This is a genomic window from Enterococcus sp. AZ015 (genome assembly GCF_050499225.1).
Taxonomy (GTDB): domain Bacteria; phylum Bacillota; class Bacilli; order Lactobacillales; family Enterococcaceae; genus Enterococcus_D; species Enterococcus_D entomosocium.
Genome location: NZ_JBMHEX010000001.1, coordinates 3405515 through 3463185 on the forward strand (window position 1 = coordinate 3405515; position 57671 = coordinate 3463185).

The following is a 57671-nucleotide window of genomic DNA, read 5'->3' on the forward strand; positions in this document are numbered from 1 at the left end:
GATACGGATCAATTTTTCTTTCCAGATTCCGCCAGTCATGCTCATCTGGGACAGCTTTCAATAACAAGTAATCTGTTTCAATAATATAGTCTAAGAGGTACCGATTATAGTTTGTGACAATCAAATCAATATGATCGGCATTTAATATTTCTTGTGTCAGATGTTGCAATGGCAAAAAGGTCAACGTGTGCTTTGTACCAAACTGTTGCATTGCACGAGTTCGAATCTGTTGGCAGATGAAGTGATCACCTTCTAGAAGAAAATAAATTCTTTTTGTCGGTGAATAAAAATCAAAAATCAAATCACTGTAGATCGTTAAACTCACACAAATATCTTCAAGATATGGCGCAGCCAAAAAGTCTTTTCTTTGATGCTTCTTTAAAAATCGTAAATTCCGTTGATAGTTTTCATTGTCAGAACGCATGAGAGATTCTTTGATGTCCTGTGCCTCTTTGTTCAATGCAGGAGCTAACGCATAGTTCACTTTTCTAGACAAAAAGAAGGATTGCAAGAAAATTTTTATCTTGGCATAGCTCTCATTTGTGAGCTCAAACTCTTGTAAGTAAGCCTCCGTAAGTTTGGCAATTTCTGATCCTTGATGAAACTGCTGGTAGAACTTTTCCTCCGATGCTTCTCGATCTAAGGTACGTTTACAAATAGTAACTAAATAAATCCATGCAAATTCTTCCTTCGCTAGTTCTACGCCGTAAAGCTTGTTGATTCCGTCTTTTAAAGAATACAGGAGGGAGAAGCTATTTCCTTTGTAGGCTAATTCAATCAAGTATTTCGGGACTGTTATCGGAAAACCAAGGCTCGCCCGTTTGATTGCAATAAAAAAAGTATAGTAAAAAGCAGCTGGTGTTGTTCCAGAGCCAATATCATATTGTCCTAGTTTGTTGTTTAACTGGGTTAAGACCAACTCATGCAATGCGGGGTCGGGAACAAGGGTATGGGCAGTATCAATCCCTTCGTAATAAAAGTCTTTGAAGAATTTCCGTAAATCCGCTTCGCTCCCTTCAATTGTCAATGGATTCGACACCCATTTTAACCGATAACTGCTCAATATTTTGTTCGATTGACCCAACAACCGTCGAAACGTGCTCTCAGAAAAATGATAATGATGGGCCAACTCGTCAATATCCATCAATTCCCCTTGAAAAATATGACCGATGATTTCAAATAAGCACTCATTTTCTAGCAAATCTTGTTTCTTTTCTTGGTACACGGAAGGTTTTTTCTCTTCAAAAAGAAAGCCACTATTCCCCGAAATTAGGGTGATACAATCACCAAAATAGTCTTTCACATACTTGAGATCATTTGCAATTGTGCGTTGTGTGACTTGCATCTTTTCTGCCATTTCACCAATTGTAAATAAACGATCTCGTTCCATCACACTCAAAACTCGAAATAAGCGCTTAGTTGTGCGATTACTGATAAATGCTAACTGTAAGTCTCTCATATTCTCCGCCTCATATCTCACTACGTCTTTTGTCTAGATGTTACATACATAACACAACAACAAAAAATGAGCAACACACGGCTCTTAATCACTTCATAAAAAAATAAGCTGCTTCTAAACACAAAAAAGGATCAAATGCTCTTATGCTTTTCCATTATTATCTATTTGCTTACAGAACATTCTAATCTCCTTGGCGATGGTGGAGAAAAGGAATGTTCTCGAGCTTCTTTCATTGCAAAAATCTCCTTTAAATGGTTTAATGGTTTAAACTTTTAAACGATAATGGAGAGACAATTATGATAGATTATGCCAATCTGCAACAAGATTTTTCTGAATTAAGTGATTTTTTAATCGCGCTAGGTGACAAAAAAAGACAAGCTATCATCATTCGGTTGCTAGAAGTGGAAAATTGTGCTGGCTTACAGGTCACTTCCTTATTAGAGGCCACCAATTTATCTAGACCCGCCATTTCACATCATTTGAAAATCTTGAAAGAAGCCAAAATCGTGAATTTCAGGCAAGAAGGAACAAAAAATTATTACTATCTCGATCATGAGCAAACAGAAATAAAAAAACTCCAATCCTTTTTAACGAAAGTCCTTCACATTATGAACGAGAGGGACCATTTATGAAGAAAGTATTAGTTGTTGAAACAAACATTCAAAAATATGCTGGCACGAACGAGGCTACCGGACTTTGGTTAGGAGAAAGTGCCGAGTTTCTAGATGAGGTCTATCAACAAGGGGTTGACGTTGATTTCGTAAGTCCATTAGGAGGCTTTGTTCCTCTAGATCCAAGAAGCATGAAATATATAGATCAAGCCATTATGAACATTTATCTGGAAGAAAATTTCATTCAAAACGGCTTGATTCAAACGAAAAAACCCGCAGAAGTAAATCCAAATGACTACCATGCGATTTATTTTACCGGAGGGCATGGTGTCATGTGGGATTTTCCTGATAATAAAGAGCTGCAAGAACTCGCTTTAGCCATTTATGAAAACAATGGGTATATTTTATCTGTTTGCCACGGAATCGCTGGTTTACTAAATATAAAAGATAGAGAAGGAAGCTTTTTGATTTCTGGAAAAAAAATCACAGGATTTACGAAAACCGAAGAATTTCTCGCCGGGAAAATGAACAAAGTTCCTTTCTTTAATCAAACCGCCGCAGAAGAAAGAAACGCTCAATTCAAAAAAAGACGCTTTTATAAAGCATTTGCCCTAAAAGATGGGCGGATCATCACTGGCCAAAATCCTTTTTCTGTACGTGCTGTAGCAAAACTATATCTTGAGGAGGTACAGTCATGCAAACAATTTTAGGAAGCAATGGACAAATCGGCTATGAACTAGCAAAAGAACTATACAAAAATTACACAAATGAGCTTCGACTAGTTAGCCGGAAGCCTCAAAAAATCAATCCTACAGATCAGATCGTTTCCGCAGATTTGATGGACTTTTCGCAAACGAAAAAAGCGATTGAACATAGTGAGATTGTTTACTTCACTGTTGGGTTACCGATGGATGCTGAGCTGTGGGAAACCAATTTTATGAAAATCACAGAAAATGTCATCCGCGCTTGCCAAGAAGCACAGAGCAAACTGGTTTTTTTTGATAATACTTATATGTATCCAAAGGATCGTACACCCCAAAAGGAAGACACGCCATTTTCTCCAGCAGGCAGGAAGTCCCTCGTACGCTCTAAAATGGCTCAATTGGTTTTATCCGAGATGGAAAGTGGCCGTTTAGATGCGGTGATTTGTCGAGCCCCAGAATTTTACGGCCCAGGCAAGACCCAGAGCATTACTAATACACTCGTCTTAAACAATATAGTCCACAATGCTCCCGTCAAAATACCTGTCAATAAGGACACTTTACGCACACTTATATGGACACCTGATGCTAGCCGATCCATGGCCCTTATCGGAAATACACCTAGTGCCTATGGCCAGACTTGGCATTTGCCCTGTGATACACCTCATAGTTTCCAAGACATGATCGATCTCGCCGAAAAAATTGAAGGCAAACCATTGAAATACCGCGTCATTCCTTTGTGGCAATTTAAACTTGCTAAGCTATTCAGTAAAAACGCGCGCGAACTAAGTGAGTTATTACCTAGATACACGATGGATAATCTTTTTGTCTCTGATAAATTCAAAAAGGCATTCCCTCATTTTAAGATCACAACGTTTGAAGAAGGCATTAGGCAGGTACTTGTTGAGAATAGGGCAGGATGACTGACAACACTTTATTAACCCCTATGAAGAGAATGACTGATGAGAAGCTACCCAGCTTTTAGTAAATCAAATTCAAAGGATGTTCGCGTTAGTAGAAAGTTGAATTAGATATACTTATTTTACCGTTAGCAAAACCGTTCATTACACCGTCACTATTATTAATAAAAAGGATATTCATCCCACCCAAACACAATTAGAACAGGAATATAGAAAGCCAATTAGGCGTAGGCCTAATTGGCTTTAATAAGACATTCTGTTTCCTTTTTCTTTGCTCGGGCTAATAGAAAAAAAACAAGCACTAAGAAGTAATTTTGAGGCAGCTAGACAACAATATAACTGAAGACGAGAACGAAAGAAAAAATTCTTATTTGCGACATTCGATTACGCAAAAAATATATATGAACATCTATTATTAGCCATCCTTTTTTCTAGCTCTCATTTTAGTTAACCTTTTTATCTATCCTAACTACTATAAAAACTCTCTCACACGTTCTTTAACATGCTGCTATTGTTCCAACTTCTTTATTGCTAAAGCTAAGCAGCCGATCAAACCTGCATCGTCAGCAAGCATTGGAGTTAGTAGGTATTCTTCGAGAGTGGGCGTATCCACGTAGGAACCCATTTTTTCTTTAAACGCTTGGCGAATCAACTCGAGTAGTTGCGGCTGTTTCATTACACCCCCGCCTAAAATTATTACTTCCGGTGCATATAGTAACGTTGTGTTATACACACACTGAGCAAGATAATCTGCCTCAATCGCCCAATAAGGATGATCAAATGAAATGGTCTGGGCTTTTCTTCCAAAGCGTCTTTCAATCGCGGGGCCTGAGGCTAACCCTTCCAAACAATCATGATGAAAAGGACAGATTCCTTCAAATTGATCTTCATTATGACGTTGTAAGAGCATATGTCCCATTTCAGGATGACTGAAACCTGTGACTATTTTTCCATCGACTACAGCACCACCACCAACACCAGTACCAACGGTGTAATAAAGAACACTATTTTTACCTTTTCCATACCCTGCCATATATTCTCCATAACAAGCAGCATTTACATCGGTAGTCCAATAGATGGGAACCGACAAGGCGTTTTCCAAAGCTCCTACAAAATGATAATTTTGCCAAGCTAACTTCGGGGTGTTGGTGATATATCCGTAAGTTCTTGATTCGATTTGAATATCAATAGGCCCAAATGCTCCTACACCAATTGATGCGATATTTCCTTTGTACCTATCAAAGAAATCAAACACTTGCTTCATCGTTTCTTCTGGTGTTGTGGTAGGAAAACTTTTCCGTTCTATCACTTGTAATTGTTCATTACCAATCCCACAGACAAACTTTGTTCCACCAGCTTCTATCCCGCCATATAACATTTTATCTACACCTTTCATTCACTCATTTTCAAAAAAAGAAACGTATTTGCACTAAGCAAAATCGTTTCTCACTAAAGATTTCGTTGTTCCACCTTCACCAAATTCAATCGGCAATACGGTACGTTTTTCTACTGTCTCTCCATTAATGACAGCAATTAATTTTGCCACTGCCACTTCCGCCATTTGCTTTGTAGGTTGGGCAATTGTTGAGACGAGATAAGGGTCTCCTTCTGTCATCTTTTGACCATCAAATCCGATAACTTGGACATCCTCTGGTACGTTTTTCCCTATTTTTTCAAGCATACCAATGACAGCTAATGCCATCGGATCGTTGATCGTAAAAATCCCATCGATATCGGGATTCTCTAACAAAAAATTTGTTACACGTTCTGAGAGATGGTCTAAAGGTTCTAACATATCTAACGCTTTATAGGAAATCCCCAATTGACGGCACTCAATCTCAAAATATTTTCGACGACTCTTCGTTTCATTCGGTGTTTCTTGGTACCCACCGATATATGCTACATTCTGACATCCTCGGCGATAAAGTTCATTTGCAGCCAAACGTCCACCGGCCGCATTGTCAGCGGTCACATAAATCACCTCTTCAGTGAAATAACGGTCAATACTAACAAAAGGCAGATTACTCGAAATGTATTCATCGATATCTGAATAAGTAATTCCAATGATGCCGTCTACTTTATTTTGGCTGACCATCTGGATATATTCTTGTTCTTTTTCACTATTACCACTGGAGTTACACAAATAAAGCTTGTAGTTTTGTCTTTCTAATGCTGTTTCTACATGGTAGGCAAATTCGCCAAAAAATGGATGCCATACAGTGGGTAGAATCAAAGCAACCGTATTCGTATGCTTCATCTTTAACCCCCGGGCATAAAAATCTGGTTGATAGTTTAACTCTGTCATTGCTGCTTCAACTTTTTCTCTAGTAGAAGCTTTAACAGAGCCGTTATTCAATACCCGGGAAACAGTTCCTACTCCGACACCTGCTAATTTTGCGACATCTTTCATTGTTGCTTTCATAGTTGATCCCTCACATTTCTGCACAAGTTTAGTATAATGAATTTTGTCATAAATTACTAATTTTTTCAAAATACTAATAGCAAAGCCATGGGAAATCTAGCTATCTGTTCTTTTCTAAAAAATTATCCTTCAAAACCTATTAAATAATTGATTCATCGCCTAAGCAATCAAACATTTATTTCACACTCGCTGTTTCAAAAGCTTGAATACGACTTTCTCCGATCGAATGAAATAAGATATCTCGAGCTTTTTCCAGCTCATAGAAAGTAGCCGTCATAACTTCTAAACCATTAATAAAGACTTCAACTGATGAGGTATCTCTAAAAATCTCAAGAACGAGCTGATTATCAATCAAAGGTATTTCAACTTTTCGGACATTCAGAGGGTCTTCTTCCGCCCCTGTAAGCTCTCTTCCTAGTTTCTGACGATCCAATTCAAAAACCTGTTTAGCAGTGTCATAAGTTAGTTTGAGACAATCCGTCTTAGACCGCAGTAATTCAATTGTAAAAACTTCTGCTTTCTCCAAATCTGCGACTAGATGTAAATATGAAGAATCAGACAGCGCGTTTCGAAATACGACTGATGTGTCAGTCACTGCAATATTTTCACTGCCTTGTTGATAAACTAAATGACTATATACAGTTGAGATGGGTTTTTGTACCAATCGATTTTTTTTCACTCTTAACTCTCGGGGCAAACTCATAGAGCCTGCCCAAAGATGGCCTAACTCATGTGTAGGCAATGTACGATCCCACATCTGCATCCAAGCAATCATCACCCGTCCACCATTAGGATCTGTTGTTGTTTGTGGTGCATAAAAATCCATTCCAAAATCCATTTCATGGAAATTATCAACTATCATCTGACCTGTTTCCCAGTCTACCTCACCAATACAAGCCATGGTAGAACTGATATTATGATATTCCAGTCCGTTCTTCTTGATTTGTATCGGTGACATGATTAACACATCTCGTCCGTCTAAATGGAATAAGTCAGGACATTCCCACATTATTCCTTGCTCTGAAGTCCCTTCTAGCAACACAGAGTAAAAGTGCCAAGTATACAAATCTGACGATTGAAACATCACTATTCTACCAGTAGACTGTGTAGATTTAGTAGCTACTACCATATAGTAAGCATCGTTGTGAACAATTACTTTAGGATCACGAAATTCTTGTATCAGCCCATTTTCACCTAGCTGTTTTTCTGCTACCACAGGATTACCACTGTATTTGCTAAAATGAATACCATCTTCAGAGACCGCCAAACATTGATGCTGATGGCTAATACCATCAATTTCTTGACAGCCTGTATAAAATAAATATAGTTTTCCGTCTCTTTCAATTGCACTTCCTGAGAAACACCCGCCGCTGTCATAAGGTTGATCTGGGGCTAACGCTACTGGTAGATCTTCCCAATGGACCAAATCACTACTGCGCGCATGCCCCCAATGCATGGGCCCCCATCGACTATCGTAAGGATAGTATTGATAGAAGAGATGGTAATGCCCTTTGTAATATATAAACCCATTGGGGTCATTTATCCACCCGATGGGTGCGGAAAAATGATAGTTTTGTCGATACTGAGGGTTAACTTTTCCTCGCATCATTTCAATAAATCGATTTGCTTTATCCAAAATCGCCGTTTCTTCTACTAACACTTATTGTGCTCCCTTCAAAAAATTATCATAGCCAGTTTGTTTTAATTGAATCCATTCTTCCAAACCTACACGTTCCAATTCAGCAAGGTATTCTTCCCATTCTTCATCGATTTTACCGCCGGTGATCCACTCTGCTCTTTTGCGATAGATGTAATCCCACATATCTGTTTCAATTTTTGCTAATCGATCTGTTTCTTCTTTTTCTAAAAAGACACGTGGATAGATATTGTCTTCTGTAATATATGGCAAATACGTGTCATGCATCAAATCTAAACGCCACTTCGCATCATCTGGCATAGTAGTGACTGTGCCGTAATAAGAATCAAGAACTGCTAATGGTCCTCCAGCTTCGGTTTTTTGTCTTAGTTCCCCCGGTGCTGTCCCCTCTAAAGGCAAATGTTTTAACATACCATCCTTTAATTCAAAAATATTCGCCTGTGCTTCATCACCGTAGGTTCCCCAGTTATTTTGGACAGACTGTAACGGTTCATACATTTTATCTATCCACCTAGCTGTAAGTTCCAAGTTTTTATTCGCACTAGTAATTACGAAACGATCTCTTGAGAAACCCATGCCATTCGTACGAGTAACGTGTTTCGTTCCATCTGGTCCCGCTAAGACTGGCAAGACGTCATAACTATCATCTGCACCCGTGATATTTGCTTTATCCCAAGTAAAGTACACGCCATACTTATGTTCTTTCCCTTTGGCAACATACGTATTCCAATCTTGTTCGAAAGCCTCTTTATCAATAAGACCTTTATTATTCATTTCGTTGAAATATTTGATGGCTTCTTTATACCCTTCTTTGTTAGCAGTAAATTGTACTTGGCCATCGTTATCAACGACTAAGTGGTCATCATTATCACCTAGACCGAATGCCCCCATTAAAAATTTTAAGTCTTCGTTTCCTCCATTGTTAATAAAGCTAAAAGGAATTTCATCTGCTTCACCATTACCATTTGGATCTTGCGTCTTGAAAGCCTCCAACACAGTCATCAACTGATCAGTGGTTTGCGGCATTTCAAGACCCAAATTATCCAACCACTCCTTGTTGATCCAAGCCATCCCATTTACTGTATGAATCGACTCTTTTCCTTCGCCTAATTCTTCAATCCAAGGCATAGAGTAAATGTGACCATCAGGTGCAGTAGACATTTGTCGGTATTCGGGGTTTTCATCAAAAATTTTCTTCAGATTTGGCATATAATCTTCGATCAAATCTTCAATCGGTACAATAACACCACTTTCCGCCCAGTTTAATAAATCATAGTCACCTGCAGCGGCGTTGAAGATGGCATCTGGTAAATCACCACTAGCGATATCCAAATTTCTTTTTTCGGCAAAATCACTACTGTAGTTTGTCCAATCAATATGGAGATTGGTCTCTTCTTCTAATCGCTGGAAAATCAATTTGTCATTAGGATCATTGGGAGCCAAAGGGGCACTTTGAGACATCATTTTTAAAGATACTTTTTCTTTCAATGGAAAAGAGACATTTTCTAGTTCATAATCAGGGCTTGATGTACTCTTTTCTTTTGAGCCTCCACAAGCCCCCAAAATTAGTACGGAAGTAAAAACGATTGGCAGCATCCATTTTGCTTTCATCTTAAAATCTCCTTTATAATTTTTATTCATACAAATAGTGAACAATACTTATCCTTTAACAGAACCAACTAAAACACCTTTATCAAAATATTTTTGGAAGAAAGGATACATTATGATTAATGGCAGACTAGAAATGACGATCGTTGCGTATTTAATCAACTCAGCAATTTGTTTCATCTCTGCCATGGCTGTATTGGCTCCCACCATGTCTTGTGAGGGTTGGTTTTGGATCAAAATATTTCTTAATACAAGTTGCAACGGCTGTAAGTCGGGATCTTTGATATAGATCATGGCGTCAAAGTATGAATTCCATTGTCCAACAAAGGCATATAGAAACAACACGAACATAATTGGTTTAGCTAATGGAAGCATGACTTTGAACAGTATTTGCAAGTCATTGGCCCCATCGATAGTAGCAGCTTCAGAAAGTTCTTTTGGCAAAGCACTAAAATAGGTACGCGCTAAGATAATATTCCACACATTTATAGCACCTGGTACGATAATCGCCCATACACTATCTAACATGCCCAAGTTCTTTACCAATAAATAGGTAGGTATCAAGCCGCCACCAACGAACATTGTAATGACAAAAAAAGTCATAATAATCTTTTTCCCAGCCAAGTTAGGTCGAGACAAAGGATACGCAGTGATCATCGTAATAAATACAGTCAATAAGCTGAAGCTAAAAGAGTAAAACAACGAATTTATAAAACCGCGTAAAATGGAGTCATCTGCAAGTACCCGCTGATATCCTTGTATTGTCCAATCTTTCGGATTGAAGCTTATACCTTTATTGATCAAAGTAGCTGGGTCCATAAAAGAAGCTACCAGTACATAAATCAGCGGAACAATGGTGATGACGACTAAAAAAGTTACAATCACTCGATTCAGCCATAAGATTTGACGGTCGATTTTTGATAAAGCACTATTCATAATTTTCTCCTTTCGTTACAAGCCTTGACCATCGTTTAGCCGCTTGGTTATATTGTTGACAATCAGTAATAAAACGACATTAATAATCATATTGAACAGACCAACAGCAGCAGAGTAGGCATAATCACCTGATTGCAAGCCGACTTTGTATACATAAGTGGAAATGATTTCTGAGGCAGGGATGTTCATTGAAGTTTGCATCAAGTAGGCTTTTTCATATCCTACATTCATAATACCGCCGGCGGCCAAGATGAAGCTGATCACCATCACAGGCCTCAATGCAGGCAAATCGATATGCCAAATCTTTTGTAAAATATTAGCCCCATCGATATTTGCTGCCTCATATAAATCGGTACTGACTCCCGCCAGTGTCGCGGTGTAAAGAATGGATGACCAGCCGATTCCTTGCCAAATTCCCGATAAAATATAAATCGTTCTGAAATAAGCTGGATTAGACATGAACATAATTGGTTGCCCCGTAACCTTTTCTACTAACCCATTAATAGGTCCATTTGCGGATAGGAACAAAAACAGCATCCCCACGATAATAACTACTGAGATAAAATTCGGCGCATATAGAATCAACTGGATTTTCTGTTTTATTTTTTTATTGATAATTTGATTCAAGCTCAGTGCTAAAATAATTGGTGGAAAAAAACCTAACAATAAACCATAAATGCTAATTTTTAATGTGTTGCTCAGCAAAAGCGTAAAATTTGGTGAACTGATAAATTCCCTAAAGTGATCTAGTCCTACCCAAGGACTTTCCAAAATTCCTAGCATAGGATTATAGTCTTTAAATGCAATCACAGCACCGTACATTGGCACATACTTAAAGATAAACGTCATGATGATACCTGGTAAGAGCAACAAGTACATCCACTTATCACGCCGCAATTGTTTCTTTAATTTTTCCCACTTCGAGATATTTTTGTTATCCCGTTGTACCGCCCTTATCTCACCACCTGGTCCCAATGTCTTTTCCAATTCAATCTCCTCCCAATACATTTTAGAAACGTTTCCATTTTTGTTTAAAAAAATTTAAATTTAACGAAGATGCTTTTTTGGAAACGTTCCCACTATTTTCGTTTATAGATTACCATAGCCATTTTTTTAAGTCAATATTTTTTTGTAATTATTCTTTCACCCACACTAAGCTTCCTTCAATTCATTTATGGTTTACGAAAATTGTTAAAAATTAAGGATCTCGATTATTTCATTAATCCTATTTTTCTCTACTTTTCTTGCATTCTTCTTTTATGAGTTTACTTATCACAACTTGCATTCCCTAATCTCTTTTCTACCGATCATTCACTGTTTAACCGTTCCAATCGGAAGATTATCTGGTTAATTATTTAAAAATAGCTCGGATTCACATTTATTTTTTGCTTTTTAACTAACTAAAAGCGAAAAGATAAGAGTTAGATATGTAAATGTATATAAGGTTAGGAGCTGTTAGATGAGCTTTTTAGGGGAATCTTGGAAAACTAAAGATTTTCAAAAAAATTGTGAATTTACTCCAAATCAATACAAAGCTTTTCTTTCAAGTAATCAAGTTTTATATAGAGATGCTTGCACTTTCCTCCTATAGCAGCCCCATACTTAGTCAATCTCAACATTCAGCTACGAAATGCTTTTGCATATGAATGATCTGTGATCAGCTACTGATCAAATCTACAATAATCATTGTATTCTCGATGTAAGAGCGTTTAGATCACCACACAAAAAGCTAGTCAGGGACTATTCCTAACTAGCCGTAATTACTTTTTCATCTTCCTGTGTGTACCATTATCTAAGCTAACCGTTAAAGCTAGTTTTATCTTATAGAACTTAGTAAAAAAGAGTTTCTTTTGACTACTATCTTCTTACTTTTAACTAACTTTAAGCTTCCCTGCAATCAGCCCCACTAGAAGCAATAAACTGCCGGAAAGAAAAAACACCCACCGTACATCAAAAACATCTGCCACCTGTCCCATCAACAAGGTGAATAAAGCAAGAACACCGGAATTTAAGATGCCTGAGGCAGCGTAGATGGCAACCAATCGATCGGCTGCTACTTTTTGTTGGATTAATGAGGCTTGTGGGATATTTTTGATCTGGGAAAAGAGCCCGATTAAAACGGATAATCCTAGAATCAAAAAGCGATCGCCTGATAGGGCAACGGCAACAGTGCTCAGTCCGCCTAAAATAGCGCCCATTACAATCGCTGTTCGTTTGTTTTTATCAAACCGCTCGGAAAAACGCATCACCAACGCACTTCCTAGCAACGCGCCAACAAAATAAGTGGCGTTGATATAGCCCCACCAAGCATCAGGTGCCTGCATCACTTCTCGGACGAATACTAACACAATCGCGGAAACCCAGGCTGTATTGGCGATACTTTCCAGCATGTCCATGCCAACGATCACCCGAACCAGAGGATCTTTCATAATCCAGCGCCAACCGATAAACAACTGGTGCGCTAATGGCTGCTTTTCGTTTTTTTCTCGAGTCGTTCTAGGCAAAAACGCTAATACTATCGAGGCGCTTAGAAACAGAAAGCTGTCTAATAAAACCAACTGATGAACAGAAAATACCAGCAGCAAGGAGGTTCCGATCGCCCAGCTGCCGATGTTGACTGTTTGAAGCATCGAATTGAATATTCCATTGGCTTTGACGAGGCGATGCTTTTCCACATATTTCGGGATCAAGGCACGGCTAATTGGTTCTGAACAGCCGTCCAAAAACGAAATCAATGCGACAAGGCAATATAAAACCAATAGATTCATCGTTTCAGCTTTCAGATAGAGATACGCGGTCATAAAAAAGAGTAAGGTTGTTTTGCACATCTGGCTGACCTTCAGCACTTGTTCTAAGCGAAAATAACTCGTGATGACAGGTGAGAGAAAGCCGGAAATGACACCGCCTCCTGTTACTAGCACCGGGACAAGCGCCGCTGCCAAAGCAGAGTCTGTCCAGCTAAAAATAGAACTGATAATTGCCACAATATAAATGGTATCCCCGACATTCGCCACTGTTTGGCCAATGATCAATTGGGTAAATCCCTGATTCTTCTTCATTTGTTTTCCACCTTTACTTAGAAATAACGATTGCTCGTTTTTCTAGTTATTGATCGCCATTTGCTAAGTAAAGGATTTTATTTTGTCTGATTCATTTGCGGGGCCTCCTCTATCTGGTGTTGCCTAGCTGTCTAATAGTTCTACTATACCAGATTGACGAGCAAAATTATCTTATGTACACTATAATCACATTGATCTAGGAGGCGCCTATGAATAAGTTAGGAACCACGTATCGTAAAATCAGAAAAAGCCGTGGCATCACGCAAGCGCAAGTTTGTAAAGACCTGCTTTCAAGAACCACCTTATCTAAATTTGAGAATGAAAAATTAACGCCCTCTGTTACCCTTTTTATCGAACTTTTAGCACGAATTGATTGCGGTTTTGATGAATTTTTTTTCATCGCCCAAGGATACCGTTTAAATGAAAAACAACAAATCTTGCATCAATTATTCTCTTTGTTTTCCAACCAGGATCTAAAAGCATTGCTTGCTTTGAAAGAGCAATGTTTACTTTTCCAAAAAACATCTGTCAGTAAAACCATTGACTTATTGGTGTATGTAATCGACTCTCTCTCAGTGCTCTCAACGAATGCAGAAAAAGAAATTCCTTGCCTGCCCAAAGTTCTTTTGACGGTTCCCTGGGATGCGCTTCAGGCTTATTCCGACTGGACCCTTGATGATATCAAGCTGATCAATTGCCTTTTATACCTCTTTCCAATTGAAACCGCCCACGTCATTGCCCGCCAATTGATCCAACAGCTAAAAAAATACGAAGCACTAGAAAATACTGTGCCTTTACAGTGTGCGATTCATTTGAATGTCGCCTTGCTTTATCTGCAAGAACAGCAACACCCAGAGGCGAAAGAAGCCGCGGATCAAGCCCTGCTATTGGCAAAAAAGAGCAAGCGCTATGATTACTATTCGTTAGCCACTGCTCGAAAAAGTTTTGCGATCGGAGATTCGGATTTATTTGCCCAAGCAAGACAGATGGCATCGTTATTTAAGGATAAATGGACTTGTGAGTTGATTGAGAAGGAAGGACGACAGTTTTTGGGTTGATGGCAGGTTGATTGGAGGATTACGATGCTTATAGCGAATATCGTTAGAAATAATCCGATATAAATCAGAATGACTCAATAACAAAAGACAGATGACTATATCAATTAGTCTTCTGTCTTTTATTCTTCCTATCTCTCTAAACGTCCCTACTTCACCGATCCCAACATCCCAGCCACAAAATACTTTTGTAGTGAGAAGAAGACCACCATTGTTGGCAGAGTTGCGATCACGATTGCTAACATCATTAAGCCATAATCTGGATTATTGGCGGCGCCGATGGCAGAAATCATTAGGGGAAAGGTTTGCTTTTCTGGTGATTGAAGGGTGATCAACGGCCACAGGTAGCTGTTCCAACTGTTGATGAAGGTAATGATGGCAGCGGCCGCATAAGTTGTTTTCATGGTTGGCATGTATATTCGGAAAAACAAGCCTAGCTCCGAAAGGCCATCCATTCGCCCTGCTTCAAGCAGTGATTTGGAAAACATTTTTGTGTTTTGTCTGAAAAAGAAGATCAGAAAGGCGGTCGATAATGTTGGCAAAATGACTGAAGCTACTGTATCGAGTCCAATAAAAGGAATCGTCGTTGAAAAGCTGCCGAACATTCGAAACAGCGGAATCATGGTGGCGGCAAAAGGCAACATCATCGACAAGAGCAAAATATTAAAAAGCATATTTTTTAATCGACTTTGATAGATCTCAAATCCGTAGCCTGCCAACGAAGCGATCGTCACGGATAATATCGTCTGTAACAACGCAATTCTTGCACTATTAAAGAATACTTGTTTCAGGTCATAGGTTGCGACTAGGTTACGCCAGTTTTCTAGCAAATGGGTACTTGGCAATAGTTTGCCTTGCATGATATTTACGGTAGGATTGGTGATACTCACTAACATGAAATAAAAGGGAAAGGCAAACAGAATGGTAAAAACACCCAAAAATACATACGTGCCTACTTTTTTCATTTTTCCTCTCCTCCGATCTTAAATTGGATCATGGAAAAGAAGATGACCATGACGACAATGGCATAGGAAACTGCAGAGGCGTAGCCAAAATCTGGTGTATAGCGAAAGGAGAGATTATAAATATATTGGGAAATCGTCGATGTGGCGTTTCCTGGTCCACCTTGGGTCAAGTTCATCGGTTCATCAAATAACTGTAGTGTGCCAATCGTTGATGTCACGGCTGAAAACAAAATGACTGGCTTCAGCAAAGGGACGGTGATTTTAAAAAACTGTTTGGTCGGAGAAGCCCCATCGATTCTAGCAGCTTCATAAATTGCTGGGTCAATGTTTTGCAAAGCCGATAAAAAGAAAATCATATTGTAGCCGGTCCAGCGCCAAGTGATGGCTAAAATGATAATGACTTTTGCCCAAAAGGGACTGGAGAAAAAGGCGATTGGCTCAGAGACAATCGACAGTCTCACTAAAAGGGCGTTCACCACGCCATTTGTTGCAAACAGTGATTTAAAGACCATGGAGTATGCGACTAATGAAGTCACTGCTGGCAAAAAAATGATCGTCCGAAATAGGCCTTTCAGCTTTAGGGTTTTCTGATTGAGCTGGACGGAAAAGAACATGGCCAACAAGACCATGACAGGCACTTGAAAGCCCAAAAAGATCAAGGTATTTTTCGTGGCTGTCAAAAAGGTTTGATCCGAAAACAGCCGCCGATAATTCGCGAGTCCGCTAAAGGTCAGCCCGTTACCGCTTCCTGATTGCAAGGATAATAGAAACGCTTGGATCATTGGATAAAAAGAGAAAAAGAAGATTAAGAGTGTCGGGATAGCAATAAACAGCCACCCCGTGATCACTCCTTTTTTATAAAATAATTTATTTTTCATCGTACATGCCCCTCAGTCCGTGTTAATTCAATTGATTGTCAGCAATCATTTGCGTATTTTTTAAGACTTCGTCCAAATCTGCTCCATTGACATAGTCCAAAAAGCCTTGATTCATGATGTCTTCCAACGCATATGTGTTTTTCCCAAAGTTTACCGAAGGAATTTCATTTGCCCAGTTCATGAAATCTTGATAGATAGCCTGATCGTCAAAGAAAGGATCTGGTGCATGATACGCATCTCCTTGTGAAGCAGGAACGTAGGAACCGATTGCTCCAACGGTTTGAATCAGCTCTTCGTAAAAGGCGATATTTTTGCCGAATACGTCAGCAATATAGCTCAGGGCTTCTTCTTTCCCATCGATATCTAACACATAAATTGACGAGCCTCCGAGATTGGTTGCATTGACTGAACCTTCGATCAATTCTTGCTTGGGCACTGGAACGACTGCCCAATCGCCACTTTGACTTTCTTCTGCTTTCACCGATGGAGTGATCCAGTTGCCTTGTAAAACGCCCGCTACTTCGCCGCTGTTAAAACCTGCTAGCATTTGGTCCCAGCCATTATGCGTTGTCATTACTCCTGAATCAAGCAGCATTTTCAAATCTTCAAGTCCTTGTTTCAAAGAAGGATTGCCGTCAATAAACGGCGTTTCACCATCCTCTGCGGTATACCAATAACCACTGGAATGCATCATCATTCGCAAATGTCCTAGATCATTCATATCGATGGACAGCAATGGTTTGCCAGTTGCTTCTTTCACACGGATCCCCAACTCGTTAAAGGTTTGCCAAGTGATATTGGTGAAATCTGACAGCTCCAAGCCCGCTTCTTCAATGATCGATTTTCGCAAGTAAACGCCCGCTACTCCTGAATCAAACGGCATCCCATATTGCTCGCCATCGATCGAAGATACTTCGATTTTGTAATCCATAAAGTCGTCAACATTTATATACTCAGTCAATGGAACGAAATACTCTGGAAACACTTCTAAAAAATTACGAGCGCGAAAATCTTCAATCAAGACGATATTAGGCAATCCTTGGGTACTGCCTGAACTAAAGATGGTATTCATTTTTTGTACGCTGTCTTGTTGGGAAATCTCAGTGACATTGATTTTGAAATCAGGGTTTTCTTCTTGATGATATGATTCCGCCAACTCAAAGGCTGCGATATTGAATTTGGGGTCCCACGCCCAGATGGTGATTTCCTCTGCGCCGTTTTGTTCGCCCCCCTCACGCTCTGGCGTATCGCTGCCATTCCCACAAGCAGCTAAGCCTCCTAGTCCTATCATTGCCATACATAAAGCTATTTTTTTCATTGTTTTGCTCCTTCCACTTCTTTTTGATAGTTCATCTGAAAATCAAAGGCAAATGCCTGATTTTGCAATAAATACTTCCGTAAAATACCGGGACCACAACTAGCACTTCCTAATCCTTGCACCCCATAGTCAATGTTGAGGGCAACTGCGTCGCTGGTTTCTAATTGATTGGTATGAGTCGCTTGTTCCAAATTGTTCTGGGTGTAGTGATGCACACTAAAATTCAGCGATTTGTTGGAAATAGTCAGTCCCGCTCCAGAAGGCTTAGACAAACGGAAGAATTTGGTCTTCATGCGGTTGCCATTTTCTTGCGGCCGCACATACGGCGTGTGCATCTCTGGAACGGTTCTTTCCCACCAATCGAAAAACCCGCTTTGGCAACTATCAGGATAGGTTTCATGCGGCCCAAGTCCCAGCCACTGCACGTTCTGATGTTCTTTATCAATCATCAGCTGCACACCGATTCGCGGTAGGGTTTTCGGTCCATTGCCAAACGGGGTTCCTTGGACTGCTACACGGATGTCGCCTGCCAATGAAAGACGATACGTAAAGAACAAGTCAATTCCCCAGTCGAGGGAAATAGGCATGCTGTTGCGGCGAATCTCGACTTTTATTTCATCTGGGCGCTGTTCATAGGTAAACGCGAGCACACGCTCCTTTAAATGGCGAATGCGAAACGCTTCCCATTCCTTGGCGATGCTTGCCGAACCAAACTCTTCACTGCCTAACAAGTCGTTGTCAGTCGGTGCCCGCCAAAAGTTCATTTCGAGCGGTTCAGTAAGCAAGGCTTGCCCTTCGATGAGCCACTGGCTCAAGGTACCTGTTTTCTTATGAAAAATATAGGTCTGCTCAGCCAAAGTAATCCTCAGTTCATCGGCCGTTTCTGAATAGTGAAAGGCATCCGCTTTGGGTATTTGTAAGCTTTTTATTGGTTGATCAATGATGGCTTGTTCCCAAGCAACTGCGTGTTCTAAAGAAAAATCTGGCGCACTTTCTTCAAAGAAAAACAGCGTGACCACTGCCTGTGCTCTTCCTGCTAAGCTCAGCGTAGCTTCTTCTGGTAGGGAAATGGTTGTTTCTTCTTGAGGTGGAAGGTCGATTCTTGGCAGCTCTTGTAAGAAAATCATCTGATCGTCTTCTTTGATTTGCAGGACTGGCTGTAAAGACGCTAAATTTCGAAAGTCGAAACGATTAGTGATGTGACAGGTCTGTTCTGAGAGCTGGAAGGTGATTTTGACAGGCTGAATCACCTTCTTATACTCGAACAATGCTGGCGATGGCGTACGATCTGGAAATAGCAATCCATCAATCACAAAGTTGCCATCATGGATTTCCTCTGCAAAATCACCGCCATACTTGTAGTAAGTCTCACCAGAAACGCGATCTATACTCTTGATGCCATGGTCGATCCACTCCCAAATAAAGCCGCCTTGCAACCGGGGATAGCGATAAAACAATTCCAGATAATCACTCAATCCACCAGGGCCATTGCCCATCGCATGACCATATTCACATAAAATATGCGGTTGTGTTAAGGAACGTTCCCCCTGTTCTGCCATTTCTCCAACAGATGTATACATAGTCGAAACGACATCAGATGCTTGGCACGCTTGCCATTCTCCCAAGGCTTTCAAATGCCGTGCTTCTCCTTCATAATGAACCAGACGACTGGGATCTAATTCCTTGATCAGCTGCGCCATCTTCAAATGGTTTTCCCCAAAGCCAGACTCATTTCCTAATGACCAGAAAATGATCGAAGGATGGTTTCTATTTTTTTCGACCATTCTTTTTGCTCGGTCTAAATACGTCGGTAACCATTCCTCACTACTACTCAGTTCATTGATCCTTTGGGTGATATCCATCCCATGGGTTTCAATGTCTGCTTCGTCAATGACGTACAGCCCATAACGATCACACAGGTGATAAAACTTTGTGTCTGCTGGGTAATGAGAACACCGTACAGCATTGATATTGAATGCTTTCATCATCTGCACATCTTGTTCCATCGTCTCAACCGTCAGACTTCTACCAGACTCACAATGCCACTCATGGCGATTGACACCCTTTAGTACCACTCGTTTTCCATTGATTTGAAAAATACCGTCAACTATGGAAATCTGTCTAAAGCCGACTAGAAACGGAATGACCTCCAACAGTTCCTCACCTTGATACTGTTTCACCAACAGATGGTATAGATATGGTTCTTCTGCGTTCCAAGGAATTATCTCTTCAATGGTTGCGGAAATCGTCCAATCCGCTTTTGCTTCTCCTTGGCGTTTCTCAGCTTTATTTAAAACGGTTACATTTTCTTGATCTAGCAGTTCGATTTCTATCGTACGTTCTAACTGCTCTGGCGGTGCTTGCTGAAAGAAAAGCGAAACTTCCAAGATGCCATCTTTATATTGATTGCATAAATCTGCTTGGATCGTTACATTTTGAATCGACTGCGGCTTACGGGAAAACAAGTAGACTTCTCTAAAAATTCCGCCAAGCCACCACATATCTTGATCCTCGACATAGCTCATCGCGCTCCATTGCTTCACTTTCACACTAAGCACATTTTTGCCCTTTTGAAGATACGGTGTGATATCAAACTCCGAAACCAAGCGACTGCCGGTACTATAGCCGACATATTGATCATTGACATGCACCTCAAACACCGATTCGACACCTTCAAAGTGAAGCACGTACTCAAGATCAATGTCCTCCACAATAAATGCTTTTCGATAAAAGGCAGTTGGGTTCTCCATCGCAACAAATGGCGGATCAATCGGAAAAGGATACTGGACATTCGTATAGATCGGTTTTCCATGCCCTTGAAACTGCCAATGAGCAGGTACCTCGATTTTTTGTTCATATACAACTTGATTTTCAGTCTCACCCAAATAAAAGTCCCATAGACCATTTAATGACTGATACCCAAAAGATGCCTGTGGATCTCCTTGCATAACTGCTGCGACCGTTTCATAGCTAAAAAAACTGGTTCGAGGCGACAAGCGGTTTTCATGTAGTATTGCTGGATTGAATATTTTTTCTTGGAACATAGCTTCCTCCTGATGTGTTTCGTCCTGTCTGTAACAACCAAGTGACTTCTCCTCTATATGGTCCCCTCTTTAAAGATGGCAATTACATAGAGATAAATTAGTTTCTGCTTTTCAAGTACTCCCTCCTTTCATTTCCTATGTAAGTTGCTAAATGTATTGATGTTTAACAGAAAATCCAAAACAATTATGCGTTTAACGCATAATATACCGTAGCACAAAATTACTCACCTAAAATAAGGTTGAGGTGATTTTTATGTATCATAGAATTCGTGACTTACGCGAAGATAAAGACTTGAATCAAGAACAACTTGCTAAACTACTGAATATCAGCCAAACAACTTACTCCCGCTATGAGTCAGGAAAATTAGACATTCCTACCCAATCTCTGATCAAACTTGCAGTTTTTTATTCTACTAGCGTCGATTACTTGCTTAATTTAACAGACCATCAAAAGCCTTATCCTCGTAACTAACAACATAATATGCGCAAAACGCATAAAAGTCAATATGCGATAAGAGCATAATTCAGAATAGTATCGAGGTGACGTGAATGTTTCAGCGAATCCGCGATCTGCGGGAAGACAACAATTTAACCCAACACCAAATTGCTACTCTTTTAAATATTTCACAGTCCACGTATTCTCGGTACGAGAACGGTGAACTGGATATCCCTATTCAAATGTTGATAAAGTTAGCAAATTATTATGATACTAGTATTGATTATTTAGTAAATATGACTGATGTCAGAACTACTTATAAAACCAGTGAGCATTGATAACACAATTTCACGGTAATAACACTTTTAAATGATTATAAGAAATGAGTAGACGCTCATTAAGCCAATTTTTCCTCTACGATTTTCTGTTTGTATTAATGACGGGATGAGGATTTGTCTTAAATTACTAAATAAGTTTAAAACAACAATATGACAATAGTGAGCACATCAACGAATTGCTAAAGCTTTGAATATAGATGATATCCGCGATATTTTGACGATTGAATATAAATAAGAAGTTTTCATAAATATTAAAACATGATTATCGCATTTTTTAGTTAGTTTATTATGTTAAAAGATGATAAAGCTAGATTGTATTAAACATCGGATATCACTTAATTTCCCATCAGAATTGCCCATCAATCCCATAGAGAATAGTGTAACAAACACCAAATGGTACTTTTATAGATACCAATTGGTGTTTGTTACAATATTTGTTTTCTTTATAAGCAACGTCTTTATTCACTATTATTTATCACTTTAGTTATTCAGTGCGTCACTGCCTCTAATCCTTATAATTGGTTCCTGGGCTTCTTAGACGAATATAACGCATGAGATAAATACACATACAAGATCAGTTATATTAATGACAGACAATAATACATCTCCATCAGAAAAATTTAGATCATGAATTTACATTAAGTTAGGTTTTATTTTTAAGTAAGTTGAAAACTATCTCGGAGGTATATCTAACTTTTTTGACCTTGAAAAAAAGTGCCTAAAAACTGAAGCTATCTGATAGAATCTGTATATAAATTATATTTTGAAAAACTGTGGATATTTAAGAGCTTTCCGAAATATTATTTGCAATACTTAGATCCTTATAAACTTTAAATCCTTTTAGTGTTAGCAGTTAGAGAGTAACTTACATTTAAAGACTGATTAAATTTCATACAATTAGAAATCAACGTTATAATTTTTTTATTTAATAACTAAATAATCTTCTATTTCCGCTGATGATAAACTATCTGACAAGAAGATATACTCTGATCCTTTCTTAGAACTTCCAGCACTGTAATTCAATTGATAAGTAAAATATTCAAAATCAGAATATATTTTCCGGATATCATCATGGACATCATATGTCAATATCCATCTTTGGTTTTTCATATACCTACTGATAGTATTGCTTAACTCAACATGATCTGGAAATTCATAAAAATTGGTATATAAATCTTTTCCCTTGATAAAATAGGGTGGATCAAAAAAGGTTAATGATTTCTTTGTTTTTACGATATTTCTCTTTATAAACTCAATAGCATCCAGATTATAAAGCTTTATGCTATTTTTATACCTAGAGATTAGTCTAATCTTTTCCTTTAGAATAACTGAATTAAAACGACAATTCATTTTATAATCCCCAGTTTGTTTTTTTCCACCAATTGGTCCCGCATTAATAATTCCCGATCTATTTGTTCTATTTAGATAAAATGTCGAGAAACCTAACTCAAGTAAATCCGCAGTTTCTTTATTCTTTTGAACTATTCTTTGTCTTTCCCATTCGTCCATAGTAAAAACTACATTTTCTATTTTCTCAATAAATGAATCTGTATAGTTTATTATTGAATACCACATTGCATAGATCGAACGATCGTAATCATTAATCATAATTTTTTTCACATCGTTGTTAAATAACAATTTCAATGCAACCGCAGCTCCACCACAATAGGGCTCAATGTAAGTTTCTACTCCATTCTTTTTTATCAAATGTTTAACGTAGCTATAAGTTTTATTCTTCCCTCCGGGATATCTCAAAGGACTATAATTATTCATGAAAACATCTCCATATCAAAGTTACTTACTTATTTAATTCTAAAAATAATTTATCAAGATAGATCTTATAGGATTTAAAAATTGTCTCAATAGAAATTGAACTAATATTTGATTTATAATCATGTATTTGACCATTTAGAGTTTCCAAATCGTTCCCATTTGAAAATGATTTTTTCTCTTCTTTATTAATTATCTTTTTATTATATAAATCTGTCGAGATGTTGCTAATATATGTTGTAAGAGTACTAGGTGTATTTTGACCAGATCTATACTTGTCCCAATAAGCTTTTGAAGAATATTCAACTAGTATTCTAATCAAGAAAGATAGCATAACGAAATTATCACTATTTTTTGATATATCCTTATTTTCACTTAAGCATTTTAATACAGAAACAATGTTTGCGTACTCCTCTTTAGAAGATAACAAAGCCACAGAATCATCAAACCATTTATTAGAAAACAAATCATTATGCTCTTTTGTTTGTTTTCTTTTTCTTGGTATCTTTAAAAAAAGAGAAAATGATTTTTCAACATCAAAAAATTCAACTTTTATTTTATATCTACCATTTTCTGATAAATCCATTATTCGAGTTCCTTTTATTGCGATATTATTATCTTCTGCCTTGAAAATAACACTTTTAAATATAGAACTATTTTTGGAAATATGATTACTATTCTCATCTAAGATATCAATGTTTTGTAATAAATCATAGTCTAAACTCTCAACCTCTATGCTTTGTTTGGATATAAACATTTTGTATTTTCTTTCAACATCCTCTTGTCCGTCTGACGACTTGTCAGAATCTGGATTTCTACCATTCTGAGGTTTCTTTTCTTTTTCATCTTCGTTTGTATTTTGACCAGATTTTTTTTGATAAGACTCATCCTCGTCTGTTTCTGACACTTTATCTGTTCCAGGTGTTGCTACTTTACGAGATTCTTTTGTTTGAAAATAGCTTTGGATAAGATCACTCAATCCAGGTATTACTACATCTTCTTCTAATATGTTTTCCCACATATTTTGTGTACCAAATGTCCTCGTATTTAAAGTTTTATTTATCCAAGTTGCTTCCCCTAATGATTTTAGTATTGCTTTAAATTCATCTTCTTTTCCTTCTTTACTTTTTAAAAAGAAATCCTCATCTTCTAGTAATCCCAAAGTTTCTTTGATTCTTTGCTGTACTCTTGATGTAAGAACATCGCTGTCTAAATGAGATAAATACCCCAACTGGGGATAATTAATTTTTGTCTCATCATAAATTATAGATAGAAATCTATGCCTTCTTAAAGCATTTTTTATTTTTGTTTGTGTTTCAGGAGTTACTTTTTCTATTGCTTTTAAAGCACTTTTGCTAGAAATGCCATTATTTCTATATTGAGTATATAAGTTGTCATAAAATACTCTTTTATCAGTGGGATTCCATGCTTTTATTCCGTCAATATGTTTAGCTGTAATTTTAAATCTTGCTTCGTCCTCCTCTTTTTCATCTACAATATCACAAGCGACAAAAAAATCTTTAACATTTAATTTTTCAATTTTCTTTCTATCAGCACTACTAAAACGATTTGTCTCATTAAATATTATTTTCAAAGCCGCAATTCTTCTATTTCCTTCCAAGGCAATATATTTAGTTCTCTCCTTTTTCGAAGATTCAAGAACAATTACTCTCTCTCCTAGTGAGATATATCCATTTCTAATTATTTGAAGTGCTAAAGTTTTAATATCTTCATACTCATAAAGATAATCAATAACCTCTTTTTCATTTTTAAAATTGAAAAGAGAGAATCTAGGATTTTTCATATCTAATGCAATATCTCTTGGATCTAGTAAAATCGATTTAACCATACATAACTCCTCTTTCGTATATTCTTTAAGTAATATAAATAATGATTTGTTTAAAAACTCACAAAATTATTTTTTATCTACAATTGCGTTTGCTTGCTCGATCAGAGCTACAAATTGTAAAACACTTTCCATTTGCTTCTCTGACAAGCCCCCCATTTTAAAAGATAATTCATCAGATATTCCAAGTAAATAATCTGAAGATGTGTCTAATACCTCACAGATTCTTACAAGTGTTTCGATTGAAGGGTGTGACAATCCTTGTTCATACGCAGATACAGTTCCTTTACTAACATTTAATCTGTGTGCTAACTGTTGTTGTGTAAGACGCTTTAACTTGCGAATCGCTTTCAACTTTTCTCCAAAGAAATCTATAGACATAAACTCCCACCTTCTTATTTAAGAATACCAAAAGTAAATATAAGTATTGCCTATACTTAATACAATTAAATTACATAAAAAAAAGAAAATTAATAGAATTACGTATACAATATGATATTAAATCTGATCTTTTTTAGTGATTGATTAGTAATGTCGACTATATAAAACAAAAAATATATATGCTATTTAATGAAATCTTACTAACAGAACTTTAATGTTACGCAAGACTAAAACAAACAAGTTTAGGGTTATCTTAAAATAGTCCCAAAATAATATGTATACTGATCGAAAAGAAGTAATATTCTTTCATCATAAATAAAGTAATATAGTCTACAAATTTATCACTCAGAATTTCACACTTTATATAGTCAGTCTGAGTAGTCCATACATTACGCCTGATTTTCAACATAATTTTACTAAATATTTTGTGATTTCGCTCTGACAAAAAAATTTCAAACTCTTTTCCAAGATCCTAAATAAAAAGCACCTCTCGAAAAATCGAAAAGTGCTTAAAATCATTGGTATACCAACGATTAACGTTTTGAAAACTGTGAAGCTTTACGAGCTTTCTTAAGACCTGGTTTTTTACGTTCAACCATACGTGCGTCACGAGTAAGTAAGCCAGCACGTTTAAGAGCTAAACGGAAATCAGGATCAACTTGTAACAATGCGCGTGCGATACCGTGACGGATTGCACCTGATTGTCCAGCGTATCCACCACCATTTACGTTTACAAAAACATCGTATGAACCTTTAGTTTCTGTAACGCCGAATGGTTGGTTGATTACTTCACGCAAGTCTGCGTGTGGGATGTATTCTTCAACATCTTTTTTGTTAACAGTAATTTTACCAGTACCTGGTACTAAACGTACGCGGGCTACTGCATTTTTACGACGGCCAGTGCCGATATATTGAGCTTGTGCCAATGAAATTCCCTCCTATTAGATTAAGTTTGTGATGTCCAATACTTCTGGTTGTTGTGCAGCATGTGGGTGTTCAGCGCCAGCATAAACATGAAGTTTCATTCCTTGTTTACGGCCTAAAGTGTTTTTAGGAAGCATGCCTTTTACAGAAGTTTCGATCAAACGACGAGAATTTTTAGCACGTAATTCTCCAGCAGAGACTGATTTCAATCCTCCTGGGAAGTTTGAGTGACGGTAATAAATTTTATCGCTTGCTTTGTTACCTGTTAATTTGATTTTTTCTGCATTAATGACGATTACGAAATCGCCTGTATCCACATGAGGTGTGAATGTTGGTTTATTTTTACCACGTAAGACAGATGCTACTACTGCTGAAAGACGACCCATAGGAACATCTGTTGCATCTACTACGTACCATTTACGTTCTACTTCGCCTGGTTTGGCCATATATGTTGTACGCACAATTTTTTCCTCCAATTCAATTTCACGAATGTTTGACATACACTTGAGTTTCCGGGGCTCTTGTGGGGCAAACAATACCATATAACATAATACCTTCTATAAAGCCTAATGTCAACGTAATTCCGCCTCTTTTTGAAAATTTTCTCCATTCATTTTCTGCCATTTTCTCTGAAAAACGAAACTTGTTGTTGCAGACTTCTCAAACTGAATACAAAAATGAATATTATGTATAAACTTTCATTAACGAAGTGAGCATCCACTTCTTTTCCTCAATCACCGATAATAGTATAAAAACCTGATAATCACCACTTTTATGTATAAATATTTAATTTTACCCTTGATTTATTATTTTTATTCTGATAAGATAGCTTCAATCACTTGAAAACACGCGGAAAAGGAGTTAATAAGTATGAAAGAAAAAGTAATATTGGCCTATTCTGGAGGATTAGATACCTCCGTTTCAATTAAATGGTTAACGGACCAAGGATATGATGTGGTGGCTTGCTGCCTAGATATCGGTGAAGGTCGCGACACCCAATCCATTAAAGACAAAGCGTTGGCAGTTGGCGCGATTGAATCTTATGCCATCGATGCCCGCGAAGAATTCGCCCAAGATTTTGCTTTGATCGCTTTACAAGGCAATACTTTTTATGAAAATTCTTATCCTCTTGTTTCCGCTTTGTCTCGTCCATTGATCGCCAAGAAATTGGTGGAGTTGGCATTAGCAACTGGCGCAACGACCGTCGCCCACGGCTGTACTGGTAAAGGCAACGACCAAGTTCGGTTTGAAGTGGCGATCGCTGCTTTAGCGCCTCACTTGAAAGTCATCGCACCAGTTCGGGAATGGAAATGGTCCCGGGAAGAAGAGATTGCCTATGCGGCTGAAAAAGGAGTGCCGATTCCCGCTGATTTGGACAATCCGTATTCTATCGATCAAAACTTGTGGGGACGTGCCTGTGAGTGTGGCGTCTTAGAAGATCCTTGGGCAACGCCGCCAAAAGGGGCCTACGCCATCACGCAAGAATTAGAAGATACTCCTGACGTACCAACGATCGTTGAGATCACCTTTGATCAAGGGGTACCGACCGCCATTGATGGCGAAACGATGAATCTAGCAGAATTGATCATGAAACTGAACCGGGTGGCTGGCGAGCATGGCGTTGGTCGGATCGACCATATCGAAAATCGTCTGGTGGGAATCAAATCACGGGAAGTTTATGAATGTCCAGGAGCGATCGCTTTGATGACGGCTCATAAAGAATTGGAAGATTTGGTCTTTGTTCGGGAATTGGCGCATTTCAAACCAATCATCGAGCAGCAATTAGCGCAAGTCATCTATGATGGTCTTTGGTTCAATCCATTGACGGAAGCCTTGATTACCTTCCTGAAAAGCACGCAAGTCTATGTCAACGGGATCGTGCGTTTGAAATTGTTCAAAGGCAACGTCATTTGTGAAGGACGGAAATCTGAAAACAGCCTGTACGATGAAAACTTAGCAACGTATACGTCTGCAGATACCTTTGATCAGCATGCGGCCATCGGCTTCATCAAATTATGGGGACTGCCAAGCAAAGTGCACGCTGAGATCCAAGCACAACAGCAACTAACAGAAACATTGATTTAAGTATGCACGGCTGAAGCTGCCGCTTCAGCCGTAATCTTTTTTGAGGTGAGAATATGGCAAAATTATGGGGCGGACGTTTCGATGGGAAAAACGAAGCATGGATCGATGCTTTTGGGGCTTCCATCACGTTTGATCAAAAGTTAGCAAAACAAGACATTCTTGGCAGTTTGGCACATGTCAAAATGCTGGTCCATACGGGCATCATCAGTCAAACCGATGGCGAAGCGATCATTGGCGGCTTGACCACGATTCAGCAGCAATTAGCCGCTGGCGAGTTGACCTTCACGATTGAAAATGAGGACATCCATTTAAACATCGAGACATTCTTGCATGAATTGATTGGACCAGTGGCAGGCAAATTGCATACTGCCCGTAGTCGTAATGACCAAGTGGCGACCGATATGCATTTGTATTTGAAAGAAGTCGTGCAAGACGTGATCACTTTGATCGCTGAGTTGCGAGAAGCGCTGGTTTTACAAGCCGAAGCCAACATCTACACCATCATGCCTGGTTATACCCATCTGCAACATGCACAGCCGATTTCTTTTGCCCATCACCTCTTAGCCTATTACAGTATGCTGACGCGTGACCAAGAGCGTTTCAGTGAGAGTTTGAGTCGCATCGATGTGATGCCTTTAGGCAGTGCCGCTTTAGCAGGAACTACCTTCCCTATCGATCGTGATTTCACCGCTCAAGAGTTAGGGTTTAGCAATATTTACAGCAACAGCCTAGATGCGGTCAGCGATCGTGATTTTATCTTGGAATTTTTAAGCAACGCCTCTTTATTGATGATGCATCTGTCTCGTTTTTGTGAAGAGCTGATTCTTTGGTGCAGCCACGAGTACCAATTCGTGGAACTGACCGATACCTTCTCCACCGGCAGCTCCATCATGCCTCAAAAGAAAAACCCTGACATGGCGGAGCTGATCCGTGGAAAAACAGGACGTGTCTATGGGAACCTCTTTGGTCTTTTGACGGTCATGAAGGGTTTGCCGCTGGCGTACAACAAAGATTTCCAAGAAGACAAAGAAGGCATGTTTGACAGTGCCGAAACCATCACGAAAAGCTTGCAGATCATGACGGGCATGATCGCAACGATGAAGGTCAATCAAGCACGGATGCAAGAATCCACTGAAAAGGATTTTTCCAACGCAACAGAATTAGCGGATTACTTAGCCGGCAAAGGTGTGCCTTTCAGACAAGCCCATGAGATCGTCGGCAAGCTCGTCAGTGAGTGTTTGAGCAACGGCATCTATCTGCAAGATGTTTCCTTGGAAGACTACCAAGCGATCCATCCTGCCATCGACAGCGATATTTTTGAAAAACTTGACTCCTATACCGCCGTCAAAAATCGTCATTCTTATGGCGGCACCGGTTTTGATCAAGTGGCACAGCAAATTGAAGCCGCCAAAGGGTTATTAGCAAGCAAGTAAAAAACCAGCGAAGAAAATTCTTCGCTGGTTTTTTTGTTGATTAATGACGTACGCGAGATTTCGCTGGATCGATCAATGGCGCTTCGCCTAAGTGCGCTTGGATCATCCAAATACGTTTTTCGATGGCTGTTTTGAAGCCGATGAAGATATCTTGGGTTGGGTCGTCGCCTTCTTCACCAGATACTTCGATCCCTTTTTGGTATAAGTCCGCTAAGTAACGGTAGCCTTCCACCAATGTAGCTAAGCGTTCTGGAATCGTGCGGTCCCAGTTGCCGACTTCATCAGGGATTTGAGTGTGTTCTGCCATTTCACGCAAAGTTGAATATGGTGAACCGTCTAATGTAATCAAGCGTTCAGAAACTTCATCCAATTGCTCATTTAGATCATCCATGAATTCGTCCATCATTGGATGCAATGTCAAAAAGCCAGGTCCACGCATGTACCAGTGTGTTTGGTGAACGACCATAGCCATTTGGCTTAAATCAGCAACAAGTTGGTTTAATACTTCTTTTGTTTGTTCAAATTTCATAACGATTCCTCCTCTAAATTATCTATTTTAAGGATAATACGAAACAAATAAAAAGTACAACAAAATCATCTATTTGAGAAAATTTCTCACTCTCTTACGTATTTCTTTATAAGGGGGTACGAAAAATGACGATTTTCGTGTTTTTTTTAGGCGCTTTACTCGGCTTCTTTTGGCTTTTGCTCTTACATACCCTGTTTTGGAATCCACTAAAAAGTGATTCTCGTTCTCATTACCAGAAGGTGAACAAAGTTTCGGGTAACCATTGGTTTTTTCGCCTTCCTACAAGATGGCTTTTACCCCTGCTTTATTGGGCCATCGTCTGCTTGTGCTATGGCGGACTTTGCGGGGTTGCCTTTCATGATTCAGAAAGCTTCCTGACTTTTGTCTGGCTGACCAGTGCCTTTTTACTCAGCTTGACCGACTTGATAGACTATAGCGTCTACCCACAACTGCTGTACCCCGCCCACCTACTGCTAGCGCTGGCACAGCTTAGAAGCGGCGCTTCTTTTCAATGGCTGTCTTTAGGCTTGCTGGTTCCACTGGTCTTTTTTGTCTGGCAGGAAAAAATGGGCGGTGGCGATCTCTTAGTGCTGGCAGGTTGGAGCATTTGGCTAGCGCCAACGACCCTTTTAACCCTCTTACTGGTAGCCAGCAGTCTTGGTCTCCTCGCTTTTTTTAGCTATCAAGGCATCTGGAAGAAACGATTGGCGCAGTTGCCCTTCGTTCCCTTCTTGAGTCTTGGTTTGCTGATTGTTCGCTTCCTAGCGTTTCATACTTTTGACGCTTTTTTTCTTTGAAGTGAAGAAAAATAGGGCAGGAAAAAGCGGGACAAGTTGGCCTCATCCCGCTTTCTCTTTCTGCTCTGTTGCTTCCCCTGCCTATGATAACGGCGTCCGTTTTTTGCGATCAAGGTAGATGCCCACTGCAATTACTACTAACAACAGTCCCAAGACGACCCAATCAGCGGTCGTGGTGTCATTGGTTTTCGGTAAGTTGCCAGTTCCCGGTTTCGTTGTTTTGCCTTCTTTGACACGGTTGTTGAATACCATGTCTGCCGTTTGCTCCGCTTCAGCTACTAATTTTCCTGCTTGATCTTTGACTGTGACCGTTACTTGATAGGTGGTTTCATCATAGATGATCGTTGCGTCGTTGCCAGCTTTTTCACGAATCGTGTAACGATGTTCCCCAGCATCGTCATACGTCAATGCATCAAAGGTAATCGTTCCATTTGCGTCATTGCGTTGGGTTTGCAGAACCTTTCCAGCTTCATCCACTAATTCAAATATGAATTCGTTGGCTTGCAAGTCTCTACCCGTCAAGACTTTCTTAGCACTTAGTACGACACTGCCTGCTTGTGGCTGGTAGCTGTTTTCAAAGACTTGATTGTCTTCATATTCCGCCACTGCAGTCAACTGTCCGGCTTCATCGGTGACCGTTACGACTACTGCCAGTTCTTTCGCATCGTAGGTGATGGTACCGTCAGTTCCTGCTTTCTCACGAATAGTGTAGTGGTACTCACCTGTTTCATCATAGGCGAGAGCGTCAAAGTAGATTTGTCCGGTTGCATCATTGGCTTTTGTCTGAAGTACAGTTTCGTCTTCATCGACTAGTTCAAAATCGAATTCATTTGCTTGTAGTGTACGACCAGTTAAGACTTTCTCGGCATTCAATACGACACTACCAGCCTTTGGTTGATAGCTGTTTTCAAAGACTTGGTTGCCTTCGTATTCTGCCACTGCGGTCAACTGTCCGTCTTCATCGGTGACGGTCACGACTACCGCTAGTTCTTTTGTATCGTACGTGATAGTGCCATCGCTGTCTATTTTCTCACGAATGGTGTAGTGGTACTCACCTGTTTCTTCGTAAGGGAGCGCGTCAAAGTAGATCTTGCCAGTTGCATCATTGGCTTTTGTTTGAAGAATGTTCCCTTCTTCATCGACTAGTTCAAAGTCGAATTCATTTGCTTGTAGCGTACGACCGGTCAATACTTTCTCGGCACTTAGTACAACACTGCCGGCTTTTGGTTGGTAGCTGTTTTCAAAGACTTGGTTGCCTTCGTATTCTGCCACTGCGGTCAACTGTCCGTCTTCATCAGTGACGGTAACGACTACTGCCAGTTCTCTCGTATCGTAAGTGATGGTGCCGTCAGTTCCTGCTTGCTCACGGATGGTATAGCGGTATTCGCCAGCTTCCTCATAGGCGAGAGCGTCAAAGTAGATTTGTCCGGTTGCATCATTGGCTTTTGTTTGAAGAACAGTTCCATCTTCATCGACTAGTTCAAAATCGAATTCATTTGCTTGTACCGTACGACCGATCAAGACTTTTTCGGCACTCAGTACGACACTACCAGCTTTTGGTTGATAGTCGTTTTCAAAGATCGCATTGCCATCATACGTTGCTTTTGCCACTAGTTGCCCGTCTTCATCGGTTACTTTCACGACAACGCCAATTTCTTTCATGTCATAGGTAATGGTACTATCTGCGTCAGCTTTTTCTCGAATCGTGTAGCGGTATTCGCCGTCTTTGTCATACATTAATTCATCGAAGTAGATTTGTCCGGTTGCGTCATTGGCTTTTGTTTGGAGTACGTTGCCTTCTTCATCTACCAGTTCAAAGGCAAATTCGTTGGCTTCCAGCGTGCGGCCGGTCAATACTTTCTCAGCATTCAGCACCACTCCGCCGTCTTTTGGCGTATAGTCATTTTCAAAGATTGTATTGCCATCATATGTTGCTTTTGCCACTAGTTGCCCGTCTTCATCGGTTACTTTCACGACAACGCCAATTTCTTTCATGTCATAGGTAATGGTACTATCTGCGTCAGCTTTTTCTCGAATCGTGTAGCGGTATTCGCCGACTTCGCCATATGTCAATTCATCGAAGTAGATTTGTCCGGTTGCGTTATTGGCTTTTGTTTGAAGTACATTGCCTTCTTCATCTACCAGCTCAAAGGCAAACTCGTTGGCTTCCAGCGTGCGACCGGTCAATACTTTCTCAGCATTCAGCACCACTCCGCCGTCTTTTGGTGTATAGTCATTTTCAAAGACTTGGTTGCCTTCATATTCCGCCACTGCGGTCAATTGTCCGTCTTCATCGGTGACGGTCACGACTACCGCTAGTTCTTTTGCATCGTAAGTGATGGTACCGTCAGTTCCTGCTTTCTCACGGATGGTGTAGTGATACTCACCGGCTTCCTCGTAAGGGAGCGCGTCAAAGTAGATCTTGCCAGTGGCATCATTGGCTTTTGTTTGAAGTACAGTTCCTGCTTCATTGACTAATTCGAAGTCAAATTCTTCTGCTTTCAAATCACGACCGATCAGCACTTTCTCAGCATTCAAAACGACACTACCGGCTTTTGGCGTATAGTCATTTTCGAAGACTTGATTGCCTTCATAGACTGCTTTCGCAATCAACTGGCTATCTTCTTCAGTGACGGTCACGGTTACCTTTAGTTCTTTGTCGCTATAGGTGATGGTTGGATCATCGCCGGCTTTTTCCCGAATCGTGTAGTGGTATTCGCCAGGCTCGTTGTAAGTGATGGCGTCAAAGGCAACTTGACCGTTGCCGTCATTGGTTTGGGTTAGAATCACAGAGCCAGTTTCATCCACTAGTTGGAACGTAAATTCGCCGTCTTTTAGCTCGCGCCCATCAAGCAGCTTCTGAACATTCAAGGCGTGGGTCGTTTCTTTGATTTCCCGCTTGTTGGCTAGTTCAAAGACATAATTGACTTGCTTATCAGAAATAGTGAAGGTGTACTGAGTCGCATCTCGTTCGTATCCTTCCGGTGCGGTGATTTCTTGGATCATATAATCGCCGTAACGCAGATTGTCGATCCGATCAATGGCGTTGCCGTTTTCCATGATCTGATTGTTTTTGACCACCAGATTCGACAAGATGACTTCATAGGTATTTTGCGCATTTTTGCGGCTTAATTGGAAAACCGCTTCTTTATCGATCCCTCGTTCTTTGGTGCCGTCTGCATCGTATTTCATGATCGTCAAAGAGCCGTTCGTCCCAGAAGACGTTCCGCTGCCATCTGTCGATTTGATAGTGATTTCTTTGGTCACTGTGTGAATCTCGATCTCACTACCCGTCAAATTGACACTGTTGGCCACCCGTTCATTGTTCAAAATCCCAGGATCAAGCTGTGTTTGATAAACGATAAAGTATGGGTTATCAATCATTTCTTCAAAAGCGATCACTAACGATTGCGTCCCTGCTGCCACATCCGAGGTGATTTTCGGATTGTCCTCGTTGGTGAAGGTGACTTTTTCTCCTTTTTCCCACGTGCCATTGTTTAAGACCGCTTCATACACATCTACGATCACGGCATCGTCGGCATCTCGTAAAAAGGTGTGTTGATTGTAGTTGATGGTATCGGTGACCACCGCATTGTGGATTTTGCGACTGTCAGCGTTGATCATGATTTCCCAATCGATTAACCGATTGTTGTCGGCATTCTGACTACCGTTTTTCATCAACCAGTCCGTTTTCGCCGACTTATCGGCTTGGCCATCGGCAGTCAACGTTGTGTCATTGTCCGTCAATGTAATAGTATTTTTGTAGGTAAATACATCTTCCGCTGCTTCCGTTGCCAAGAAGACCGCCAGTGTTTCTGACGTTTCTTTCAGCAAGGTGATCGTAACTTTCTTCGTGTCAGGGTCATAGGTGTAACTGTAATCCTCGTTTAGCACCAATTGCTCTTTTAGTGCTCTGACTTGTGTCGTATACCCAGTTACTGTGACCGTGTAAAGCGACAAGTCTTTCAAGGTTTGGCCTTCTTGCAGCTGGTCCGTGATGATTGCATCTTTGTTGATTTTTTCTTTGTACGTATTGAATAGCCCCATCCAATAGACTTGATCGCTAGAGGCGGTCTGCTCATCAAAAATAGTTCCTAAGTTCCGACCTAATACGGCAGTAATCGCTTTGGCGACATCTTCCCCTTCACCAATAAATAGGCCGTATTTCAAGGCATTTTTTAACCAGTTGGTATCCATCCAAGTATTGGATTCAGAGGCTTCCGTGAACGTATTGCCGGCTTCATCTTTATAATGGACAAACGCTGCATTACTAAAACGACTGCTAGAACTTCCTAATGCGATCTGCTGTGAAACATCGAAGCTAGTTTTGAAATTAACCGTGATCGTTGCCGAGGTCGTTTGGTACGCCCCTTGCAGCTTGATCCGAAAACCAGTCTCAAGTTCCTTCGTTGAGCCATCGGCTAGTGTTTTCGTTTCTGTGATTAGCTCTAGCGTATAGTCGGTATTGAGCTCTAAAGGCTCGGTCACGCCGCTGGCTGTCACTACTAGCGTATCCGCCAATAAAGCTAACGCACTACTGTTTGCGCCAGAGATCAATTGATAGCGGTCTTCTATAATCAGGTCGCTAACTTTTTGCTGATTGGTATTGGCATCAATTTTCCATGCGACAGTCTTCGTTTCATAGTCTTTGGTGCCAGCTGTTTTCACGACACCGATCGTTTTGGTTGGCGTCACTGTCCCACTGCCCGTCAACGAGCTATTTTGATTGTCGCGGATCGAAGCGTAGTTGTAAATACGAGTATCAGCTAGAACAGATTCATACAACTGGGTATCGTATTGGATCTTGTAGTAACCAGCTTTGGCAAACGTGATACCAAAGCGGACGATTTCCCCCTCTTTATCCAGCTGGTACGTCCCATCAAAGGACCAATCTTCTGTTGGGATCGAGTTACCATCTTTGTCAGTGATCACCAAAGTCTCTGGAACAAAAAAGTGTAGGGCTTTTTCAGGATCCGTTCCTGAATAGGTCTGATCCAAAACTCTGGCTTGGTCTTTGTCCAATGTGACGGAAATTTCCCATGATGCTCGTTTCGTTTCTTGATCATAGCCTTTGAACCGTTTGTATTCCGATTGCTCATCGTAAGTAACCGTTGCTTCTGCAGTTTTTTCTGTAAAATCGCTGCCGTTGATTGTTGCCGTGTTTTTGAAAGAAGAAGCCGTTGGATCGGTGACTGCACTATTGATGACGATTCGAACCGGTTGATTAACCGTTTGATTGAAGGTAAACGTGTTGTTGACGCTGTTAAAGGTATATAAGCCATCGGTACGAACCCACTCCTCGGTGGCTTCATCGTACAAGTAGCCTGTCGAAGTACTATAAGACAAACCTTGAGGCATTTTATCGGTGATCACCACATCATGCAATTCACGACTGGTTTGGTTAAAAATAATTTCCCAAACCACTGAACCGCTGGAAGTCACGTTACCAGTCTTAATGATGTCGACTTCATAAATAGGCAATGTAATGATGATCTCATGGCCATCTTCATCGTAGATCCCAGTATGAATCGTCACTTCTTCGGTGACAGTGCTCACACTTAATTCCGTAATTAGATCGATAGTCCCTGAGCGGTTGGAAAGTGTTTGTGCCGCTTCGTTAAAAGTAACAGTCAACGTGCCATCGAGTGCTAAGGTAAAGGTTCCGATCGATTGCCCGCCAGAACGGGTCAATTCGCCGCTAACGGTGTTATGAATAGCAAAATATTCCGGTAATTGATACGTATAATAATCGCCAGCGCGAATTTCTTCCGTATCTGCTAACGACCAGTCAAAATGAATTTTGATGTTGCCGTTATACATCGGTGGATTTTCGGCAGTGAAGGGTTGATCGTTTAAGTCAGTAATTCGGACATTGTCAAAAAGTTGTACTCCCCGTTCGTTTAGGTTGGCACTAAGATTCTCAGCGGTAGTAGAAGCTTCCGTTTCCGCTTCAGTATCTGGTGCTCGGGGTTGAATGCTGTTTTGATTCAGTGTCGAAGATGCTTGGGTTGCTTGACTTTCACTAGGGACGGTTGCTTGTTCTTCTTCTGCTTGACTCATTTCTGACTGAACTGCTCCCGCTGTCGATGAATCCGTAGGTGCTTTTTCCGTATCGATCGTTCCCGTCTCAGGTTCGGTACTTTCCAGCGTTTCAGCCGTTCTTTCGGTACTATCAGTTGCGTTGATTGCTTCTGCTAGTATGATCGTTGGTTCACAAAAAATGGATCCAAGCAAGACTAGCAAACATATATAGATAGAAAATTGTTTTTTCATAATTGTTCATTCCTTTTTATTGAAATTTTTTCAATTGATCTCGGAAGCGCTCGACGAATAACATTGTTCAACAGTGAGCAAGATATCCCAACAAACAACTGCTTTTTGCCTCCTCCCCATGATTCAAAAATTTTGGTCTTTGCTACTTGTATCAAACGTATTACTACTATTCCACACTTCTATTTTCCCAAAATTTTGGGGTGGGATGTATTCAAAAAAAATACAACACGCAATTTTTTTGAATACATGTAAAAACGTGATACTATTTACTTAAAAGGGGGCTCAGGGGGAATCATGTTACGGAAATTGTTATCATCTACGACACAAAAGAAACTACAGCTGATTGAGTATTTATTAGACGATCAGGGAACGAGTCTTCACGATTTGGCAGTAAAATTTTCCATTTCAATGTCTGCAGCGAAAACCTATATCGCGGAAATCGACAATGAATTTTCGTTTCTGGACTTACAATTTGACGATTATTCAGCTGTTCGTCTCCACTTGCATCCCTTTGCTACTCGGCTAGACGTATACAGCCAGTTTTTGACTCGCTCTTCTGCATTTCAATTATTGGAACTACTCTTCTCATCAAGTTTCACTAGTTATGATATGTTGGCTCTAGAATTAAATTTAAGCAAATCGTCGATCATTCGTTTGATCAAGAGGATCAACATGGTTCTGGCACCATATGATTTCTTCATCGCGACCAAACCCATCCAGTTAAAAGGAAATGAACACAACATTCGCCAGTTTTTTCTGATTTTCTTCTTAGAAAAGTACCAGTATGAATTTGTGGATGCCAACATCAACCAAGAACAGGATTTTTTGAAAATCGCCCGTATCATGGCGGCAGCGACGCCCTTAAAGCTTTATTTTTCCGACATCAAAAAAATCGCTTTTGTGATCTATATCAACACGAAGCGCGATCGCCTATACGCCTCCAACCCCAATGGAAACCACGTCGAATATTTCTTAGAGAAAATCGATTTGAGCGAATTTACCGGCTACAGTCGGGCCTACGTCGAGAAAATGGTCGGTTATGTCACGACCCATATTGGTCAAGACCCCAACGTCTTTCGTAAGACCAAACAAGAGTTTTATCAAATGACCAAACGTATATTTAAAAAGTACAACTATCATGAAGCCGACTTTGAAGAGAAACTCGACGCTGTGGTCTTTTCTTATTTTCTTGGGATCAACTTGCGCGTTCCTTACTGCATCTTGGATGATCGCTTTGCTCGTTTTGTCAACAACTGTGATTTGGTCCAACAGGCAGTCAATCGAGACATCGTTCACCTTTTGACCCATTCAAATTTACCGATCATTCGACCAAGTACGATCAATTACCTGATTTATATTTTCCATATATCTTTCCCAAATTTCGCTAAAGAAATCATCGATGCCAATGCTGGCTTTCGCTTAGCTTTGTTTTATGATACGAATAGTTACCATACGGAATTTATCCAAACGAAAATCCAACAGTTTATTCCTTATCAGCTAACCATCACGATTTTAAATCCTCTGGACTCGTTTTCTCTGACCAGACTGGACGAGACTTATGATTTGATCATCGGCAATCTGACCCCCTCCTGCAGAAAAAACTTATTTCATTATGCAGACATCAACCTGACTTCGAATGATTTGGCGTTTATCGCTCGGCAGGTTCAGGAAAAGGGGATTCGTATGCTGCAAGAAAATAATGCGCAATAAAAAAAACACCCTTGAAAAGCCGCAATTTAGCGATTTTCGAGGGTGTTTCCATTATTTGTTTGCTGTTTAGTTTTGTTCACTACGCCATGGCTGGATATTTTGCTGGCGATACAGAGCTGCTTTCCCAATTGCATTGAAGAGGGACATTTTTTGCGTAACCACTGTTTTGGCTGCCTCAATGCATTCTGGGTAAATAGCATTTGGATCCCATAATTCTGTTTCAGCTAAAATTTGACGGCATTTTTTGTAAAAGGCGTATTTATAATCAGAGGAGATATTTACTTTTTGGATACCGATTGCCACTGCCTGAGCGATTTCTTCATCGGGATTGGCCGATCCGCCATGCAACACCAATGGGATATCGACACGATCTTTGATTTCTTGTAAGACATCCATTTTTAATTCCGGTTTGATATCTTTCGGATAAATACCATGGGCAGTTCCAATCGCAACTGCCAGAGTGTCAATGCCTGTCTTCTCAATGAATTCTTGTGCATCTTCTGGACGAGTATAAATCACTTCGGAGACGCCCCCTTCAACGGAGGTTCCGGTATTACCGATCGTTCCCAGCTCGCCTTCGACAGAAACCCCAATCGGATGGCAAATCTCGGTAATCTGTTTTGTCAGAGCAATATTTTCTTCAAAAGGCAGCAACGACCCATCAATCATCACTGAGCTGAACCCGCAATGGATCGCCCGCATGATACTCGCCAGACTGTCGCCATGATCCATATGGATCACGATCGGCACAGAACTGTTTTTCGCTCTGGAAACTGCATAGTGGAAAAATTCATCCTTTGTAAAGGCCAATTCTGTTGGGTGGATCGCAATGATGGCTGGTGCATCGTTTTCTTCCGCTGCTTCGATAACGACGCGTAAGAAGTTACTGTCTGCGACGTTAAAGGCACCAACGGCAAATTGATTTTCTTTGGCAACGGTCAGTAATTGTTTCATATTGATCAACATATAAGTGTGCTCCAATCTTTTTAAAGTGATTTGTTTTTTGATCCAGATAATTCGATATACTCTTTGACGACTGCTTTTCCTGCTTCGATGGTTTGGTGGACCAGGGTCGGATAATCGCTTTCCGGACAAGCATTCAGCTGTTGGTGCAGGGCATTTCTCTGGGCTTTCATAAAATCAGCCCCTACATTGATCTTATTGATCCCTAATGCCACGGAACGCAAGATATTTTCACTGCCGGCTCCCGAGCCGCCATGCAAAACCAGCGGTAGGTCAGTGGCTTCTTTGATTGTTTGAACGATGTCAAAGCGAAATGCCGGGCGATATCCTGCTGGATAATCCCCATGACTGGAGCCGTAAGAAAGGGCGAGACAGTCGACCCCGGTTGCTCGAATAAAATGGATGGCTTCCTCTGGATCGGTATACATCCCATCGCTAGTAAACTGATCCCCAGCCACTGCTCCCATGTCCCCAACTTCTGCTTCGACACTGGCATTATAGGCTTGCGCAAACTGTACGATCTCTTTGGTGATGGCGATGTTTTTTTCTAAAGGATGCATAGAGGCATCCATCATGACGCTTGAGAACCCTTCATGGAGACATTGTTTGACGAAGGCGATATCCTGTCCGTGATCCAGATTGATGGCAACCTCCACATTGGCATTTTCCGCCATTCGAATGATCGGCTGGGTTAAGTAACGATGATCTAGATGGGTCTTTAAATGGTCTTGCAGCAAATCCACGATGATGGGTGCATGTGATTCTGCAGCTGCATCGATCACTGCTTTAGCGGTTTCCAGGTTGAAACAATTGATGGCCATAACCGCATAGTTTTCTCGATTGGCTTTTTGCAGCATCTCTTTCATTGATACATACATCTTCTTCGCTCCTTTTTTTAGGAAATTTCAATCGACGAAAAGTCAATGTCTTCTTCCTCTTCCATGATCGGCATTTCCACGGGTGCCTTTTTCAATGCAAACAGCAAAACACCGGTGATGGCAGAACCAATCAGGAGTGCGATGGTAAATTTCAGTGGATCCGTCATGGCAGGAATGATGAAGACCCCACCAGATGGCACTGGTGAACCGACGCCCCAAACCATGCTTAGACCACCGCCGACGGCTGCTCCGACCGTACAAGAAAAAATGACGCGAAACGGGTCGACGGCAGCGATCGGGATCACTCCTTCTGTAATCATACAAAGGCCCATTGGAAAAGCGATCTTGATGTTGTCTTCTTCTTCCGTAGAATATTTGGGCCGGCGTAAGAGACGAGAGAGGACCCAAGAGATCGTAACACCAAAGGGCGGCACCATTGAGGCTAAAATTTTCACGGCTTCGGGTTCTTGAATGCCTTCCAGTAATAGACCATCAGCAAATAGCGAGGCGACTTTGTTGACGGGTCCGCCAAAATCAAAGGCAGCCATGCCACCGACAATCGCGCCAAATAAGAAATTTCCCGAGCCTTGCAGATTCGTTAAGAAGGTAGTCAACGCCTCCGTAGCCCACACGATCGGTACACCGATGACGAAGAACATCAAAGCACCGACGATCAGTGTCGACAAGACCGGTACGATCATCATTGGCATCAGACCTTGTGCCCAACGTGGTACTTTAAGGTTTTTTACTAAGAATAAGACCAGATAACCTGCGAGATAGCCTCCTAACATTCCCCCTAAAAAGCCTGCGCCAATCGCATTGGCAATCAGTCCCATAAACAGACCCGGAGCGATTCCTGGACGATCGGCAATGGAATAGGCGATCGCGGCAGCGATCACTGGCGCCAGTAGCCCCATCCCTAAAACACCCAGCGAGACCAGTGCATCCGGGATCGTATAGGCAGCATCGTAATTTTCAATGACCGTGCCGTTGGCAAGATTTCCGATAGCGATCAAAAGTCCGGCTGTTACAACGACCGGCAGCATATACGAGATGGCGGTTAAGGCATGTTTTTTCAACTGCAGCTGTTTCATCATTTGTTTCATCCCCCTTTAAATTTGAATTGTCAGAACATTTATTGATTCATCCCTGATTTAATTTTTCTTCAATTGTTTCAAGCAAACGCTTAGGCGCTTTGATCACCATACTAGTTGGAATTTCTACTATTCGCTTGCCTTCAAAACGGTCTCTGCCGCCAATTTTGATATCTGCCGCAATAATGACGACATCGGCTGCTTGAATAGCGGCTTCCGTCAATTCACTTTCCGTCCCGATGGTTCCTTGGGTTTCGATATGGACTTCATGACCAAGTTCTTTCGCAGCTGTTTCGATTTTTTGCTTAGCGATATACGTATGAGCGATTCCTGAAGTACAAGCAGCTACACCAACGATTTTCATCTCTTCTCCCCCTTTCTTAGTTTTCTGCCATTGGATCTTTTGCAAGCAAGGCCATCATTTGATCCTTGGTCCCTGACGCAACGAGACGATCAATAAACGATTCATCCGCTAGTAGCATCGCTACCTTTTGCAGCAGCTTGATATGCATCGTATTGGCATCGGTATTTTTGACTGCAAACAAGATAATTACTTGAACGGGCGCTTCATCGATCGACTCCCATTCAAGCGGACGCTTGGTTTTTCCGATCACTAAAGAGGTCTTTTTCACACTGTCTGACTTTCCATGTGGGATTGCTAAGCCATGTCCGATACCGGTCATTCCTTCTGCTTCTCGGGCAAAGACATCTTGGGTGAACCCTGCTAGATCGGTAATTATTTGGTTTTCGTATAAAAGTTCAGACAGTTCAGTGATCGCTTCTTCTTTTGAATTCGCTTCCATTTCCATCTTGATAAGATTGGGATTGATTACATCTGCGATACTGAACGCTTGGATCGTTTGGCTTTCGTTTTTCATCTTTACATCTCTCCTAATAGTTGTTTGACTCGCTTTTCATCCTGTTTGGTAAATACCGAATTGACTAAAATCGTCGGCACCTTCGTTTCTACTGGCAAATTAATGGTGGTTAAGATCAGATCGATATCCTGATAGTCTTGCGCATGCTTTCGGTACATACGAGCGGAAAGCACATCCACGATATCCAACTCTGGAAATGCCCGTTGGACTTTGACTTTCAGCAGTTCAGAAGTCCCTACGCCGCTGCTGCACATAATTAAGACTCGCTGTCTGCGCCGACGAATGACTTTAAATTTCACAAAATACAGAACCAAGAAACCAATCTCGTCTTCCGATATGGGATTCGTTCCATAGGTTTGCTCCACTTCCTTGCTGACTTGTGCCACTTGCTCAAAAATCCTTGGGTACTCTAGTTGAATGTCATTTAGCAGCCCATTTTTCACGATAATTTTATTCTTTAGCCGATAGAGCATCGGCTGGATATGGCAAAGTAGATTGGTCTTGTCTGTTTGCTGGTTCAATTTGATACCCAGTGCTTTTTCCATCTGCTTAGTAAAAAACTCCGTGATTTCGCTGGCTTCTTTTGTCAGATTGGTCATTGCCAAGGGTTTGTTTTCCACTCTGGAAGACACTAGATACTGGTAGAGATAAAATACCTCACTTTCTGGTAGCTCCGTCACGAGAAAGGCATTGATTTTTTCAATCACTTGTTGGGCAATTTGATAAAACTCTTGGTGCTGTTCAATCAGATGCTGTTCTTCCTCATCTAAACCCTCAATTATCTCTTCGCGGTCAATTTCTCCTTCCCTCATTCGTAAAATCAGAATATACAGATGCGAGAAAATATTCATATTGTAAGGATACGCAATACTGTTCGCGAGTTTTCGCTCAATAAATTCAAGAATGGAGGTAATAAAGTTGATATCAAAGGCATTGATGGGATACTTTTGCGTGACCATTTCTTCATTCCACACATGAGTCTTCGTAAAGAGATCGTTGACACAGCGACGGATATTTTTTTCGGTACCAATCACTGCAATTCTCTTATCGGATCGGATCAACTGGAGTTCAAAGTACTGAAAATATTCCGCAAGTCGATTGATATCACTACTTATCACTGCTTCACTCAAATAGTAAGGGGCGAACAACTCTTTGATCATTAAACGCTTTGGTGATTTAAACAATACATGCAGTGCAATCGCATGACGCCGCTCAAGCGGCTCATCATATTGATCCGTTTCTTGATTTTCAATCGTGCCTTTGAGATACGCTTCATAATCCAAACAAAATCCTTTGCCGATTTCAGACTGAATGATTTCTGAACCAGCAGCCTCATTGATCCGCTTGATCGTCCGATAAATGGTTTTTGTTGAAACCTTAGCAGCTGTGGCTAGTTCATTAGCGGTCAAATTCATCCCCTGTATCATAAACTGCTCAATCAAACGTGTTTCTCTCTTGCTCAGCTTCATACTGTCTCCCTCCGTATCTTTACTATAGCCTTCTTTGGCTCTAGTAATTCTTAATCGATGTCCATTGATTTGGACATTTTAAAAATAACGCTTTCATCAATCGTCCCAAATGCCCCTTTTCTAGGATGAAAGAAGGGCGCATTCATTTTCGTGATATTTCCTTTTGCTAAACAAAAAAAGCTTGCCATTCCGAAGAATGACAAGCTTTTCCGTCACACTGAGTCAATCAGGTGCTGGGCATTGATTAGTTTTGGCTATTCAATGCGTCTTCAGCAGCCATTTGTGCTTCGATGTCTGAGATGCTGTAGACATTTTCGCTGGCAACTGTTACTTCTTTTGGTTCCATTTCACGGTAACGAGGCATACCAGTACCAGCTGGGATGATCTTACCGATGATAACATTTTCTTTCAATCCAAGAAGTGGATCTTTCTTGCCGCGGATAGCTGCATCGGTCAACACACGAGTGGTTTCTTGGAAGGACGCAGCAGACAAGAAGCTGTTGGTTTCCAAAGATGCTTTCGTGATCCCTAGTAGGACTGGACGGCTAGTTGCAGGAACGCCGCCGGCTACCAATGTGTCGTAGTTGCGGTCTTTAAAGTCGGCGATATCCAACAATGTTCCTGGCAAGATGCCTGAATCACCTGGATCCATGACGCGGACTTTACGCAGCATTTGACGAACCATTACTTCGATATGTTTGTCGCCGATTTCTACCCCTTGCATCCGGTAAACGCGTTGAACTTCCCGTAATAGGTAGTTTTCAACAGACAAGACATCGCGAACTTGTAACAGTTGTTTTGGATCGATCGAACCTTCCGTCAATGGCGCACCACGATGGATAAAGTCGCCTTCTGCTACTTTCATCCGGGCAGTATAAGGAACGGTATACGTACGCGTATCGGTTTCCCCTTTGATAGTCACTTCTTTGGTCCGAGTTGAAGGGTCTTCTGAGATATCGATGACTTCTCCGGTAACTTCGGTAATGACCGCTTGTCCTTTCGGATTACGGGCTTCAAAGATTTCTTGGACACGAGGGAGACCTTGCGTGATATCGTCTCCGGCAACCCCGCCGGTATGGAAGGTACGCATGGTCAACTGAGTACCAGGTTCACCGATTGATTGGGCAGCGATGGTACCGACTGCTTCCCCAACTTCAACTTCAGAACCAGTAGCTAAGTTGCGGCCATAACAATGTTTACATACACCATGTTTGGTGTTACATGTAAAGACAGAGCGAATGGATACTGTTTCGATACCAGCGTCCACGATGGCTTTAGCTAAATCTTCAGTGATCAATTCATTGACCCCTAGAAGGACTTCGCCAGTTTCAGGATGGATCACTGATTTACGTGTGTAACGTCCAATCAAACGTTCTTCTAAGGATTCGATGATTTCGTTTCCTTCGCGAATTGCTTGAATGTCTAAACCACGGTCAGTACCACAATCGTCTTCACGGATGATGACATCTTGGGCAACGTCAACGAGACGACGTGTCAAGTAACCGGAATCGGCTGTTTTCAAGGCGGTATCGGTCATCCCTTTACGGGCACCATGGGTCGAGATAAACATTTCCAAGACAGATAGACCTTCACGGAAGTTTGAGATGATCGGCAACTCCATGATTCGTCCGTTAGGCGCGGCCATCAATCCACGCATCCCAGCAAGCTGAGTAAAGTTGGAGATGTTACCACGGGCACCGGAATCAGACATCATGAAGATTGGGTTTTTCGCTTCCAATGATTCCATCAGTTTTAACTGAATTTCATCTTTGGCTGCATTCCAAACACCAATAACTCGTTCATAACGCTCGTCATCGGTAATCAATCCACGACGGAATTGTTTCGTGATCGTTTCAACTTGTTTGTGGGCATTGTCGATGATTTCATGTTTTTCGTGCAAGTTCATGATATCAGCGATACCAACGGTGATACCCGCCATTGTTGAATGGCTGTATCCTAAGTCTTTCATGCGGTCAAGCATGCGTGACGTTTCAGTGATGCGGAAACGTTTGAAGACTTCTGATATGATGTTTCCTAAGTTTTTCTTCTTGAATGGGCCAACAAGCTCTTGTTCTTTGATGAAGACAGGCACATCTGTACCAGCTTCAATAAAGTACTTGTCTGGTGTTTGAACCGTCAAGTTGTAGTCTGTTGGTTCGTTCAAGAATGGGAATTCTGGTGGCATGATCGAGTTAAAGATCACTTTACCCACCGTTGTTACCATCAAGCGTTGTTTTTGTTCAGACGTGAATGGTTTGTCCCCTAAAGTGTTTGGATTGATGGCGATCCGTGTGTGTAAATGCACGTAGCCATTGCGCCATGCCGTAACTGCTTCGTCCATGTCACGGAAGATCATGCCTTCCCCTTCACGGCCTTCTTCTTCCATCGTCAAGTAGTAGTTCCCTAGGACCATATCCTGAGATGGTGTTACAACTGGTTTTCCGTCTTTTGGATTCAAAATGTTTTGGGCTGCTAACATCAGCATACGTGCTTCTGCTTGCGCTTCTTCGTTCAATGGTACGTGAACGGCCATTTGGTCTCCATCGAAATCGGCATTGTAGGCTTCACAAACAAGTGGGTGCAAACGAATGGCACGGCCTTCAACTAAGACTGGTTCAAATGCTTGGATACCTAATCTGTGAAGCGTAGGTGCCCGGTTCAATAGCACTGGATGTTCTTTGATGACATCTTCTAAAACATCCCAAACTTCGTCTTCTTGACGTTCGATTTTGCGTTTGGCATTTTTGATGTTTGACGCGATTTCACGAGAAACAAGCTCCCGCATCACGAATGGTTTGAACAATTCGATCGCCATTTCTTTTGGCAGACCACATTGGTACATTTTAAGGAATGGACCAACGACGATAACTGAACGACCTGAGTAGTCGACCCGTTTTCCTAGCAAGTTTTGACGGAAACGACCTTGTTTCCCTTTCAACATGTGAGAAAGAGATTTCAATGGGCGGTTCCCTGGCCCTGCAACTGGACGGCCGCGACGACCGTTATCGATCAAGGCATCAACTGCTTCTTGCAGCATCCGTTTTTCATTTTGAACGATGATGTTTGGTGCATTCAAGTCTAACAAGCGTTTCAAACGGTTGTTACGGTTGATTACTCGACGATACAAGTCGTTCAAGTCACTTGTGGCAAAACGTCCACCTTCTAATTGCACCATTGGGCGCAAATCAGGCGGGATAACTGGGATAACGTCCATAACCATCCAGCTTGGTTTGTTTCCTGAAGCACGGAATGCTTCTAAGATATCCAAACGGCGGATCGCACGGGTCCGTTTTTGACCAGTCGCGTTTTTCAATTCTTCTTTTAATTCAGCAACTTCGCCTTCAAGATCAACGCCATCTAATAATTGTTTGATGGCTTCGGCACCCATTGCTGCTGAAAATTCTTGACCGTATTGGTCACGTTTTTCACGGTATTCCCGTTCAGTCAATAGTTGTTTTTTCTCAAGGCTGGTGTTTCCTGGTTCAATCACTACGTATGAAGCAAAGTAGATGATTTCTTCTAATGCACGTGGGCTCATGTCTAAGACAAGACCCATCCGTGAAGGAATGCCTTTGAAGTACCAAATGTGTGATACTGGTGCTGCTAGTTCAATGTGTCCCATGCGTTCACGACGCACTTTTGAACGTGTTACTTCCACGCCGCAACGGTCACAAACGATGCCTTTATAGCGGATCCGTTTGTATTTGCCGCAAGCACATTCCCAGTCTTTGGTTGGACCGAAAATACGCTCGTCAAACAACCCTTCGCGTTCAGGTTTTAACGTACGGTAGTTAATGGTTTCTGGTTTTTTTACTTCACCATAAGACCAGCTTCTGATTTTTTCAGGAGAAGCCAAACCGATTTGCATACTTTCGAATTTATTTACATCGATCAAAAAAGGTTCCCTCCATTTCATTTCATGGACATATCCGATAGAACGGGGGCTATTTCCGCTAGTGGCGGAAATAGCGAGGGCCGTCTATTATTGCAAGCGATCTTCTGCTGTCTCGATTTGTTGGTTCAACGCGTCGGCGGCATTTTTAGCTTCTGTTTGTGCTTTTTGTTCTAATTCACGGGCTGTTTGTTGCTCCGCAAATTTTGTTAAGGCATCAACGGTGATTAAATCATCATCGTCATCATCCATATCACGCAGTTCGATCTCTGCATCATCGATATCTAGGACGCGCATGTCTAGACCCAGTGATTGCAATTCTTTTACTAATACGCGGAATGATTCTGGTACACCTGGTTTTGGAATTGGTTCCCCTTTGACGATCGCTTCGTATGTTTTCACACGACCAACCACGTCATCTGATTTGTAGGTCAAGATTTCTTGCAAGGTGTAAGCAGCACCGTATGCTTCCAGTGCCCAAACTTCCATCTCTCCGAAACGTTGTCCACCAAATTGGGCTTTTCCTCCCAATGGTTGTTGCGTAACCAATGAGTAAGGTCCAATGGAACGGGCATGCAATTTATCATCGACCATGTGGGCCAATTTGATCATGTACATGACACCAACGGAGATGCGGCCATCAAATGGTTCGCCGGTACGTCCATCGTAAAGCACTGTTTTGGCATCGCTGGCCATTCCTGCTTCAGCAACCGTTGCCCAAACATCTTCATCACTGGCACCATCAAAGACTGGTGTTGCCACGTGAATGCCTAATTGACGCGCAGCCATTCCTAAGTGTAACTCTAATACTTGTCCAATGTTCATCCGAGAAGGTACCCCTAATGGGTTCAGCATGATATCGACTGGTGTGCCATCTGGTAAGAAAGGCATGTCTTCTTCTGGCATAATGCGAGAAACGACCCCTTTGTTTCCGTGACGTCCGGCCATTTTATCCCCTTCATGGATTTTCCGTTTTTGAACGATATAAACGCGAACCAGCATGTTCACACCTGGTGACAATTCATCGCCAGCTTCGCGGGTAAAGATTTTGACATCGTGGACGATTCCGCCGCCGCCGTGAGGCACGCGTAGAGAAGTGTCACGCACTTCGCGGGCTTTTTCACCAAAGATTGCGTGCAACAAACGCTCTTCTGCTGAAAGTTCCGTTACCCCTTTTGGAGTGACTTTCCCAACAAGCAGATCGCCATCTTTGACTTCCGCACCAATGCGGATAATCCCCATTTCGTCTAGATCTTTCAATGCGTCTTCCCCTACGTTCGGGATTTCGCGAGTGATTTCTTCAGGTCCTAATTTTGTGTCGCGGGCTTCTGATTCATATTCTTCAATATGGACAGAAGTGTAAACATCATCTTTCACCAAACGACGGCTCATGATGATGGCATCTTCATAGTTGTACCCTTCCCAAGTCATGAATGCGACTAAGACGTTTTGTCCTAGTGCCATTTCGCCTTGTTCCATAGATGGGCCATCTGCTAAGATGTCGCCTTTTTCCACTTTTTCACCAAGTGCCACTAATGGACGTTGGTTGTAGCTGGTTCCTGAGTTTGAACGACGGAATTTGGTAACAGAATAAACGTCTAATGCGCCATTGTCACGACGAACGCGCACTTCGGCTGCATCCACGTATTCTACGATCCCATCATGTTTACATAACAAAGCAGCTCCTGAGTCATGTGCTGATTTGTATTCCATACCAGTACCAACCCAAGGTGCTTTCGGATTGATCAATGGTACAGCTTGCCGCTGCATGTTGGCACCCATCAAGGCACGGTTGGAGTCATCGTTTTCCAAGAAAGGAATACATGCGGTTGCGACTGCGACTACTTGTTTTGGTGATACGTCCATGTAGTCGACTTTATCGATCGATACTTCCAAGTTTTCAGAAGTAGCACGCGCCATAACAACGTCGTTTACGAAAGAGCCGTCTTCATTTAACAAGCTGTTTGCTTGGGCCACAACGTAGTGGTCTTCGGTATCGGCAGTCAAGTAATCGATTTTGTCTGTAACACGGCCTGTTTCGCGGTCAACTCGACGGTATGGTGTTTCAATGAAGCCATACTTGTTGACTTTGGCATAAGAGGCCAAGCTGTTGATCAACCCGATGTTTGGTCCCTCAGGCGTTTCGATCGGACACATACGGCCATAGTGGGAATAGTGAACGTCTCGGACTTCATAGCCGGCACGGTCACGGGTCAAACCACCAGGTCCTAAGGCAGATAGACGACGTTTATGGGTCAACTCACCCAGTGGGTTTGTTTGGTCCATGAACTGTGACAACTGAGAAGAACCAAAGAATTCTTTGATACTTGCGACAACTGGACGAATATTGATCAATTGTTGCGGTGTCAAGGTTTCGGTATCTTGGATCGACATGCGTTCACGAACGACACGTTCCATCCGAGCAAGCCCGATCCGGAATTGGTTTTGCAATAATTCACCAACAGAACGAATCCGACGGTTTCCTAAGTGGTCGATGTCATCGACATTGCCGATGCCTTCCATCAAGTTGAAGAAGTAGCTCATTGAAGCAATGATGTCTGCTGGACGAACGGTACGTGTGGCAGTATCTGGATAGCCATTACCGATCACGTTGACTTCTTGTTCTGGATCTTTTGGTGAAAAGACTTTGATGACTTGGACGGTCATTGGTTCGGTAACGACCCCATCTTCTGATGGATAGTACGTTACACTGTTTAGGCCATTATCGATAAATGCGCCTAGTGTTTCCATGACTTGGTGAGTCAAAACAGTGCCTTTTTCAACAATGATCTCGCCTGTTTCAGGGTCAACCAAGGTTTCTGCTAAGGTCAAGTTCAATAGACGTGTTTTCAAGTCTAATTTTTTGTTTACTTTGTAACGACCAACATTTGCTAAGTCGTAACGTTTTGGATCGAAGAAACGTGCGTTCAGCAAGCTGCGTGAGCTGTCTGCTGTTTTTGGCTCGCCTGGACGAAGACGTTCGTAAACATCTTTCAATCCTTCTTCGGTACGAGAATCGCTTGCGTTTTTATGCAAGTCTTTTTCGATCGTGTTGCGCAATGATTCACTGTCGCCGAAAATTTCAAAGATCGTGTCATCAGAACCAAACCCTAGGGCACGGACTAAGACCGTCAAAGGAATTTTACGGGTACGGTCAATCCGTACGTAAGAGATATCTTTGGCATCAGTTTCCATTTCTAACCACGCACCGCGGTTAGGGATAACAGTTGAACCAAAGCCTTCTTTGCCGTTTTTATCGACTTTGCCATGGAAATATACACCTGGAGAGCGGACCAACTGAGAAACGATAACCCGTTCTGCCCCGTTGATGATAAAGGTTCCTTGTTCAGTCATTAATGGGAAATCACCAAAGAATACTTCTTGGGATTTGATTTCCCCAGTTTCACGGTTCGTCAAACGCAAAGTAACATGTAATGGTGCCGAATAGTTTGCATCATGGGCACGGGCTTCTTCTACTGTATACTTTGGTTCTTTCAATTCATAATCCACAAATTCTAGGGACAAGTTACCGTTGAATCCTTCGATTGGCAAAATATCTTCAAACATTTCTCTTAGGCCCTCATCTAGGAACCATTGGTAAGAGTCGGTTTGAATTTCAATCAAATTCGGTAATTCTAATACTTCACTGATCCGTGCGAAACTTCTACGTTCGCGATGCTTTCCGTATTTTACTACGTGTCCAGCCAAGCTCTTCACCTCTTCATAAAGTCTTTCAAAAAGGCTATCCGATTATTTACAAAACTGTAACAAATATTAAATGTAGGTTACAGAAAGCATTTTTTGCGGCTTTTAGGCAAAAAAAAACCAAAAATAGAACGGATGCATTGGGCATTTTCTACTTTTGTTTCCTTATTCCTAAGCCGAAACGGACAATATTTCGTTTCTGCTTTTTTCGTTCAGATAGTTTTTGCAACTCCTTATTATACAGATGAAGCACTTCTCTGTCAAGCTTTCATTGGAAGTTACAATGCTTTTCTGGCGCACCCATTTCCTAAGATTTTCTAAAGAAAAAAACAAGGCTGGTGTGGACGGTTTTTCGTAAGAAACTACTTTGCTTTTTGCCGATTTCTTGCTATGCTAACGAAAACGTTACACGTGAAACATTAGGAAGGATATCCTTATGACGACAAAAGAAAAAATACTGACCTTATTACAAAAAGAAGATACTGTGCTATCTGGAGAGAAACTAGCCCAAGCTTTGTCGATCTCCCGCACCGCAGTCTGGAAAGCCATTAAAGAACTCGAGAAAGAAGGCTATCATTTCGAACACTTGGCCAACGGCTATCGCTTTGTCTCGGATGATCGATACGATCAAGCAGCACTTGCGGCAGCCTTGCCGATGATTCCCACGATTCAAATCAAGGAAGCTGTTGAATCCACCATGAAAGAAGCCAAGATTGCCGCTTTGGATAGTGGTCTGGCAACCCCCGCCCTTTTTTTGACCGAAACGCAAACAGGCGGTCATGGCCGCTTCGAACGACCGTTTTTCTCACCGAAAAAACAAGGGATCTATATGAGCTTGCTTTTAAAACCAAACCAAGCGTTTCAAGAATTGCCGCAATATACCGTTCTGGCGGCGGTAGCAGTTGCCGAAGCCATCGATGCCCTTCTAATGAAGGAAACGGCCATTAAGTGGGTCAACGATCTGTACTTAGATGGAAAAAAAATCTGCGGTATTTTGTCTGAAGCAACCAGTGACTTTGAGACAGGCCGTATTACTTCGGTTGTGATCGGTATCGGCATCAGTTTTTCAATTCCGCAACAGCAGTTTCCAGCAGAGATTCGGGAAAAAGCGACCTCACTCTTTCCTGGTGAAGAGTATCCAACCTTTTCTCGGGCCGCGTTGATCCAAGAAATTTGGCGTCGGTTCTTCCAATTGTTAGCGCAACTGCCTGACATGAATTATATGGCCCGCTATCGGCAGAAATCCTTCGTTTTGGGCCGCACCGTTCAATTTACGCAACAAGGTGTGACCTATGAAGGGATCGCCAAAGACATTACCAACACCGGTGAATTAGTGGTGGAAACAGCGACGGAGCGCAAGGTGCTTTCTTCTGGAGAAATCAGTTTGGAACGGTATTGATGCTGCTTTCGTAGATAACCAGTCACAGCAAGCGTAAACACAAACACTCCATAAACAGACCTGCTTATTCCGAGGGGTTAAATAAAAAGCAACCTAGGCAGCTCCCAAACAAACTTTACTGCTACGATCAATTTCGCGGAAAAAGTGAGCCTCATCTTTTCATAATAAGTATCATGCTCGTTCTTTTATCATGTCTTTTCTACAGTTTTTATGCGCTATTTCATTCCCCACATAAAAAGATCGACCTGCTCTTTCAAGAGCGGGTCGATCTTTTTTTTAAAGCAATTGCCACAACAGACAGAAAAGCAAGCCTAAGGCATAGCTGCTGTTGAATAAAATCATGTTCTTAATCGAATAGCCGAAACTACGTGGGTGGGGCAGGCTAGCTTGATGCTCTTTCAAATTTTGGTGGATTTTCGGCAGTGTCAGAAACACGAGCAAAATAGGCCATTGGAAGAGACCAAACAAGAGGCCCAATAAAATAGCGGCGTAGGAAGCTAGCATCATTCCTTGAAACAGACGGATACCTGCTTCGCGACCGATGTAGTACACCAGTGTGTAGCGGTGATTTTCGATATCGGCTTCCAGATCCCGTAAGTTATTGGCTAACATGATGTCAGCAATCGTGAAAATCAATGGCAAGGATGCCAACACAATCGCACAAACGGCCCAGAGGTTCCCCACTAAGCCAAAGGTCCCGTTCGCAAAATCCAGTGCCAGATAAAAAACTTTTTGATCAATGGTATTGATATAGATCGTGATGGCAAAAATCCCTAACCCCATCGTTACGCCGCTGAACACCTCGCCTAAAGGCATCCGCGATAACGGAATGGGGCCAAAGGTATAAAAGACTCCGATAAAGCAAACGACCAACCCCATCACTAGCAGCAACCAGCCAGTGACAAACGACAAGTAAAGACCAATTAACAAGGTTCCTGCCAACATCGCAAAAATCAAATTGCGAACAGTAGCTTCTGAGATGTTTTCTCGCCCGATCACATTGTGCTGGTATTTGTAGGTTTCTGATTTGGCTTTTTTGAAATCCATATAATTGTTGATGGACGTCGTCGTCAAATCAAACAGCAACATCCCCAGAAAAAAGATTGCGGTATTCAACGGATGAAATTCATGAAAATACACCAACGAGAACAACACACCCATAATGAAGGGGAAGACACTGGCCACTTTGGTACGGATCTCCACTACTTCTAAAAACACTGAAAGAGACATCTTTCACTCCTCCTATTCTAAATCAGCACGATCACCCATCGTGTAGCCTGATTCCTCTGAAAGTTCAAAGGTATCTTTGATACCGTCGGTTACATACACTTTATCTTCTTTTGTGATAAAGATCGCATCGGTCCCCTTTTCGGTATGCTGTTCGATATAAGCCAAGCCTTCTTTGACCCCTTTATCAAACGCCACCGTAGTCAACCCGTCACCATCGATGGATTTGTCGGTGATCACAGTCACACTTGCTACATCGCTATCGTAAGGATAGCCAGTCTCAGAATCAAAAATATGGTGATACGTTTTGCCGTCTACTTCTAAGTAGCGTTCGTAGATCCCTGAAGTAACCACTGTTTTATTGGTTTCTTTGATACTACCGATAATCGAGCCGCGAGATTTGTTCGGGTCTTGGATTCCGACATTCCATGGCTCATCTGTGCCACGGTTACTATGACCTAACACATAGACATTCCCGCCCAAATCGACGATCGCGGAAGTCACGCCATTGTCCTTCAACACTTTGACGACTTCGTCCGTGATATAGCCTTTAGCGATCGCCCCAAGGTCAAGGATCATGTCCTTGTCTTTTAAATAAACGGTTTGATCTTCATCGTTAAACTCGACTTGTTCATAATTGATATGTTTCAATGCTTCATCGATCTCAGATTGCTCTGGCTTGCGGGCATCATCAAAGCCGATTCGCCATAATTGGGTGATGGCACCGATGGCCATATTAAAGCCGCCTTCTGATCTCACACTGTAATCGTAAGCTTCTTTTAGCAAATAATAAATATCATCCGAAACCTTCACTGGTTTGATGCCAGCTTGCGCATTGATTTCATCGATCTCTGATCCTGCTTGGTTGATGGTGATTTTATCGCCTAATTCTCTGATGCGGTCAAAGGCTGGCTTCATAGCGTCCTCTTTGCCTTCATCATAAATGCGGATTCGAGTATAAGTGCCTAATAAAAATTCTTCTTGAAAATATGGTTCTTCCCGCAGCGTCGTTGCTTCCTGATTACTGCCACAAGCTGCCAACATTGTGCCTAAAAAAACAAACATCAGAAAAAACGTTACTTTCTTTTTCATGATTTTCCTCTTTTCTATTGTCTTCAACCTTCATATAATAGCCTTTTTTTGGCAGAATGAAAAGGGGCATTCCGTGATTTCTCAAGGTATTTTAGGAATCCTTAATCGATGCTTTCCATCATTAAAGAACCCATTTCTTTTTAAAAAAAGTACTCACCAGATTGCTTTTTTTTGCACGAACTTTCCCCCTCTCATGGTTGTCCACAAAAAAAACAGCATTCAAAACGAATGCTGTCCTCTTCATTCAAAAAAGTTGTGATTATTCAGTAACGAAGTTATCGACTTCAATTGTTGTTTGGTCACCTTTTTCAGCTGCATTCAACAATTGTTGTGCATAGATAACAAAGCTGTGGAAGCTGTGGGTTGCACCAGAAACAACGTCCATATCAGCAACAGAACCATCTTCGGCATTGACTGCAGAAACAAAAGCTTCATTGAAGTTTGGAATGAATTCTTCTGGACTTGTACCAGATTTAGCTTCCATGTTTTCGTTGTATGATGCATCATCTTTTTTCGACTCGCCGGCTTCGTTTAGGTAGTCGTAGTTTGATTCAGCGATTTTGCCGTCAGCCACAGTCATTGAGAAGACCACGCGGTAACCGTTTGAGTAGTTCTTTTCTTCTAATGTATAGGTTCCGTCTTGCAAGTCTGCACCGTTGTCGATTTCAATGGTATCCGTGTTGCCTGCTTGCGCCGCTTGGATCAATTGTTGTGCATAGTTTTGGAAGGAATCAAAGGAATGAGTCGCGCCAGAAACTACTTCGATTGAAGAAGGGCTTTGTGCGGCAACTAATTCTTCATTGAATTTAGGAATAAATTCTTCTGGACTGATGCCTGCTTTTTCTTTCATAGTTTCATTGTATTCAGTGTTTTCTGTTTTTGATTCGCCATCAGCATTCACGTTGTCATATTTTGATTCAACGATTTTGCCGTCTTTGACTGTGATCTCAAATGTGACACGGTAGTCGTTTTTATAGTTCTTTTCTTCTAAACGATACGTCCCATCTTGCATTGGCTCGCCCGCAACAATGGTTGCTTCCGTGCTTTCTGTTGATGCTGAATCGCTTGCAGAAGTTTGTGATGTACTTTCACTAGTTGACGAAGAAGCTGTGTTATTGTCATCTGCTCCGCAACCCCCTAACAACATTGCTGAGAATGAAAATACCGCCATACCTACAATCAATTTCTTTGCTTTCATAATTATCCACCTTTTACTTGTTTATTTTCCCCACAAAAAAGTTTGTGATACACCTAACATTGTAAAGTAAATTTACGATATGTCAACCGCTTCCTTTCCGCTTTTTTACGGAAAAAGGACTTATTTTTTGATTTTCGCAAGTTTTCACGAATTTCAGGAAATATGCGTTTTTTTCATCAGAATCGTTAGACAAATGAACCATTTGTCTATATAATAGGAACGATTGTGTAATTATTATCATAGATTATTTTTATTAAGGAGAGATTTGCAATGGCAAAGAAAAACATTGTCGTTGTCGGTGCCGGTTATGCAGGCGTTTCTGCTACGAAGTACATGGCAAAGAAATTGAAAAAAGACAATGATGTTGAGATAACATTGATCGACCGTCACTCTTATCATACGATGATGACTGAACTGCATGAAGTCGCTGGAGGACGTGTAGAACCTACCGCAATTCAATATGACTTGCAGCGCTTGTTCTCACGCAAGAAAAATGTTCGTTTAGTAACCGATACAGTAACTGGGATCGATAAAGAAAATAAAACCGTCCAAACAAAATTAGGTAGCTATTCATTTGACTACTTGATTTTAGGGATGGGTGGCGAACCGAATGACTTTGGTACACCTGGTGTTAAAGAAAACGGCTTTACTTTATGGTCATTTGACGATGCTGTCCGTATTCGCGAACACATTGAAAAAACTGTCGCAAAAGCAGCGATCG

The 57671-nt window shown here is 41.3% G+C and carries 42 protein-coding genes (2 of these 42 running past the window's edge); 12 read left to right on the forward strand and 30 right to left on the reverse strand.

Annotated features, from left to right (window positions below; genetic code table 11):
- A protein-coding gene (locus IGK85_RS15960) for a helix-turn-helix domain-containing protein (protein ID WP_008381810.1) crosses the window boundary here: on the reverse strand, positions 1-1459 show its 5' portion. Its footprint begins 17 nt before the window's first position; only the first 1459 of its 1476 coding nucleotides appear in the window; its start codon is at positions 1457-1459; its stop codon lies off the left edge, out of view.
- Positions 1460-1755: 296 nt separating this feature from the next.
- Between IGK85_RS15960 and IGK85_RS15965 the strand changes: the two genes are divergently transcribed.
- Genes IGK85_RS15965 through IGK85_RS15975 form a run of 3 tightly spaced genes read left to right on the forward strand, consistent with a single transcriptional unit; the run spans position 1756 to position 3694 of the window.
- Positions 1756-2091 (forward strand): ArsR/SmtB family transcription factor, encoded by a 336-nt coding sequence (locus tag IGK85_RS15965; RefSeq protein ID WP_008381808.1) that lies wholly within the window; start codon positions 1756-1758, stop codon positions 2089-2091.
- Positions 2088-2780, forward strand: coding sequence for a type 1 glutamine amidotransferase domain-containing protein (locus tag IGK85_RS15970; RefSeq protein ID WP_008381806.1), 693 nt, complete (start codon positions 2088-2090; stop codon positions 2778-2780). Before IGK85_RS15965 ends, IGK85_RS15970 begins: the two co-directional genes overlap by 4 nt.
- Positions 2765-3694, forward strand: coding sequence for an NAD-dependent epimerase/dehydratase family protein (locus tag IGK85_RS15975; protein WP_008381803.1), 930 nt, complete (start codon positions 2765-2767; stop codon positions 3692-3694). The genes IGK85_RS15970 and IGK85_RS15975 overlap by 16 nt, the downstream gene beginning before the upstream one ends.
- A 505-nt stretch (positions 3695-4199) precedes the next feature.
- On the opposite strand, the gene IGK85_RS15980 is transcribed toward IGK85_RS15975, so the two are convergent.
- From IGK85_RS15980 to IGK85_RS16010, 7 genes are all read right to left on the reverse strand, one after another.
- On the reverse strand, positions 4200-5069 hold the full coding sequence (locus IGK85_RS15980) for an ROK family protein (protein WP_008381802.1): 870 nt from the start codon (positions 5067-5069) through the stop codon (positions 4200-4202).
- 51 nt (positions 5070-5120) lie between these two features.
- Positions 5121-6113, reverse strand: a complete 993-nt coding sequence (locus tag IGK85_RS15985) for a LacI family DNA-binding transcriptional regulator (RefSeq protein ID WP_008381799.1) — start codon at positions 6111-6113, stop codon at positions 5121-5123.
- Between the two features lie 175 nt (positions 6114-6288).
- Positions 6289-7773: a glycoside hydrolase family 32 protein gene (locus IGK85_RS15990; protein WP_002323464.1), complete on the reverse strand. Its 1485-nt coding sequence runs from the start codon at positions 7771-7773 to the stop codon at positions 6289-6291.
- Positions 7774-9381, reverse strand: a complete 1608-nt coding sequence (locus IGK85_RS15995) for an ABC transporter substrate-binding protein (RefSeq protein ID WP_008381797.1) — start codon at positions 9379-9381, stop codon at positions 7774-7776.
- A 48-nt stretch (positions 9382-9429) separates the two neighbouring features.
- Positions 9430-10314, reverse strand: a complete 885-nt coding sequence (locus IGK85_RS16000; RefSeq protein ID WP_008381795.1) for a carbohydrate ABC transporter permease — start codon at positions 10312-10314, stop codon at positions 9430-9432.
- A gap of 15 nt (positions 10315-10329) precedes the next feature.
- Entirely contained in the window at positions 10330-11322 is a 993-nt protein-coding gene (locus tag IGK85_RS16005) for an ABC transporter permease (protein WP_008381793.1), read from the reverse strand.
- Between the two features lie 863 nt (positions 11323-12185).
- Positions 12186-13373: an MFS transporter gene (locus IGK85_RS16010; protein WP_008381789.1), complete on the reverse strand. Its 1188-nt coding sequence runs from the start codon at positions 13371-13373 to the stop codon at positions 12186-12188.
- A gap of 209 nt (positions 13374-13582) precedes the next feature.
- Between IGK85_RS16010 and IGK85_RS16015 the strand changes: the two genes are divergently transcribed.
- Positions 13583-14431: a helix-turn-helix transcriptional regulator gene (locus IGK85_RS16015; protein ID WP_008381788.1), complete on the forward strand. Its 849-nt coding sequence runs from the start codon at positions 13583-13585 to the stop codon at positions 14429-14431.
- Positions 14432-14577: 146 nt separating this feature from the next.
- On the opposite strand, the gene IGK85_RS16020 is transcribed toward IGK85_RS16015, so the two are convergent.
- The 4 genes from IGK85_RS16020 to IGK85_RS16035 are packed head-to-tail and all read right to left on the reverse strand — an operon-like array spanning position 14578 to position 20633.
- A complete protein-coding gene (locus tag IGK85_RS16020; RefSeq protein ID WP_008381786.1) occupies positions 14578-15393 on the reverse strand; it encodes a carbohydrate ABC transporter permease in 816 nt (271 codons plus the stop codon).
- Positions 15390-16271: a carbohydrate ABC transporter permease gene (locus IGK85_RS16025; RefSeq protein WP_008381784.1), complete on the reverse strand. Its 882-nt coding sequence runs from the start codon at positions 16269-16271 to the stop codon at positions 15390-15392. The genes IGK85_RS16020 and IGK85_RS16025 overlap by 4 nt, the downstream gene beginning before the upstream one ends.
- Positions 16272-16293: 22 nt before the next feature.
- Entirely contained in the window at positions 16294-17589 is a 1296-nt protein-coding gene (locus IGK85_RS16030; RefSeq protein ID WP_008381782.1) for an ABC transporter substrate-binding protein, read from the reverse strand.
- Positions 17586-20633, reverse strand: coding sequence for a glycoside hydrolase family 2 (locus tag IGK85_RS16035; RefSeq protein ID WP_008381780.1), 3048 nt, complete (start codon positions 20631-20633; stop codon positions 17586-17588). The genes IGK85_RS16030 and IGK85_RS16035 overlap by 4 nt, the downstream gene beginning before the upstream one ends.
- Positions 20634-20886: 253 nt before the next feature.
- On the opposite strand from IGK85_RS16035, the gene IGK85_RS16040 reads away from it, so the two are divergent.
- Together IGK85_RS16040 and IGK85_RS16045 are read left to right on the forward strand one after the other, a co-directional pair.
- On the forward strand, positions 20887-21105 hold the full coding sequence (locus IGK85_RS16040) for a helix-turn-helix domain-containing protein (protein WP_008381778.1): 219 nt from the start codon (positions 20887-20889) through the stop codon (positions 21103-21105).
- A gap of 77 nt (positions 21106-21182) precedes the next feature.
- Positions 21183-21407, forward strand: coding sequence for a helix-turn-helix domain-containing protein (locus tag IGK85_RS16045; protein ID WP_008381776.1), 225 nt, complete (start codon positions 21183-21185; stop codon positions 21405-21407).
- Positions 21408-22328: 921 nt separating this feature from the next.
- On the opposite strand, the gene IGK85_RS16050 is transcribed toward IGK85_RS16045, so the two are convergent.
- The 5 genes from IGK85_RS16050 to rplM all read right to left on the reverse strand — a co-directional run bounded on the left by IGK85_RS16050 (position 22329) and on the right by rplM (position 26792).
- Positions 22329-23180, reverse strand: coding sequence for a DNA adenine methylase (locus tag IGK85_RS16050; RefSeq protein ID WP_008381774.1), 852 nt, complete (start codon positions 23178-23180; stop codon positions 22329-22331).
- A 25-nt stretch (positions 23181-23205) separates the two neighbouring features.
- Positions 23206-25026 (reverse strand): hypothetical protein, encoded by a 1821-nt coding sequence (locus tag IGK85_RS16055; protein WP_008381772.1) that lies wholly within the window; start codon positions 25024-25026, stop codon positions 23206-23208.
- A 66-nt stretch (positions 25027-25092) separates the two neighbouring features.
- Complete coding sequence (locus IGK85_RS16060) at positions 25093-25404, reverse strand: helix-turn-helix domain-containing protein (protein WP_008381769.1); 312 nt, start codon at positions 25402-25404, stop codon at positions 25093-25095.
- 533 nt (positions 25405-25937) lie between these two features.
- Positions 25938-26330 carry a 30S ribosomal protein S9 gene (gene rpsI, locus IGK85_RS16065; RefSeq protein ID WP_003128901.1) on the reverse strand — a complete coding sequence of 131 codons (393 nt, stop codon included), beginning with the start codon at positions 26328-26330 and terminating at the stop codon, positions 25938-25940.
- Positions 26331-26345: 15 nt separating this feature from the next.
- On the reverse strand, positions 26346-26792 hold the full coding sequence (gene rplM, locus IGK85_RS16070; protein ID WP_301280258.1) for a 50S ribosomal protein L13: 447 nt from the start codon (positions 26790-26792) through the stop codon (positions 26346-26348).
- Positions 26793-27198: 406 nt separating this feature from the next.
- Between rplM and IGK85_RS16075 the strand changes: the two genes are divergently transcribed.
- Both IGK85_RS16075 and argH read left to right on the forward strand, forming a co-directional pair.
- Positions 27199-28413, forward strand: coding sequence for an argininosuccinate synthase (locus IGK85_RS16075; RefSeq protein ID WP_005230386.1), 1215 nt, complete (start codon positions 27199-27201; stop codon positions 28411-28413).
- A gap of 53 nt (positions 28414-28466) precedes the next feature.
- Complete coding sequence (argH, locus tag IGK85_RS16080; RefSeq protein ID WP_008381761.1) at positions 28467-29846, forward strand: argininosuccinate lyase; 1380 nt, start codon at positions 28467-28469, stop codon at positions 29844-29846.
- 40 nt (positions 29847-29886) lie between these two features.
- On the opposite strand, the gene IGK85_RS16085 is transcribed toward argH, so the two are convergent.
- The gene (locus IGK85_RS16085; protein WP_005230382.1) at positions 29887-30375 is read right to left on the reverse strand and encodes a Dps family protein; all 489 of its coding nucleotides are present in this window, start codon (positions 30373-30375) and stop codon (positions 29887-29889) included.
- Between the two features lie 125 nt (positions 30376-30500).
- On the opposite strand from IGK85_RS16085, the gene IGK85_RS16090 reads away from it, so the two are divergent.
- Positions 30501-31172, forward strand: a complete 672-nt coding sequence (locus IGK85_RS16090) for a prepilin peptidase (RefSeq protein ID WP_008381757.1) — start codon at positions 30501-30503, stop codon at positions 31170-31172.
- An 81-nt stretch (positions 31173-31253) separates the two neighbouring features.
- Here the strand turns inward: IGK85_RS16090 and IGK85_RS16095 are convergent, their stop codons facing one another.
- On the reverse strand, positions 31254-37445 hold the full coding sequence (locus tag IGK85_RS16095) for a Spy0128 family protein (protein ID WP_429972328.1): 6192 nt from the start codon (positions 37443-37445) through the stop codon (positions 31254-31256).
- Between the two features lie 294 nt (positions 37446-37739).
- Between IGK85_RS16095 and IGK85_RS16100 the strand changes: the two genes are divergently transcribed.
- Entirely contained in the window at positions 37740-39155 is a 1416-nt protein-coding gene (locus tag IGK85_RS16100; protein ID WP_008381755.1) for a helix-turn-helix domain-containing protein, read from the forward strand.
- 66 nt (positions 39156-39221) lie between these two features.
- Here IGK85_RS16100 and IGK85_RS16105 read toward each other — a convergent pair whose 3' ends face one another.
- From IGK85_RS16105 to rpoB, 8 genes are all read right to left on the reverse strand, one after another.
- Entirely contained in the window at positions 39222-40121 is a 900-nt protein-coding gene (locus IGK85_RS16105) for a ketose-bisphosphate aldolase (protein WP_008381754.1), read from the reverse strand.
- 20 nt (positions 40122-40141) lie between these two features.
- A complete protein-coding gene (locus tag IGK85_RS16110) occupies positions 40142-40996 on the reverse strand; it encodes a class II fructose-bisphosphate aldolase (protein WP_008381753.1) in 855 nt (284 codons plus the stop codon).
- A gap of 17 nt (positions 40997-41013) precedes the next feature.
- A complete protein-coding gene (locus IGK85_RS16115; RefSeq protein ID WP_008381752.1) occupies positions 41014-42093 on the reverse strand; it encodes a PTS fructose transporter subunit IIC in 1080 nt (359 codons plus the stop codon).
- A 46-nt stretch (positions 42094-42139) separates the two neighbouring features.
- Positions 42140-42454, reverse strand: coding sequence for a PTS fructose transporter subunit IIB (locus IGK85_RS16120; RefSeq protein WP_005230357.1), 315 nt, complete (start codon positions 42452-42454; stop codon positions 42140-42142).
- A gap of 16 nt (positions 42455-42470) precedes the next feature.
- The gene (locus tag IGK85_RS16125) at positions 42471-42968 is read right to left on the reverse strand and encodes a PTS sugar transporter subunit IIA (protein ID WP_008381751.1); all 498 of its coding nucleotides are present in this window, start codon (positions 42966-42968) and stop codon (positions 42471-42473) included.
- A 2-nt stretch (positions 42969-42970) separates the two neighbouring features.
- Positions 42971-44437, reverse strand: a complete 1467-nt coding sequence (locus IGK85_RS16130) for a BglG family transcription antiterminator (RefSeq protein WP_008381750.1) — start codon at positions 44435-44437, stop codon at positions 42971-42973.
- 244 nt (positions 44438-44681) lie between these two features.
- Positions 44682-48332 carry a DNA-directed RNA polymerase subunit beta' gene (gene rpoC / locus IGK85_RS16135; RefSeq protein WP_008381748.1) on the reverse strand — a complete coding sequence of 1217 codons (3651 nt, stop codon included), beginning with the start codon at positions 48330-48332 and terminating at the stop codon, positions 44682-44684.
- Positions 48333-48419: 87 nt separating this feature from the next.
- Positions 48420-52037, reverse strand: coding sequence for a DNA-directed RNA polymerase subunit beta (gene rpoB / locus IGK85_RS16140; protein ID WP_008381746.1), 3618 nt, complete (start codon positions 52035-52037; stop codon positions 48420-48422).
- Between the two features lie 433 nt (positions 52038-52470).
- On the opposite strand from rpoB, the gene IGK85_RS16145 reads away from it, so the two are divergent.
- Positions 52471-53433, forward strand: coding sequence for a biotin--[acetyl-CoA-carboxylase] ligase (locus tag IGK85_RS16145; RefSeq protein ID WP_008381744.1), 963 nt, complete (start codon positions 52471-52473; stop codon positions 53431-53433).
- 276 nt (positions 53434-53709) lie between these two features.
- Here the strand turns inward: IGK85_RS16145 and menA are convergent, their stop codons facing one another.
- From menA to pplA, 3 genes are all read right to left on the reverse strand, one after another.
- Positions 53710-54663 carry a 1,4-dihydroxy-2-naphthoate polyprenyltransferase gene (menA, locus tag IGK85_RS16150; RefSeq protein WP_008381742.1) on the reverse strand — a complete coding sequence of 318 codons (954 nt, stop codon included), beginning with the start codon at positions 54661-54663 and terminating at the stop codon, positions 53710-53712.
- A 12-nt stretch (positions 54664-54675) separates the two neighbouring features.
- On the reverse strand, positions 54676-55752 hold the full coding sequence (locus tag IGK85_RS16155) for an FAD:protein FMN transferase (RefSeq protein ID WP_005232994.1): 1077 nt from the start codon (positions 55750-55752) through the stop codon (positions 54676-54678).
- Positions 55753-56011: 259 nt separating this feature from the next.
- Positions 56012-56950 (reverse strand): extracellular electron transfer flavoprotein PplA, encoded by a 939-nt coding sequence (pplA, locus tag IGK85_RS16160; protein ID WP_008381738.1) that lies wholly within the window; start codon positions 56948-56950, stop codon positions 56012-56014.
- A 270-nt stretch (positions 56951-57220) separates the two neighbouring features.
- Here pplA and IGK85_RS16165 point away from each other — a divergent pair, with 270 nt between their 5' ends.
- Positions 57221-57671, forward strand: the start of a protein-coding gene (locus IGK85_RS16165; protein WP_005230327.1) for an NAD(P)/FAD-dependent oxidoreductase. It continues 1490 nt past the right edge of the window; only the first 451 of its 1941 coding nucleotides appear in the window; the start codon lies at positions 57221-57223; its stop codon lies off the right edge, out of view.

Bases quoted from the DNA above. Each gene is read 5' to 3' on its own strand.
- IGK85_RS15965 (WP_008381808.1), top strand. From the start codon at position 1,756: ATGATAGATTATGCCAATCTGCAACAAGATTTTTCTGAATTAAGTGAT.
- IGK85_RS15970 (WP_008381806.1), top strand. From the start codon at position 2,088: ATGAAGAAAGTATTAGTTGTTGAAACAAACATTCAAAAATATGCTGGC.
- IGK85_RS15975 (WP_008381803.1), top strand. From the start codon at position 2,765: ATGCAAACAATTTTAGGAAGCAATGGACAAATCGGCTATGAACTAGCA.
- IGK85_RS15980 (WP_008381802.1), bottom strand. From the start codon at position 5,069: ATGTTATATGGCGGGATAGAAGCTGGTGGAACAAAGTTTGTCTGTGGG.
- IGK85_RS15985 (WP_008381799.1), bottom strand. From the start codon at position 6,113: ATGAAAGCAACAATGAAAGATGTCGCAAAATTAGCAGGTGTCGGAGTA.
- IGK85_RS15995 (WP_008381797.1), bottom strand. From the start codon at position 9,381: ATGAAAGCAAAATGGATGCTGCCAATCGTTTTTACTTCCGTACTAATT.
- IGK85_RS16000 (WP_008381795.1), bottom strand. From the start codon at position 10,314: ATGAATAGTGCTTTATCAAAAATCGACCGTCAAATCTTATGGCTGAAT.
- IGK85_RS16005 (WP_008381793.1), bottom strand. From the start codon at position 11,322: ATGTATTGGGAGGAGATTGAATTGGAAAAGACATTGGGACCAGGTGGT.
- IGK85_RS16010 (WP_008381789.1), bottom strand. From the start codon at position 13,373: ATGAAGAAGAATCAGGGATTTACCCAATTGATCATTGGCCAAACAGTG.
- IGK85_RS16015 (WP_008381788.1), top strand. From the start codon at position 13,583: ATGAATAAGTTAGGAACCACGTATCGTAAAATCAGAAAAAGCCGTGGC.
- IGK85_RS16020 (WP_008381786.1), bottom strand. From the start codon at position 15,393: ATGAAAAAAGTAGGCACGTATGTATTTTTGGGTGTTTTTACCATTCTG.
- IGK85_RS16025 (WP_008381784.1), bottom strand. From the start codon at position 16,271: ATGAAAAATAAATTATTTTATAAAAAAGGAGTGATCACGGGGTGGCTG.
- IGK85_RS16030 (WP_008381782.1), bottom strand. From the start codon at position 17,589: ATGAAAAAAATAGCTTTATGTATGGCAATGATAGGACTAGGAGGCTTA.
- IGK85_RS16035 (WP_008381780.1), bottom strand. From the start codon at position 20,633: ATGTTCCAAGAAAAAATATTCAATCCAGCAATACTACATGAAAACCGC.
- IGK85_RS16040 (WP_008381778.1), top strand. From the start codon at position 20,887: ATGTATCATAGAATTCGTGACTTACGCGAAGATAAAGACTTGAATCAA.
- IGK85_RS16045 (WP_008381776.1), top strand. From the start codon at position 21,183: ATGTTTCAGCGAATCCGCGATCTGCGGGAAGACAACAATTTAACCCAA.
- IGK85_RS16050 (WP_008381774.1), bottom strand. From the start codon at position 23,180: ATGAATAATTATAGTCCTTTGAGATATCCCGGAGGGAAGAATAAAACT.
- IGK85_RS16055 (WP_008381772.1), bottom strand. From the start codon at position 25,026: ATGGTTAAATCGATTTTACTAGATCCAAGAGATATTGCATTAGATATG.
- IGK85_RS16060 (WP_008381769.1), bottom strand. From the start codon at position 25,404: ATGTCTATAGATTTCTTTGGAGAAAAGTTGAAAGCGATTCGCAAGTTA.
- IGK85_RS16075 (WP_005230386.1), top strand. From the start codon at position 27,199: ATGAAAGAAAAAGTAATATTGGCCTATTCTGGAGGATTAGATACCTCC.
- argH (WP_008381761.1), top strand. From the start codon at position 28,467: ATGGCAAAATTATGGGGCGGACGTTTCGATGGGAAAAACGAAGCATGG.
- IGK85_RS16085 (WP_005230382.1), bottom strand. From the start codon at position 30,375: ATGAAATTTGAACAAACAAAAGAAGTATTAAACCAACTTGTTGCTGAT.
- IGK85_RS16090 (WP_008381757.1), top strand. From the start codon at position 30,501: ATGACGATTTTCGTGTTTTTTTTAGGCGCTTTACTCGGCTTCTTTTGG.
- IGK85_RS16095 (WP_429972328.1), bottom strand. From the start codon at position 37,445: ATGAAAAAACAATTTTCTATCTATATATGTTTGCTAGTCTTGCTTGGA.
- IGK85_RS16100 (WP_008381755.1), top strand. From the start codon at position 37,740: ATGTTACGGAAATTGTTATCATCTACGACACAAAAGAAACTACAGCTG.
- IGK85_RS16105 (WP_008381754.1), bottom strand. From the start codon at position 40,121: ATGTTGATCAATATGAAACAATTACTGACCGTTGCCAAAGAAAATCAA.
- IGK85_RS16110 (WP_008381753.1), bottom strand. From the start codon at position 40,996: ATGTATGTATCAATGAAAGAGATGCTGCAAAAAGCCAATCGAGAAAAC.
- IGK85_RS16115 (WP_008381752.1), bottom strand. From the start codon at position 42,093: ATGATGAAACAGCTGCAGTTGAAAAAACATGCCTTAACCGCCATCTCG.
- IGK85_RS16120 (WP_005230357.1), bottom strand. From the start codon at position 42,454: ATGAAAATCGTTGGTGTAGCTGCTTGTACTTCAGGAATCGCTCATACG.
- IGK85_RS16125 (WP_008381751.1), bottom strand. From the start codon at position 42,968: ATGAAAAACGAAAGCCAAACGATCCAAGCGTTCAGTATCGCAGATGTA.
- IGK85_RS16130 (WP_008381750.1), bottom strand. From the start codon at position 44,437: ATGAAGCTGAGCAAGAGAGAAACACGTTTGATTGAGCAGTTTATGATA.
- IGK85_RS16145 (WP_008381744.1), top strand. From the start codon at position 52,471: ATGACGACAAAAGAAAAAATACTGACCTTATTACAAAAAGAAGATACT.
- menA (WP_008381742.1), bottom strand. From the start codon at position 54,663: ATGTCTCTTTCAGTGTTTTTAGAAGTAGTGGAGATCCGTACCAAAGTG.
- IGK85_RS16155 (WP_005232994.1), bottom strand. From the start codon at position 55,752: ATGAAAAAGAAAGTAACGTTTTTTCTGATGTTTGTTTTTTTAGGCACA.
- pplA (WP_008381738.1), bottom strand. From the start codon at position 56,950: ATGAAAGCAAAGAAATTGATTGTAGGTATGGCGGTATTTTCATTCTCA.